General features: G+C 29.3%; 56 protein-coding genes and 1 riboswitch (1 of these 57 running past the window's edge). Of the genes, 50 read left to right on the top strand and 6 right to left on the bottom strand.

Annotation, left to right across the window (positions count from 1 at the left end; genetic code table 11):
- Together L1S49_RS05905 and L1S49_RS05900 are read left to right on the top strand one after the other, a co-directional pair.
- On the top strand, window positions 1-80 hold the final stretch of the coding sequence (locus L1S49_RS05905) for an ABC transporter ATP-binding protein (protein ID WP_238903040.1). Its footprint begins 688 nt before the window's first position; 80 of the gene's 768 nt are visible here — the last part of the coding sequence; the start codon falls outside the window, past its left edge; the stop codon is at window positions 78-80.
- Window positions 73-2,016, top strand: a complete 1,944-nt coding sequence (locus L1S49_RS05900) for an ABC transporter permease (protein WP_238903038.1) — start codon at window positions 73-75, stop codon at window positions 2,014-2,016. The genes L1S49_RS05905 and L1S49_RS05900 overlap by 8 nt, the downstream gene beginning before the upstream one ends.
- Window positions 2,017-2,162: 146 nt before the next feature.
- On the opposite strand, the gene L1S49_RS05895 is transcribed toward L1S49_RS05900, so the two are convergent.
- A complete protein-coding gene (locus L1S49_RS05895; RefSeq protein ID WP_238903037.1) occupies window positions 2,163-2,987 on the bottom strand; it encodes an MBL fold metallo-hydrolase in 825 nt (274 codons plus the stop codon).
- Between the two features lie 139 nt (window positions 2,988-3,126).
- On the opposite strand from L1S49_RS05895, the gene L1S49_RS05890 reads away from it, so the two are divergent.
- The 11 genes from L1S49_RS05890 to L1S49_RS05840 all read left to right on the top strand — a co-directional run bounded on the left by L1S49_RS05890 (window position 3,127) and on the right by L1S49_RS05840 (window position 14,380).
- The gene (locus L1S49_RS05890) at window positions 3,127-3,963 is read left to right on the top strand and encodes a hypothetical protein (RefSeq protein ID WP_238903035.1); all 837 of its coding nucleotides are present in this window, start codon (window positions 3,127-3,129) and stop codon (window positions 3,961-3,963) included.
- 228 nt (window positions 3,964-4,191) lie between these two features.
- Window positions 4,192-5,481 carry a trigger factor gene (gene tig / locus L1S49_RS05885; protein ID WP_073017826.1) on the top strand — a complete coding sequence of 430 codons (1,290 nt, stop codon included), beginning with the start codon at window positions 4,192-4,194 and terminating at the stop codon, window positions 5,479-5,481.
- Window positions 5,482-5,653: 172 nt separating this feature from the next.
- On the top strand, window positions 5,654-6,253 hold the full coding sequence (gene clpP, locus L1S49_RS05880; protein WP_021802881.1) for an ATP-dependent Clp endopeptidase proteolytic subunit ClpP: 600 nt from the start codon (window positions 5,654-5,656) through the stop codon (window positions 6,251-6,253).
- Between the two features lie 26 nt (window positions 6,254-6,279).
- Complete coding sequence (clpX, locus tag L1S49_RS05875; RefSeq protein WP_021802880.1) at window positions 6,280-7,569, top strand: ATP-dependent Clp protease ATP-binding subunit ClpX; 1,290 nt, start codon at window positions 6,280-6,282, stop codon at window positions 7,567-7,569.
- A gap of 128 nt (window positions 7,570-7,697) precedes the next feature.
- Window positions 7,698-9,380 carry an ATP-dependent protease LonB gene (gene lonB, locus L1S49_RS05870; protein WP_238903033.1) on the top strand — a complete coding sequence of 561 codons (1,683 nt, stop codon included), beginning with the start codon at window positions 7,698-7,700 and terminating at the stop codon, window positions 9,378-9,380.
- 153 nt (window positions 9,381-9,533) lie between these two features.
- Window positions 9,534-11,873 carry an endopeptidase La gene (gene lon, locus L1S49_RS05865; protein ID WP_238903031.1) on the top strand — a complete coding sequence of 780 codons (2,340 nt, stop codon included), beginning with the start codon at window positions 9,534-9,536 and terminating at the stop codon, window positions 11,871-11,873.
- Complete coding sequence (gene yihA, locus L1S49_RS05860; protein WP_073017818.1) at window positions 11,863-12,462, top strand: ribosome biogenesis GTP-binding protein YihA/YsxC; 600 nt, start codon at window positions 11,863-11,865, stop codon at window positions 12,460-12,462. Before lon ends, yihA begins: the two co-directional genes overlap by 11 nt.
- A gap of 173 nt (window positions 12,463-12,635) precedes the next feature.
- Complete coding sequence (locus L1S49_RS05855) at window positions 12,636-13,022, top strand: hypothetical protein (protein ID WP_073017816.1); 387 nt, start codon at window positions 12,636-12,638, stop codon at window positions 13,020-13,022.
- A gap of 56 nt (window positions 13,023-13,078) precedes the next feature.
- A complete protein-coding gene (locus tag L1S49_RS05850) occupies window positions 13,079-13,300 on the top strand; it encodes a hypothetical protein (RefSeq protein ID WP_238903030.1) in 222 nt (73 codons plus the stop codon).
- Window positions 13,301-13,360: 60 nt separating this feature from the next.
- Window positions 13,361-13,624, top strand: a complete 264-nt coding sequence (locus tag L1S49_RS05845) for a hypothetical protein (protein ID WP_021802874.1) — start codon at window positions 13,361-13,363, stop codon at window positions 13,622-13,624.
- A gap of 141 nt (window positions 13,625-13,765) precedes the next feature.
- Window positions 13,766-14,380, top strand: coding sequence for a hypothetical protein (locus L1S49_RS05840; protein ID WP_073017811.1), 615 nt, complete (start codon window positions 13,766-13,768; stop codon window positions 14,378-14,380).
- Window positions 14,381-14,521: 141 nt separating this feature from the next.
- On the opposite strand, the gene L1S49_RS05835 is transcribed toward L1S49_RS05840, so the two are convergent.
- Window positions 14,522-15,322, bottom strand: coding sequence for an FG-GAP-like repeat-containing protein (locus L1S49_RS05835; protein WP_238903029.1), 801 nt, complete (start codon window positions 15,320-15,322; stop codon window positions 14,522-14,524).
- 242 nt (window positions 15,323-15,564) lie between these two features.
- Here L1S49_RS05835 and L1S49_RS05830 point away from each other — a divergent pair, with 242 nt between their 5' ends.
- A complete protein-coding gene (locus L1S49_RS05830) occupies window positions 15,565-16,767 on the top strand; it encodes an extracellular solute-binding protein (RefSeq protein ID WP_238903027.1) in 1,203 nt (400 codons plus the stop codon).
- 27 nt (window positions 16,768-16,794) lie between these two features.
- Here the strand turns inward: L1S49_RS05830 and L1S49_RS05825 are convergent, their stop codons facing one another.
- On the bottom strand, window positions 16,795-17,208 hold the full coding sequence (locus tag L1S49_RS05825) for a Fur family transcriptional regulator (RefSeq protein WP_021802870.1): 414 nt from the start codon (window positions 17,206-17,208) through the stop codon (window positions 16,795-16,797).
- Between the two features lie 560 nt (window positions 17,209-17,768).
- Between L1S49_RS05825 and L1S49_RS05820 the strand changes: the two genes are divergently transcribed.
- Window positions 17,769-18,098 (top strand): hypothetical protein, encoded by a 330-nt coding sequence (locus L1S49_RS05820; RefSeq protein ID WP_021802869.1) that lies wholly within the window; start codon window positions 17,769-17,771, stop codon window positions 18,096-18,098.
- 107 nt (window positions 18,099-18,205) lie between these two features.
- A complete protein-coding gene (locus L1S49_RS05815; protein WP_073017804.1) occupies window positions 18,206-18,415 on the top strand; it encodes a hypothetical protein in 210 nt (69 codons plus the stop codon).
- Window positions 18,416-18,437: 22 nt separating this feature from the next.
- Here L1S49_RS05815 and L1S49_RS05810 read toward each other — a convergent pair whose 3' ends face one another.
- Window positions 18,438-19,907: a nicotinate phosphoribosyltransferase gene (locus L1S49_RS05810; protein ID WP_073017802.1), complete on the bottom strand. Its 1,470-nt coding sequence runs from the start codon at window positions 19,905-19,907 to the stop codon at window positions 18,438-18,440.
- Between the two features lie 128 nt (window positions 19,908-20,035).
- Here L1S49_RS05810 and L1S49_RS05805 point away from each other — a divergent pair, with 128 nt between their 5' ends.
- From L1S49_RS05805 to L1S49_RS05780, 6 genes are all read left to right on the top strand, one after another.
- Complete coding sequence (locus L1S49_RS05805) at window positions 20,036-22,000, top strand: ATP-dependent helicase (protein WP_238903025.1); 1,965 nt, start codon at window positions 20,036-20,038, stop codon at window positions 21,998-22,000.
- A 41-nt stretch (window positions 22,001-22,041) separates the two neighbouring features.
- Entirely contained in the window at window positions 22,042-22,359 is a 318-nt protein-coding gene (locus L1S49_RS05800; RefSeq protein WP_073017798.1) for a hypothetical protein, read from the top strand.
- A gap of 73 nt (window positions 22,360-22,432) precedes the next feature.
- Window positions 22,433-24,400, top strand: coding sequence for a cell division FtsA domain-containing protein (locus L1S49_RS05795; protein WP_238903023.1), 1,968 nt, complete (start codon window positions 22,433-22,435; stop codon window positions 24,398-24,400).
- 16 nt (window positions 24,401-24,416) lie between these two features.
- Entirely contained in the window at window positions 24,417-25,595 is a 1,179-nt protein-coding gene (locus L1S49_RS05790; RefSeq protein ID WP_238903021.1) for a M20 family metallopeptidase, read from the top strand.
- A 50-nt stretch (window positions 25,596-25,645) separates the two neighbouring features.
- Entirely contained in the window at window positions 25,646-26,608 is a 963-nt protein-coding gene (locus L1S49_RS05785; RefSeq protein WP_073017792.1) for an RluA family pseudouridine synthase, read from the top strand.
- Between the two features lie 20 nt (window positions 26,609-26,628).
- Window positions 26,629-28,239 (top strand): polysaccharide biosynthesis protein, encoded by a 1,611-nt coding sequence (locus L1S49_RS05780; RefSeq protein ID WP_238903020.1) that lies wholly within the window; start codon window positions 26,629-26,631, stop codon window positions 28,237-28,239.
- Window positions 28,240-28,329: 90 nt separating this feature from the next.
- On the opposite strand, the gene spoVB is transcribed toward L1S49_RS05780, so the two are convergent.
- Window positions 28,330-29,835 (bottom strand): stage V sporulation protein B, encoded by a 1,506-nt coding sequence (gene spoVB, locus L1S49_RS05775; RefSeq protein WP_238903018.1) that lies wholly within the window; start codon window positions 29,833-29,835, stop codon window positions 28,330-28,332.
- Between the two features lie 134 nt (window positions 29,836-29,969).
- Between spoVB and L1S49_RS05770 the strand changes: the two genes are divergently transcribed.
- The 26 genes from L1S49_RS05770 to L1S49_RS05645 all read left to right on the top strand — a co-directional run bounded on the left by L1S49_RS05770 (window position 29,970) and on the right by L1S49_RS05645 (window position 56,085).
- On the top strand, window positions 29,970-31,253 hold the full coding sequence (locus L1S49_RS05770) for a PQQ-dependent sugar dehydrogenase (protein ID WP_238903016.1): 1,284 nt from the start codon (window positions 29,970-29,972) through the stop codon (window positions 31,251-31,253).
- Window position 31,254: 1 nt separating this feature from the next.
- Window positions 31,255-31,974 (top strand): zinc dependent phospholipase C family protein, encoded by a 720-nt coding sequence (locus L1S49_RS05765; protein WP_073017785.1) that lies wholly within the window; start codon window positions 31,255-31,257, stop codon window positions 31,972-31,974.
- 63 nt (window positions 31,975-32,037) lie between these two features.
- Window positions 32,038-32,637 carry a hypothetical protein gene (locus tag L1S49_RS05760; protein ID WP_238903014.1) on the top strand — a complete coding sequence of 200 codons (600 nt, stop codon included), beginning with the start codon at window positions 32,038-32,040 and terminating at the stop codon, window positions 32,635-32,637.
- Window positions 32,543-34,246 (top strand): B12-binding domain-containing radical SAM protein, encoded by a 1,704-nt coding sequence (locus L1S49_RS05755; protein WP_238903012.1) that lies wholly within the window; start codon window positions 32,543-32,545, stop codon window positions 34,244-34,246. Before L1S49_RS05760 ends, L1S49_RS05755 begins: the two co-directional genes overlap by 95 nt.
- Window positions 34,247-34,485: 239 nt before the next feature.
- Window positions 34,486-34,800 carry a hypothetical protein gene (locus L1S49_RS05750; RefSeq protein ID WP_238903011.1) on the top strand — a complete coding sequence of 105 codons (315 nt, stop codon included), beginning with the start codon at window positions 34,486-34,488 and terminating at the stop codon, window positions 34,798-34,800.
- 9 nt (window positions 34,801-34,809) lie between these two features.
- Window positions 34,810-35,847 carry a V-type ATPase subunit gene (locus tag L1S49_RS05745; RefSeq protein WP_238903009.1) on the top strand — a complete coding sequence of 346 codons (1,038 nt, stop codon included), beginning with the start codon at window positions 34,810-34,812 and terminating at the stop codon, window positions 35,845-35,847.
- A 15-nt stretch (window positions 35,848-35,862) separates the two neighbouring features.
- The gene (locus tag L1S49_RS05740; RefSeq protein ID WP_238903007.1) at window positions 35,863-37,830 is read left to right on the top strand and encodes a V-type ATPase 116kDa subunit family protein; all 1,968 of its coding nucleotides are present in this window, start codon (window positions 35,863-35,865) and stop codon (window positions 37,828-37,830) included.
- A 32-nt stretch (window positions 37,831-37,862) separates the two neighbouring features.
- Window positions 37,863-38,288, top strand: a complete 426-nt coding sequence (locus L1S49_RS05735) for an ATP synthase subunit C (protein ID WP_021802852.1) — start codon at window positions 37,863-37,865, stop codon at window positions 38,286-38,288.
- 87 nt (window positions 38,289-38,375) lie between these two features.
- The gene (locus tag L1S49_RS05730; RefSeq protein ID WP_021802851.1) at window positions 38,376-38,684 is read left to right on the top strand and encodes a V-type ATP synthase subunit F; all 309 of its coding nucleotides are present in this window, start codon (window positions 38,376-38,378) and stop codon (window positions 38,682-38,684) included.
- A gap of 11 nt (window positions 38,685-38,695) precedes the next feature.
- Entirely contained in the window at window positions 38,696-39,307 is a 612-nt protein-coding gene (locus tag L1S49_RS05725) for a V-type ATP synthase subunit E family protein (protein ID WP_073017770.1), read from the top strand.
- Window positions 39,308-39,318: 11 nt separating this feature from the next.
- On the top strand, window positions 39,319-41,076 hold the full coding sequence (locus L1S49_RS05720) for a V-type ATP synthase subunit A (protein WP_238903005.1): 1,758 nt from the start codon (window positions 39,319-39,321) through the stop codon (window positions 41,074-41,076).
- A gap of 12 nt (window positions 41,077-41,088) precedes the next feature.
- Window positions 41,089-42,471, top strand: coding sequence for a V-type ATP synthase subunit B (locus L1S49_RS05715; RefSeq protein WP_073017766.1), 1,383 nt, complete (start codon window positions 41,089-41,091; stop codon window positions 42,469-42,471).
- 1 nt (window position 42,472) lies between these two features.
- A complete protein-coding gene (locus L1S49_RS05710) occupies window positions 42,473-43,093 on the top strand; it encodes a V-type ATP synthase subunit D (RefSeq protein ID WP_021802847.1) in 621 nt (206 codons plus the stop codon).
- A gap of 214 nt (window positions 43,094-43,307) precedes the next feature.
- Entirely contained in the window at window positions 43,308-44,261 is a 954-nt protein-coding gene (locus tag L1S49_RS05705) for an MraY family glycosyltransferase (protein WP_073017764.1), read from the top strand.
- Between the two features lie 56 nt (window positions 44,262-44,317).
- A complete protein-coding gene (locus tag L1S49_RS05700) occupies window positions 44,318-45,454 on the top strand; it encodes a PatB family C-S lyase (protein WP_238903004.1) in 1,137 nt (378 codons plus the stop codon).
- Window positions 45,455-45,502: 48 nt separating this feature from the next.
- Window positions 45,503-45,614, top strand: a riboswitch (SAM riboswitch).
- An 80-nt stretch (window positions 45,615-45,694) separates the two neighbouring features.
- Window positions 45,695-46,582, top strand: a complete 888-nt coding sequence (gene metF / locus L1S49_RS05695; protein WP_238903002.1) for a methylenetetrahydrofolate reductase [NAD(P)H] — start codon at window positions 45,695-45,697, stop codon at window positions 46,580-46,582.
- 58 nt (window positions 46,583-46,640) lie between these two features.
- Window positions 46,641-46,790 (top strand): hypothetical protein, encoded by a 150-nt coding sequence (locus tag L1S49_RS05690; RefSeq protein WP_181602833.1) that lies wholly within the window; start codon window positions 46,641-46,643, stop codon window positions 46,788-46,790.
- Between the two features lie 153 nt (window positions 46,791-46,943).
- Window positions 46,944-47,666 carry a hypothetical protein gene (locus tag L1S49_RS05685; protein ID WP_238903000.1) on the top strand — a complete coding sequence of 241 codons (723 nt, stop codon included), beginning with the start codon at window positions 46,944-46,946 and terminating at the stop codon, window positions 47,664-47,666.
- A gap of 299 nt (window positions 47,667-47,965) precedes the next feature.
- Window positions 47,966-48,463, top strand: coding sequence for a peptide deformylase (gene def, locus L1S49_RS05680; protein WP_238902998.1), 498 nt, complete (start codon window positions 47,966-47,968; stop codon window positions 48,461-48,463).
- Between the two features lie 210 nt (window positions 48,464-48,673).
- Window positions 48,674-50,977 (top strand): RNA polymerase recycling motor HelD, encoded by a 2,304-nt coding sequence (gene helD, locus L1S49_RS05675; RefSeq protein ID WP_238902996.1) that lies wholly within the window; start codon window positions 48,674-48,676, stop codon window positions 50,975-50,977.
- A gap of 134 nt (window positions 50,978-51,111) precedes the next feature.
- Window positions 51,112-51,360: a DUF1292 domain-containing protein gene (locus tag L1S49_RS05670; protein WP_238902994.1), complete on the top strand. Its 249-nt coding sequence runs from the start codon at window positions 51,112-51,114 to the stop codon at window positions 51,358-51,360.
- A 12-nt stretch (window positions 51,361-51,372) separates the two neighbouring features.
- Window positions 51,373-51,771 carry a hypothetical protein gene (locus tag L1S49_RS05665; protein WP_073017750.1) on the top strand — a complete coding sequence of 133 codons (399 nt, stop codon included), beginning with the start codon at window positions 51,373-51,375 and terminating at the stop codon, window positions 51,769-51,771.
- 741 nt (window positions 51,772-52,512) lie between these two features.
- Entirely contained in the window at window positions 52,513-52,704 is a 192-nt protein-coding gene (locus L1S49_RS05660) for a DUF896 domain-containing protein (RefSeq protein WP_021802837.1), read from the top strand.
- Between the two features lie 26 nt (window positions 52,705-52,730).
- On the top strand, window positions 52,731-53,633 hold the full coding sequence (gene hprK / locus L1S49_RS05655; RefSeq protein ID WP_238902993.1) for an HPr(Ser) kinase/phosphatase: 903 nt from the start codon (window positions 52,731-52,733) through the stop codon (window positions 53,631-53,633).
- Between the two features lie 55 nt (window positions 53,634-53,688).
- Window positions 53,689-54,618, top strand: coding sequence for a magnesium transporter CorA family protein (locus L1S49_RS05650; protein ID WP_238902991.1), 930 nt, complete (start codon window positions 53,689-53,691; stop codon window positions 54,616-54,618).
- A gap of 66 nt (window positions 54,619-54,684) precedes the next feature.
- On the top strand, window positions 54,685-56,085 hold the full coding sequence (locus L1S49_RS05645; protein ID WP_238902989.1) for an aminopeptidase: 1,401 nt from the start codon (window positions 54,685-54,687) through the stop codon (window positions 56,083-56,085).
- Window positions 56,086-56,151: 66 nt separating this feature from the next.
- Here L1S49_RS05645 and L1S49_RS05640 read toward each other — a convergent pair whose 3' ends face one another.
- A complete protein-coding gene (locus L1S49_RS05640; protein WP_238902988.1) occupies window positions 56,152-56,442 on the bottom strand; it encodes a chorismate mutase in 291 nt (96 codons plus the stop codon).
- A gap of 132 nt (window positions 56,443-56,574) precedes the next feature.
- On the opposite strand from L1S49_RS05640, the gene L1S49_RS05635 reads away from it, so the two are divergent.
- Together L1S49_RS05635 and L1S49_RS05630 are read left to right on the top strand one after the other, a co-directional pair.
- Window positions 56,575-56,907 carry a PadR family transcriptional regulator gene (locus L1S49_RS05635; RefSeq protein ID WP_238903204.1) on the top strand — a complete coding sequence of 111 codons (333 nt, stop codon included), beginning with the start codon at window positions 56,575-56,577 and terminating at the stop codon, window positions 56,905-56,907.
- On the top strand, window positions 56,895-57,593 hold the full coding sequence (locus tag L1S49_RS05630) for a hypothetical protein (protein ID WP_238902986.1): 699 nt from the start codon (window positions 56,895-56,897) through the stop codon (window positions 57,591-57,593). Before L1S49_RS05635 ends, L1S49_RS05630 begins: the two co-directional genes overlap by 13 nt.
- The last annotated feature ends 78 nt before the right edge of the window (window positions 57,594-57,671 follow it).

The following is a 57,671-nucleotide window of genomic DNA, read 5'->3' as shown; positions in this document are numbered from 1 at the left end:
CAATGTCAAATGAGGAGATGTTTGAAAAGATTTCAAACACCCTTACAGTCATTGCCACTGGAGGTGTGGTGAATGAATAAACTATTTTATCCAAAACTTGCAGCTATAAATATAAAAAAGAATAGTAAAACCTATTTGCCTTTTATAATAACCTGCATATGCACTATCTCAATGTTTTATATAATGCATGCACTTTCAATGAATGAGGGCATAGAAAAAGGACCAGGAGCTTCTGCAGTAAAAAACACACTTCAATTTGGAACTATAGTAATAGGGATATTTTCAGCAATATTTCTTTTCTACACAAATAGTTTTCTAATTAAAAGGCGTAAAAAAGAGATTGGATTATATAATGTCTTAGGTCTAGAGAAAAAGCATATCTCTAAAATATTGTTTTTTGAGTTTATCTATACCTTACTTTTCAGCCTAATATTTGGACTGATTTCAGGTGTTATATTAAATAAACTTATGTTTTTAGCATTACTAAAGATTCTAAATTTTAAGGTAGCTTTTGGATTCCACTTATCAGTACAATCTATTTTATTTACGTTGACCGTTTTTGTAGGAATCTTTGTAGCTAATTTGTTATTTAACTTAATTCAAATAAAAATTTTGAAACCTATAGAATTATTAAGAGGTAATGAGATTGGAGAAAAAGAACCTAAGACAAAATGGTTTATGACTTTAGTAGGATTAATAGCTCTTATTAGTGCATATGTAATTGCATTAACTATTAAATCTCCAGTTGCAGCTTTAGGCAGTTTCTTTATAGCTGTTATATTGGTTATGATAGGAACTTATGCACTTTTTACAGCAGGAAGTATAGCGGTTTTAAAAATACTTAGAAAAAATAAGAGATTTTACTATAAGACAACTAATTTTATTTCTGTTTCAGGCATGATGTATAGAATGAAGCAAAATGCAGTTGGTCTTGCGAACATTTGTATTTTAAGCACTTGTGTACTTGTGATGATATCAACAACTGTTTCTCTTTATTTAGGAGTGGATGATGCTATAAAAAATAGGTATCCTAGGGAGATAATGATAAGCAGTAACAAGATTACAGAGGATCAGGCTAAAAATATAAATGAAATAATAGATACTGAATTAAAAAATACTAATATAAATTTAGATAAAAGATTTAATTATTGGAATAACGAATTTAATACTGAAAAAATTAACGAAAACTTTCAAGTTGTAGATAAATCTGGTTTTTCAAATGATTTACATGGTATAAATCTTATTTCTATTTCTGATTACAACAGAATAACAGGGGAAAACATAAGCCTTAAAGACGATGAAGCAGTTTTTTATTCAAATGTAGATGGTTTTGATAAAAGCAGTATTACTATAGAAAATAAGGTTTTTAAAATCAAAAAAGCATTAGATAAACCTATAGAGGAATTTGAAAGTGACGGAGATGACTTAGGCAACAATTATTTTCTGTTCGTAAATAATATAGATTTAGTAAATGTAGAAGGTAATAAATTTTATGATCTTGAAATGGATGTTAATGGTTCAGAAGAAGATTTAGTTACACTAACTAATAAAATTAGAGAGGCCTTTAATAAAAATGGAATTGATATTTTTGTTGATAGTGCAGCTGGAGTTAAAGAGGAGTTCTTTTCATTTTATGGAGGTATGTTGTTTATAGGTGTATTTTTAGGAACATTATTTTTAATGGCAACAGTACTTATCATTTATTATAAACAAGTTTCAGAAGGATATGATGATAAAGAACGTTTTGATATAATGCAAAAAGTAGGAATGAGCAAAGCTGAGATTAAGAAAACAATTAGTAGGCAAATACTTATGGTATTTTTTCTACCCCTCATTACAGCAATAATACATGTTGGTTTTGCATTCCCAATGATAACTAAAATTCTTAAAGTGCTAAACATTACAAATGTTAATTTATTTATGTGGCTTACATTAGCAACAATACTTGTGTTTGTTATAATTTATGGAATAGTATTCAGTTTAACTGCAAGAGCTTACTACAAAATTGTTGAATAAATAAGTTGTTCTTTGAAGATCTAAAGTTTAAATTATCGCTTTTATTTTGAAGTTTCTGAAGATTTTAGACTTCAGTTAATTACAATTACAAATATTAAATAAAAAGAAGCTTAGCACTTATTAATGCTAAGCTTTATAATCTTTTATTATTCAACAACCTCATCAACTAATGAAATAGTTTCTAAATCTTTTGGTACAAACACATTTCCTCTAAAGAAGTAATTAGCCTCAGCAGAGTAAAATTCTTTTTTATTAGCCAAATTATCATCTTCTGTATGTATTAGAATTAGGTTTTTAACTCCTAACTTTTCAGAGATTTCAGCTGCATCTTTTACTGTAGAATGATGTTTTTCATGTGGTGAGTAGATATCTTTTTGTTCATAAAGACAAAAAGCTTCATGAATTAAATAGTCAGCTTCATTACAATAATCGAATAAATCATCTTTATAACCTTCATCACCTAAAAAAACAACTTTTTTATTGTCTAAAGTCTTAAAAGTAAAACCAAATTGTTTTAGTTTTGAGCTGTTAATATTAAAGAAAGTTACATTAAAGTCTAAAATATCTATATTAAACTTATCAGTTACCTCAATAAATTTAATTCTATTGTCAAAGAATTTAGTGTTCTTTTCGCTTAAAAGTATAGTACAGAGTTGTTTTGCAGTTTCTAGAACTTCTTTATGCCCATATACATTTAAGTTTCCTTCATAAACTTCGTTAGAAATTTCACTAGCTATAGCTCGAATAATCCAGCTTATTCCGTTAATATGGTCATTATGAGAATGGGACAAAAACATATTATGAATTTTGTTTAAGGGTATTCTAGCCTTCTCTAAATTAGTTAATATAAGGTTTCCACCACCTGTATCAACTAAAAAATGCTCATTATTTTCATCTGATATAGTGAAACAAGTATTAAAACATTTCGTAACCATAGCACTACCTGTTCCTAAAAAATTTATTTTACACATAAAACCTCCGATAACCTTAAATAATAAAGTTATCAATAATTATATAACATAAATATAAAATTTACAAAATGTATTATTAATTTTATACACTATAAGGTATAATATATTTGTTGAAATAAAAACCTAGGAGGGAAGAAATTTGGGAAAACCTAGTATTTTTAGTAGAGAGTATGAAATAAAGATGAAAAGAAGACGTAGAAGAATATTTTCACTAATCTTTGTTTTAGTAATAATTGTAGGGATTTTTGCTTTTAGAAGCAATTTAAATACTTATATAACTAAGGCAAAAGATGGGATTTCCTCTATATTCAACAAAAAAGATGAAGCTAATGAAAATCAGTTAGCTACTTCAAAAGAAGAAGAAACAGAGGTTATAGAAGATAGCAATAAAGAACAAAATATTACTGATCAAAAACCAGTGGATAATCCTCAGGATCAAGAGCAAGCAGTAGAAATTAAGTTTGGGAATGGTGATACTGCAAAAGCTTTATATGAAGGGGAAGGGGATAATAAGCAATATAAGCTAGTTACAGGCCTTCAAAACAGTAATACAGCCTATGTAAGCCCTTCAGGAAAAAGTATAATAGCTACAGATATTACAACTCAAGATCTTAAGCTTATTGATATAAATGGAGCAGAAGCAATAGTTACAAAAACTCAATATGTTTCTAAAGCTGGAGAAACCTTTAATAAAGATGACATAATAAAGAAGTATCAAGGATATAAATGGGCAAATGATGGAAGATTTATAGATGATTCTCATATAGCTTATTTAAGTTATCTGCCATATTTTAAAACTGGTGATATAGATACATATGTATGGATATTAGATACTTCAAATGGTAATCATACTGCTATCTGGGGCTTAAAAGGAAAAAATATTTCCTTTGGGAATGTAACTGACAATAAATTAGAAGTAACAGTGGATGAAAAAAAATATCTATTGATGAATAACGGAAGCGTATCAAATCTGTAAATCATGGATATAATTAAAATACATATTGCTATTTGAAAATAGGATGGGTTAATCTCATCCCTTTGTTTTTGGAATTCTTATAGGGAAATTAAGGTTATATAGCTTTATTATAGCTTTATTTTAGAAACTTTTCCTAAAATATTTGATATATTAAAAGTTTGTATGTTATAATAACCTAGTTAAATAAGAACTATTTTCTAAAGGCGAAGAAATTAGGAGGAAAATGTAATGGAAGTTAAAATGGAAAAAATAGAAACAAACGTAGTTAAACTTGAGATAAAAGCTACTGCTGAAAAGTTTAACGAAGCTTTAAATAAAGCTTTTAAGAAAAATCAAAAGAAGTTTAATGTTCCTGGATTTAGAAAAGGCAAAGTGCCAATGGCAATAGTAAAAAAATATTATGGTATGGAAGCTTTATATGAAGATGCTATAAATATAGTTATAGATGAAACTTATTCAACAGCTTTAAACGATAATAATGTAAGACCAGTTGATTATCCAGAAATCGACGTATTAGAAGTTGGAGAAGGAAAAGAACTTGTTTATACAGCAAAAGTTACTGTATATCCAGAAGTTGAACTTGGCGAATATAAAGGTGTAGAAGTTGAAAAAGTAGCTTATGAAGTTTCTGAAGAAGAAGTTCAAAAGAGATTAACTTCAATGCAAGAAAAAAATGCTAGAGTTGAAACTAAAGAAGAAGGAACTGTTGAAAAAGGAAATATAGCAGTTATTGACTTCAAGGGATACATAGATGATGTTGCATTTGAAGGTGGAGAAGGAACTGATTACCCATTAGAAATAGGTTCAGGAAGCTTCATTGGAGATTTTGAAGATCAATTAGTTGGTTTAGCTATAGGAGAAAGCAAGGATGTTAATGTTAACTTCCCAGAAAACTATGGCAAAGAAGAATTAAATGGAAAACCAGCAAAATTTGAAGTAACTATTAAAGCTATTCAAGCTAAAGAAATGCCTGAATTAGATGATGAGTTTGCAAAAGAAGTATCTGAATTTGACACTATAGAAGAAGTTAAAGAAGATATAAGAAAGCAAATAGCTGATGCTAATGCAGATAGAGAAAAAAGAGAATTTGAAGAAGCTGTTATAAATAAAGCTGTAGATAATGCTAAAATTGATGTACCAGAAGTAATGGTAGAAAAAGAATTAGAATCTATGGTTAAAGATCTTGAAACAAGATTACAATATCAAGGATTAACTTTAGAGCAATATTATCAATTCACAGGTAATGATGAAGAAAAGATGAAATCTTACATGAAAGAAACTGCTGATAGAAAAGTTAAAACTGATTTAGTATTAGAAGCTATAGCTAAAGCAGAAAACTTTGAAGTATCAGAAGATGAATTAAAAGAAAAAGCACAAGAAGTTGCTAAGATGTACTCAGCTGAAGATTCTGAAAAAATGGCTGATTTAATATTAAAAGCTCAAGAGTCAGTATTAAAGCATGATGTATTAGTAGAAAAAACAATAAAATTATTAGTTGAAAATGCTAAAGTAAAATAATAAAATAGTATATAAGATATAATTGCCAGAAACAATATTTCTGGCAATTATTTTCAATATAGTAATTAACAAATGATGAAAAGTTTTATATAATTTTAATATAATTACTTTTATATAAATTGGATATATTATAACTAAAAGGGTAATGTATATAGAAAGCGAGGGATTTAGAATGAGTTTAGTACCATATGTCATCGAACAAACAAGTAGAGGAGAAAGAAGCTACGATATCTTTTCTAGATTATTAAAGGATAGAATAATAATGCTTAGTGGAGAAGTAAACGACGTAACTTCAAACCTAGTTGTATCACAGTTATTATTCTTAGAAAGTGAAGATCCTGATAAAGATATATATTTATACATAAATAGCCCAGGTGGTTCTATTACCTCCGGTATGGCAATTTATGATACAATGCAATATATAAAATCTGACGTTTCAACTATATGTATAGGAATGGCTGCTTCTATGGGAGCATTCTTACTATCATCAGGAGCTAAGGGTAAAAGATTTGCACTTCCTAATAGTGAAATAATGATACATCAACCACTTGGTGGATTCCAAGGTCAGGCTACTGATATTGATATCCATGCAAGAAGAATTTTAAGAACAAAAGAAACTCTTAATAAAATATTAAGTGAAAATACAGGTAAGCCATTAGAAAAGATAAATGCAGATGTTGAAAGAGATTATTTCATGACTGCAGAAGAATCAATGGAGTATGGTTTAATAGATAAGGTTATTAGAAAAATAGAAACTGCTAAAGAAAAATAATTGACTATTTTAGAGAGGTGTATTGGATGGCAAAATTTGATGATAAGAAGCAACTAAAGTGTTCCTTTTGTGGGAAAAATCAAGATCAAGTTAAAAGATTAATAGCTGGTCCAGGAGTTTATATCTGTGATGAATGTATAGAACTTTGTTCTGAAATAATTGCAGATGAATTTGAAGAACCTAAAATACTGACATCTACAGAATTACCAAAACCATTAGAAATTAAAAGTCATTTAGATGAATATGTAATAGGTCAAGAAGATGCTAAAAAATCACTTTCAGTTGCTGTCTATAACCATTATAAAAGAATTAATGCAAAAGAAAAGGAAACTGATGTAGAGCTTCAAAAGAGTAATATATTACTTTTAGGACCTACTGGATCAGGTAAAACTCTTTTAGCTCAAACTCTTGCTAAATTTTTAAATGTTCCTTTTGCCATAGCAGACGCAACAACTTTAACTGAAGCTGGTTATGTAGGAGAAGATGTAGAAAACATTCTTTTAAAGCTTATTCAAAACGCCGATTATGATGTAGAAAGAGCAGAAAAAGGAATAATCTATATTGATGAGATTGATAAAATCGCTAGAAAATCAGAAAATCCTTCAATAACAAGAGATGTATCAGGAGAAGGTGTTCAACAGGCACTTTTAAAAATATTAGAAGGAACTACAGCTTCTGTACCACCACAAGGTGGCAGAAAGCATCCTCATCAAGAGTTTATACAAATAAATACATCTAATATTCTATTTATTTGTGGTGGAGCATTTGATGGTATAGATAAGCTTGTTGAAAAGAGAACAAGAAGAAGTTCTATAGGTTTTGGAGCAGAAATAACTTCAAAAACTAATAAGGACGTAGGTAAGCTTCTAAAAGATGTAATGCCAGGAGATTTATTAAAGTTTGGATTAATTCCAGAGTTTGTAGGAAGACTTCCTATAGTTGTAACATTGGAGTCTTTAGATCACAGTGCATTAATCAGTATTTTAAGTAAACCTAAAAATGCTTTAGTTAAACAGTACAAAAAGCTATTTGAATATGATAATGTTGAATTAGAATTTGACGAAGAAGCTTTAAGAGCTATTGCAGATGAAGCAATAAAGAGAAGTACTGGGGCTAGAGGACTTAGAGCTATTATAGAGGATACTATGACAAACATAATGTATGAGATACCTTCAAGAGATGATATTGCTAAAGTTGTAATAACTAAAGAATCAATAATATCTAAAGAAGAGCCTACAATTATCATAGGGGAATCTAAAATTAAAGAAGCTAAAAGTAAAAAACTTAAAAAAGGTAAAGATGTAGAAACAGCTTAATGCTATATTAAAAGTCTCTTATATAGAGGCTTTTTTTATTTTCTTTTTTTAGAATTTGTTAACAAAATTTTAGAATAGGATTGTATAAGACAGTCAATAATAACAATGTAAAGAAGGGAGGGTAATTAATGGAAAGTATTAATGTGATGGTCTTTCTACAAATAATATTGATCCTTGTTTTATTTATGCATGTGGTTACAAATTCTAAAACTACTCGTAATCAAAGAGTGGTTATAGATAAAGAAAGTAAAAAGGAAATGGAGAACCTTAATAAGCTGAGAAATATAAAATTAAGTGAGCCACTTACTGAAAAAAGTAGACCTAAAGAATTTAAAGAAGTAATAGGTCAAGAAAAAGGAATAATGGCATTAAAAGCAGCTATATGTGGTCCTAATCCTCAGCATGTAATAATTTATGGTCCACCTGGAGTTGGTAAAACTGCAGCTGCAAGATTGGTATTAGAATATGCAAAAACTAAAGGAAACACTCCATTTAGCAATGAAGCTAAGTTTGTTGAAGTTGATGCTACTACAATAAGATTTGATGAAAGAGGGATAGCAGACCCTTTAATAGGCTCTGTACACGATCCTATATATCAGGGGGCAGGATCTATGGGGATTGCAGGGATACCTCAACCTAAACCAGGAGCTGTAACTAAGGCTCATGGAGGTATATTATTTTTAGATGAAATAGGTGAATTACACTCCACAGAGCTTAATAAATTATTGAAAGTTTTGGAGGATAGAAAGGTATTTCTAGATTCTTCGTATTATAGCTCAGAGGATCCTAATATGCCTGTTTATATTAAAGAAGTATTTGATAATGGGTTGCCAGCAGATTTTAGGTTAATTGGTGCAACCACTAGAAGTCCAGAGGAGATAGCGCCTGCAATTAGATCAAGGTGCGTAGAAATATTCTTTAGGGCTTTAGATGAGGAAGAGATACAAGTAATAGCTCAAAATGCTATTAATAAAATAAATCTAACTATAGATAAAGAAAGCTTAAATAAAATTTCAAGATACTGCACAAATGGAAGAGAAGTTGTTAATATTGTTCAGTTATGTTCGGGTTTAGCTATAAATGAAGATAGGAAAAACGTAACTATTAAAGATGTAATGTGGGTAATTGAAAATGGGCAGTATACAGAACGCGGAGATAAAAGAATATATGATAAACCTCAAGTAGGAATTGTAAATGGGTTAGCTGTATATGGATCAAATTTAGGAACCTTGATGGAGATTGAGGCTACAGCTAAAAAGGTTGATAAGGAAAAAGGAAATGTTAAAATTACTGGTATAGTTGAAGAAGAGGAAATAAGCAGTAATAATAGAAAAATAAGAAGGAAGAGTAATGCTCATTGCTCTGTACAAAATGTATTAAGTATTTTAGAAAACATTTTTAAAATAGATTGTTCATCATATCATATTCATGTTAATTTTCCGGGTGGTACTCCAGTAGATGGGCCTTCAGCTGGAATAAGTATAACTTGTGCAGTTTATAGCGCTATTAATGGAATACCAATAGACAATAAGGTTGCTATGACTGGGGAAATATCATTAATAGGCAAGGTTAAGCCTATAGGCGGAGTAAGTGCAAAAATATTAGCGGCTAAAAAATCTGGAGCTACAACTGTTATAATTCCAAAAGATAATTATGATGAAAGCTTAGAGAAAATAGAGGGTATAAAGATAGTTCCAGTAGAAAATATTAAAGAAGTTCTGGAAGTAGCTTTATTTAAAGATTATTCTCAAAAGAAAGATGATAATGTAAATATTGAAGTATTATATGCAGAGGGTAATGAGAGCTTTTAGTTAAAAAGAAAAATCCATCTAGATTTTAGGTGGATTTTTTCTGCGTAGAGAACAAACATACTCTTAAGAGATTGAAAATTGTTGAAAAATAAGAGGTTTATGTGTATAATTATTTAACTAGAGAAGTACAATCTTTAAAGGGAGGAAATTTAAATGAGTGAAAAGGTTAAACTTCTTCCTCTTATTCCACTTAGGGGCTTAACTGTATTCCCTAATATGGTGATTCATTTTGATGTTGGAAGAGAGAAGTCCATAGCTGCATTGGAAGAAGCTATGCTAAATAAACAAGAGATATTTTTAGTATCACAAAAGGATGCTAAGATAGATGATCCAGAGATTAGCGATGTATATAATGTTGGAACTATATCTATAGTAAAACAACTTTTGAAATTGCCAGGAGATACCGTAAGAGTATTAGTTGAAGGTATAGAAAGAGGAAGATTAGTAGAGTTTATAAATAGGGATAAATATATTAAAGGCAATATAGAATCTATTTATGACAATAATGATGAGTATAAAGATAATGTAGAATTTCTTGCATCCTTAAGAAAACTAATGGATGATTTTAGTGAGTTTTTAGATTTATCAAATAATAAGACGGCTGATGAAGTTTATGACATGGATGAAAGTGATGAGCCAGGTAGAGTCATAGACATAATTGCTTCCTATTTAATGTTAAAGCATAAAATTAAACAGGAGATATTAGAAGCTTTAGATATTAAAGAAAGAGTGGAAAAGCTTTTAGTAATAGTTAAAAATGAAATAGAAGTTTTAAAATTAGAAAAAAAGATTGGTTTTAAAGTTAAGAAGAAAATTGATAAACTTCAAAAGGAATATTATTTAAGAGAGCAGCTAAAGGTAATTAAAGAAGAACTAGGTGAGGATATTGAAGAAAAACTTGAGATAGAGAAATATGAGAATTTAATAAAAAAAGCAAAACTGCCAAAAGAAGTGAAAGAAAAAGCTACTTATGAGTTAAATAGGTTAAAAAATTCATCATCTTATTCTCAAGAAGGTTCAGTTATTAAAACTTATTTAGACTGGATATTAGAGTTGCCTTGGAACAAATCAACTAAAGATAATTTAGACTTAACTAAAGCTAGAGAGATATTAGAAGAAGATCATTATGGATTAAGTGATGTAAAAGAGAGAATAATAGAATATCTAGCTGTAAAGAAGATGAGCGACAGTTTAAGAGGGCCTATTTTATGTTTAGTAGGGCCACCAGGAGTTGGAAAGTCATCAATAGCTAAATCAGTAGCAAAATCTCTTAATAGAAACTTTATTAGAATATCATTAGGTGGAATAAGAGATGAGGCTGAGGTTAGAGGTCACAGAAAAACTTATGTTGGGGCTATTCCAGGAAGAATAATATATGGTATAAAAAATGCTAAATCAAAAAATCCATTAATATTATTAGATGAGATAGATAAGGTAAGTAGAGATTTTAAAGGGGATCCATCAGATGCCTTGTTAGAGGTTTTAGATCCAGAACAAAATTCTAATTTTAGAGATAACTATATTGAGTTAGATATGGACTTGTCAAAAGTTATGTTTATTACTACAGCTAACTCCTTAGATTCTATCCCAAGACCATTATTAGATAGAATGGAGATAATAGAGGTTTCTGGGTATACATATGAAGAAAAGTTCAATATTGCTAAAAAATATCTATTACCAAAAGTTTTAAAAGAACATAATTTAGATGAGAATAAGCTTAAGATAAGTGAGTCTGTAATTAAAGATGTAATTGAATATTACACTAGAGAATCAGGAGTAAGAAATCTTGAAAGAAAGTTAGGAACTGTTGCTAGAAAAGCGGTTACTGACATAATGGAAAAAAATAAAAATAATGTTTCTATTAATACAGGTAATTTAGAAAAATATTTAGGAAACAAGATTTTTACTTATGATAAGATTGGAAAAGATGATCAAGTTGGAGTGGTAACAGGTATGGCTTGGACTGCTTACGGTGGAGATACTCTTCCTGTAGAGGTTGTAGTTATGAAGGGCACTGGAAAGCTAGAACTTACAGGTCAATTAGGAGATGTGATGAAGGAGTCAGCAAGGGCTGCTTATTCTTATGTTAGAGCTCATGCTAGTGAATATGGTATAAATGAAGACTTCTATAAAGAAAAGGATATTCACATACACGTTCCAGAAGGGGCTGTACCTAAAGATGGTCCTTCAGCAGGAGTTACATTGATAACCGCTCTGGTAAGTGCATTATCTAACAAAAAGGTTAGGCACAATGTTGCAATGACAGGAGAGATAACATTAACTGGAAAAGTTCTTGCTATAGGTGGGCTAAAAGAAAAAGCTTTGGCAGCATTTAGGGCTGGAATTGACACAGTAATTGTACCAAAGCAAAATGAGAAAGATGCTAATAAAATCCCTAAAACTATAAAGAGTAAATTAAAATTTATATTTGCGACTAAAGTGGAAGAGGTTTTAGAACATGCATTAATTGGAGTTGAATTAAATGAATATTAAACAATCTGAATTTATAATATCAGCAGTAAAAAGAGAACAATATCCTATAGATGGGATGCCGGAAGTAGCTTTTGTAGGAAGATCAAACGTAGGAAAATCTTCAATTATAAACGCAATAACTAATAGAAAAAAGTTAGCGAAAACAAGTCAAACCCCAGGAAAAACTAGATTAATAAACTTTTTTCTTATAAATAAAGAATTTTATCTTGTAGATTTACCTGGTTATGGATATGCTAAGGTATCTAAGACTGAAAAAGCAAGTTGGGGTAAAACTATAGAGTTATACATCAATGATAGAGAAGAACTTAAAAGAGTTGTTTTATTAGTAGATTGTAGGCATAAACCAACAAGTGATGATATCACAATGCTTGAGTGGACTAAACATTTTGGATATGATTATGTTATAGTAGCAACTAAAAGCGATAAACTTTCTAATAATGATCTTAAGAAAAGTGAGAAGATAATAAAAGAAACTTTAAAATTAGGAAAAGAAGATAAGCTGTTTTTCTTTTCCTCACTTAATAAAAAAAGAAGAGATGAGTTAATAGATTTTGTGTTTGGTGGAATTGTAGAAGAATCAGAAGAGTAATAAAAATAAAAAATCCCATTCTAGGTTAAGGCCTAGAATGGGATTTTTGTTGTATATAAATATATATTCCATATAATCTATAATATTCCAATATTTTGTAGCAACTTTTTGAATTCCAGAATAGTATATACTATAAAATCTTAATTATTTAAAAACGAGAGGAGGATTTTCCTGTGGAAATTAATGAAATTTTAAATGGATTAGGCGGACAAAAGGATAACTGTAACAATAATGGGTTCGGCGGAAGTTGGATCTGGTTAATTCTGTTGTTTATACTATTTGGTAGCGGCTGTGGTGGCGGATTTGGAGCTGGTGCCCCTGGCGGATATCAAGGATATGCTCCAGTAGGAGACACTTATACTTGTAAGTGTAAATGCAAAAAGAATAAGTGCTGCTGCGGAAGTATGCCAATGTATCAACCATATGCAGCTCAACAAGGTGCTGGCTGTGGATTTAATTCATGGTGGATAATAATATTATTAATATTCTTCTGTGGTTGTGGAAGAGGTTTCGGAAACAATGGCTGCGGATGCAATGATAATAATAACGTTTGTGTTTAAGCTAAAAACATTATCGATAAAAAACTAAAATAACTTGAATTTAGGAGGAAAAATATATGAGTAAACATTGTTGTTGTAAACCAGATCCATGTTGCGGACAGCCAATGGGAGGTTATCCAATGGGAGGATACCCAATGGGCGGCGGATACCCAGGCGGATTCGGTGGATTAGGTGGATGCGGATTCGGTGGAAATGGAATATGGTGGATAATAATATTATTAATATTCTTCTGTGGATGCGGCGGAAGAGGATTTGGTAATAATAATAACTTCTGCTAATATAAAAAATAACTTTAGAAGAAAAATAGTATAAAGATACAATTGAAAGGAGCGATTTGTATGAGTAAACATCGTCATTGTGATGAATATGAGTATTGCTATCAAACAGCAGTTAATCCTTATATGAGTGCTGGAGTAGCTCCATATGGTGGTGGTTGCGGATTTGGTGGAAATAATATTTGGTCACTTATAGTGTTATTAATTATACTTTGCAAACCAGAAGTATTGTGCAATGACAGAGCATTTATATTAATTTTATTGTTCTGGCTTTGTGGAGGTTCTGGAGTAGGAGCTGGAGCAGGAGCACCAGGTTTCGGATTTTAGTATAATAGTTGGAGGGCAAAGCCCTCCAAAAAAATATTCACATATAAATATATAATCTTCACCTATAGATATCTAATTATACATATATAAATAAATACATAGAAGTACATACCTATCTAACAATATGTAGGAGGAAACTTAATGTCAAGAAGAAGACATCGAAATAGATCTGAGAATATACCTAATCCTCAAGCTCAGCCCAATAATATGAATCCTATGGGAAATCCTATGGGATTTAATCCAAATCAATTAATGGATATGCTAGGTGGCAATTTTGATATGGGACAAATTGCAAGTTTATTGGCTGGAATGAGTGGAGAAGGCTTTAATATGAATAGTTTTGCAAATCTTGCAAATATGTTTAATATGAATAATAGCGCACCTAATATGGGGAATATGGGAAATGCAAATGGTATGGGCAATATGGGCAACCTAGGGGGCCTTGGTAATATGGGTGGTCTAGGCAATTTAGGAAATTTAGCAGGACTTGGTGGTTTAGGTGGATTGGGAGATATAGGAAATATAATAAGCATGATGGGGTTAGGTAATATGGGAGGAAATAGCTCCAATAATTTCTCGGATAATTCAGCTTATAATGAAAATGTAAACTTCAGTGAAGCTAGTACTGAAGAAGTTACTGATGATGATAGAAATATGCAAATGATGAAAGCAATGAGAAGAATTGTGGATCCTGAAAGAGTAAAGTTTATAGATAGAGTTATTGATCTTTATGAAAAAGGAAAATTTTATGATTAATATGAAACATATTGAATAGAATATGACAAGAAGGTAATACTATAGTTATAAGGAGATTTATCTCCTTGTTATAGTAAGTTTAACTTATTATAACTAAACCCCCCATCCCCCTTTTTAGGCCGCTTTAGCGGCCTTTTATATTTATGAATAAGTTATGGATGATATATTATATTTATTATCTGAATATTTTAAAGAAATTCGTATACTTATAGATTCATTAGCTTTAGATTTTGATTTGTCTGTCTTTTTAAAGTTAAGTTCCCACATAACTGATGATATGTTTCCATTATTATCCCAGTCAGTATCTACAAAAAAGGCATCCTGTAAGGTATAGCTATAGAGTTCTTTTTCTAATTTCCACAATAAAGCAGTGTCATTTCTTGATATGGAGCTACTAAAGATATTAGGAAGCTCAGATGGTTCATAAGGATTTTCTACAATATCTGTAAATTTAATAACCTCATCTTTACCTGGAACAGGAGAGTTTTCATAGGTTATATCTTTAAAATTACTACCTATAAGCATATGACTTTCAAAAGAAAATACTCCATTAACAATAGATCCAGAAAATACTTTTGGTGTTTTATTATTTTTTGAATTAAGAATTCCTATAATGTTATTTTTGGAGAAATGAATATCATCAAAACCAGTACCATTCCATCTAAAAATATGTGAAATAGGTGTACCTTCTTGAGAGGATTGAAGAAAAATTTCTGGAATACCATCTCTAGATATATCACGTATAAAAAGTCTCATTCCCCAATAAGGATATTCTTTTCCTAAGGAGCCTATTTGTTTGTCTGGAGACAACATGTAGCTTTTATCTTTAATATTTATACTAGCATAATACTTATCCTCTTTAGTCGTAATGTATAAAATATCCTCATTTCCATCTCCATTAAAATCTTTTTTAACTCCTTTTTCTATATCCTTTTTTGCCATTACCATAGAAGTTTCATCATAAGATTTTTGTGAAAAGAGACTATATATAAACAAAAGCGATAAAAAAGTAAATATAAAAAAAAGTGCTATATAGATATTTCTCTTAGTTAGAAAAATAACTTTAAACTTCATTAATAATCACCTCAATAGAATTATATGAAGGCGAGAGAATTTTATTCTAAATATAAATAGTATGAAGGAATTAATATTGAGCAAAATATTTATTAAAGGAGGCGTGATATATGAAGAAATATATTTGTTTTTTGCTTGTATTAATTTTAGGGTTTATGCCAGTAGCTTGCAAGAAAATTGACAAGAGTAGAGATAAAGAAGTTATTGTTTTAGTAGAGAATAATAGTATACCTATTATGGATAATTTAAATAAAATATTAGATAAATTTAAAGAAAGTAATAGTGAGATTAATCTACAGATCATAACCAAAGATAATATTAAGGATGCAATTAGTAATAAAGATTTGTCTCCAGATATATTGATAACTACTAGAAGTAGCTTTATAGAAATATTTAAAGAAAATGAACTACAAGCAATAGATGAGATAATAAAAGAGGAAAAGTATAATGAAAATTTTTATAATATAAATACATCAAGTGGAAGATTAAAGGATAAATATTATGGGATAGGTGCTTTTCCATATACAATAGATTTTTTATATAACCCTAAGGCTCTCGAAAAACTTAATATAAAAATCCCTGAAAATTCAGCAGATATGTTAAATTTATTAAAAACTTTAAGGGATAAAAATATAAAAATCCCCTATATTCTACCTGAGGAGGTTAGTCTAGAGTTAGCATTATCATCCTATATAGCTAATTTTTTATTAGTGTCATCTCAATTAAAAGATATTTATGGAGATAGTGAAGAAGATTATAAAAAGTTAGAATCTATGCAGCAGATGTTTTCTATAATGAATTCAATAGTTTCTAGTGGACAATTTAACCTAACTAACTTTTATGTAGGTTCAGAACATAATATAGAAGAACTTGAAAATGAAGAAATACCTATATTAATAGGGACATCATTTTTATCTAAAAACATAAAAAAAGTTAATTCAATAAAAAGTATATCAAATATTAATTTGACTGAAAACACAATGTTTTCCCCTGTAGGATTAGGTGCAATGATATCTCTTTATGCTGAAGGAGAAAATAAGGATTCTTCTAGAAAGTTATTGGGATATTTAGTTAAAGAAGATATGTATTCTGACTTATCAAAAGAAGGAATAATAGTTGCTAATAAAAACTTAGATATGAGTTTAGAAGGTGTAAGGGGAGCTATGGCAAAAAACATTGTTAACGCAAATGAAAATAATGTTTTCTACTTTTATAATATTCCTAAGAAATATTTATCAAGCCTAAAAGAAAAGTTAAAAGAAGTAATGAATGGTAAATATGACGGTAATGAATGGAGTGATATTATTAAGTAAAAAAATAAAGCTACCTAAAAAGTAGCTTTATTTTTCTTGGCATTCTTCACAAACACCATAGAAATAAATTTTGTTTGAAAGTATTTTGTACTTTGAGTTTTGTTCAGCTTCAGTGTTTAATGAACTAAAGTCTAAGGTATCTAAATCATCGACTCTACCACATTCAACACATTGAACATGAGGATGCTGTCCTAAAGTACCATCATACCTAAAATTGCCTTCACCAACATTTATCTCTTGAACAAGACCAACCTCTACTAAAGTTTTTAATGCTTTGTATACGGTTGCCAGACTCATAGTAGGATATTCAGTTTGAAGGGCTTTGTAGATTACTTCTGCTGAAGGATGTTCATGTGTACTTTTTAGGTACTTATAAACAGCAATTCTTTGAGGTGTTAATTTAAGCTTTTTTTCTCTGAAAATAGAAGTTATATTATCCATGGTCACCATCCTTGAATTTAATTAATTATATTATATGATAATAATTATTTACTGTCAATTCTTATTTATTAATAATTTATTCATAAAGAGAAATAAATTTCAAATAATATAAAAAAATGCTTGTATTACTACGAAAAGTTTGATAAAATAAAAACATGGTTGTTAAACAATTAACAATCCTCATAAATCCATGTTCATTTTATTTCATTTAACTTTAAGAACAGTTTTACTGTTCTTTTTGTTTTTAAAAGCTGCATTAGATTAATTAGTTATTATAGATAATCACATGTATTAGTAAAATCTAGGACAACTAATTCTACTGGAAATTTTTTATACTCAATATTAAATAATAAAGTATATACGTATAAAAAACAACATAAAATTTAAAAATAATACAATATTTTTAAATGAGAAGTTTTGTACAAGTATAAAGTGAAATTACTGAAAATGTTAAATTTATAATAAATATGTTATAAATTAGAGTTATGCTTTATTTAGGTGTTGAAAGAAATATTTAACAATGGTAAACTATTCTATAAAGAAAATAGGAGGTGTAAGTTATGGCAAAATACAAAGTTGGAGAAGAATTAATAATAGTCAATGATGAAAACGTAGAAAAAAAGAAATTAAAAGAATTAACTTATCTTAAAACAGATGAAGACTTTGCACAAATTTCTTGGGGACTTAAGATCATTGATGTAGAATACAACAATCCTAATGTAACTCTTACATATAGAAATGTTGATGGAGAGATAAATAAGGTATTTGCTGTTTGCAGAGATATAGAGAATTTTGATCAAGAAAAAGTTTTAGAGAAAGCCCTTCTTAAGGCCTTTCAAAATGAGATAATAAATATATCTGTGGTTAAAAATACAAATTTTAAAAAATAGATAAAAATAAAAATTAAATTATTTACTGGTAATATAATCAGTAAATAATTTAATAATTAAAATACATTATTTAAAGTGGAAACCTTTACGGGTATGGGGGTATGAATATGAGTCAGTGTCCATTTTGGTCAATAAATGGGGAGAAAATTAACTGTTATTCTGAATGTCCTATTCATGATGGACTAAAAGCAGATGAGATTTGTCCGTTTAAGGAACTAGTAGAAGTTAAAAATATATCTATGAGTGCTTTTGATAGGTTTAACTATGAAGAAGAATTTAATTCATTAGATTTACCTAAAATATCTGTGTATAAATAAAGAGGATGATTTATCATCCTCTTTATTTATACATATTTGAATATTTATGAAGTAATCCTTGTTTTAGTATCCATAAGTCTTCAGACAAGTCTACATAGTAGGTGTGTGGATTCTCAAATCTTAGAACTTCCGGCCATAATTTAACACTTTCACTTATTACTAAGTCTCTTATATCCATAACTGATGGAGAAGAGTAGCAGCTTTTACCCTTGTTAAAAATCTGAACTCTCATGTCTTTAAGATAATAATTAGTTACTTTTTTTCTTTTCCAAGTGTGGATAGGATTAAATAACTCTAAAGGTTCATTTTCATCAAGGTTTTCATTTCCTAAAGCAATTAGGTCAGCAATAGCCATATGACTGTTTTTATCAAAAACTCTATAAAGTTTTTTGAAACCTGGATTCGTAATTTTCTCTTCATTTTCACTAATCTTTATCTTAGGAATAATTTCTCCGTTTTCTTCAATAGCAACTAATTTATATACGCCACCAAATACAGGTTCACTTTTAGCTGTTATTAATCTTTCACCAACTCCAAATATATCTATAGTTGCTCCTTGCTTTAGAACATCACTAATTATATATTCATCAAGAGAGTTAGAAACGATTATTTTACAGTCAGGATATCCTGCGTCATCAAGCATTTTTCTGCACTTTTTAGAAAGATAAGTTATATCACCTGAGTCAATTCTTATAGCTCTTGGTCTATAACCTTGAGGTGTAAGAATTTCATCAAACACTTTTATAGCATTAGGTATACCAGATTTAATTACATTATAAGTATCAACTAAGAAAACACAATTATCTGGGTAAGTTTTTGCCCAAGCTGCAAAAGCTTCATATTCTGTAGAAAATAATTGTACCCAGCTATGAGCCATAGTACCGGAAGCTGGAATATCAAACATTTGCTCTGCTATTGTGCATGCTGTAGATGTACAGCCACCTATCATTGCCGCCCTTGCGCCATATATTGCACCATCGTATCCTTGAGCACGTCTAGAACCTAATTCGATTACAGGCCTTCCACCAGCTTCTCTACATATCCTATTAGCTTTAGTAGCTATTAATGTTTGATGATTTATAGTTAGTAATATCATAGTTTCAATAAATTGTGCCTGGATTATCGGTCCCTTTACAGTAACTAAAGGTTCATTAGGAAATACAGGGTTTCCCTCAGGAACAGCCCATACATCACAAGTAAATTCAAAGTTTCTAAGATAATTTAAAAAATCTTGAGAAAATATATTTTTACTTTTTAGATATTCTATATCATCATCATTGAATCTTAAGTTGCTAAGATATTCAATTAATTGTTCAACTCCAGCCATAATGCAGTATCCACCGCCATCTGGAACCCTTCTAAAAAACATATCAAAATATGCTACTTTATCATAGATATCATTACTAAAGTAACCATTACCCATAGTTAATTCATAAAAATCAGTAAGCATAGTAAGATTTCTATCATTTTTAACATCAAAAACTTTAGTCATATTAGTACCGTCCTCTACTAAAAAATAATATAAAATTATTGTAACCCTATAAGATAATTATTACAATATAGTTATTTAATAAATAACATGTCAATAATATAGATGATAAGGTAACTTGAGGTATTTTTATGTATAAATTAGATGAGTTTCAAATAAAAGCTGCAACTTCAGATGAACGAAATTTACTTGTAGTTGCGGCTCCAGGGTCAGGAAAAACCACTGTAATAGTAAATAGAGTAAGATATTTAATTGAAGAAAAAGGTATAAGTGCAGGGAATATTATTGTGATTACTTTCACAAAATCCGCTGCCGTAAATATGAAAGAAAGATATCTTAAAGAGAGTATAGATAAGAAAGCTCCCTTCTTTGGAACATTTCATGGATTGTTTTATAAACTATTAATAAGACACTTAGGAAAGATAGATATTATTTCATCAACAGATACTTATAGAATTATAGAAAAAAACTTAAAGATATACATAGATGATGTATCAGAGGACAAGGTGAAGGAAGTTTTAAATGCGATATCCCTGCATAAAACTTCTTTAGGAGAGGTAGCTATAGATGATTCCATTATAGCAAGTTGTTTTGAGCAATATGAGTTATATAAAAAGGAGAAAGACTTATTAGACTTTGATGACTTACAGATAAATATGTATAAGATTTTGTCTGAGGACCAGAGTGTATTAGATAAATATACTAAGATGTTTAGATGTATTTTAGTCGATGAATTTCAGGATTGTGATAGTTTGCAGCTTAAAATATTGAAACTTTTAAATAAAAACAATAGTGTATTTTGTGTAGGTGATGAAGATCAGTGTATATATTCTTTTAGGGGATCTAGGCCAGAATGTATGGTTAATTTTCATGAAGAGTTTAATGGAAGTAAGGTATATCTTTCTTACAATTATAGAAGTTCAAAGAATATCGTTGATATTTCTAAAAAACTTATTGAAAACAATAAAAATAGAAATTTTAAAGAAATAATAAATTATAGAAAAAGTGATGGAGAAATTAGATTAATTAATCCATATAGTGAAAAGTTTCAAGGAGAAGATATTGTTAATCGTATAGAAGAAAAATATACACAGGGAATTCCTTTATCAACAAATGTTGTGATTTATAGAACAAATGTTGAAGCGAGAAGTATAAGTGATGAATTAATTAAAAGAAAAATTCCATTTAGATTTTTAGATAAGGAGTATAATTTTTTTGAGCATTTTATATGTAAAGATATAATTGCGTATATGAAGTTAGCAGTAGATCCCTATGATTTTAATAGTTTTAAAAAAATAATAAATAAACCTTTTAGATATATAAGCAAGCAAAATATAGATATAGTGGGAAATGATATAATTAAGGATAATGTATTTAGTAAACTTATCAATAAAGGAGATTTAAAAAGCTTTCAATTAAATAAAATAGATAGATTAAAAAGTGATATAGCATACCTAAACAAGGTCTCTATAATGACCGCCTTAGATTATGTGCTAAATGATTTAGAGTATAGGGAATATATAAGAGAGTATTCAGAAAAGTTTAAAATCTCCTCAGATGATATAGAAATTATAATACAAGAGTTAAGAACTATACTTACAGAATTTAAAACAATAAGTCTATTTTTAGCTCATGTAGAGCTAGTAAAAGAAGAGCTTAGTTCCTTAAAGAGGACAACAAAAGAAGATGGGGTACTATTAAGTACTATTCATGGTGTTAAAGGGCTAGAGTTTGAAAGTGTGTATATTTTAAATTGCTGTGAAGAAATAATACCTCATGGAAATTCCAAAAATATTGAGGAAGAAAGAAGACTTTTTTATGTAGGAATAACAAGAGCTATAAATAATTTATATATTTATTCTCCTAAAACAATTAGGGGGAAATTTGTTAATAGCTCAGTATTTTTAAAAGAGTTAGACTATAAAGAAGAAATCAGGGATTATGGTTATAAAAATGGGGATAAAATAAGGCACAAAGCTTATGGCAGTGGAATAATTAAGAACATAAGTGGAGATACTATAGATATAGTTTTCGAAAATGGAGTCGAAAGAAAGTTCTCATTGATAGTCTTGGTGAAAAATGGTATTATAGGTTAGAATATGGATTGCTTGGGGGTATATAAAAAAGGAGTGATTGTATGGTCTCATTTAAAAAAATGTGGGAAGATGTTAACTCATTAGTAATTGCAGGAAAATTTAATGATTTAGAAAACATTAAAAGTTATGAAGAAGGCTTCATTGTAAATAATGAAGGAGAAACTATGTTTTTGGATTCCCAAGACTTTATTGACTTTTGGTGTAAAATGCTTCTGTATAAAGAGATAGATATGTCTTCAAAACTTAATAACCAAAATGATAATTTTAATCTGATATACATGTTAATAAGACAGTTACCATATATAGAAGAAAATCAAGGAAAGTTAACCTTAATGTCTTCTTTTGTTGAAAAGCATTAACGTATATAATATAATTTTATTATGCTCATATTCATATGAATATGAGCTTTTATTATAAGGAGTAGATGCAGATATGGATATTAATGATTTTAATGGTGATGATTTAATTTTCGCATTAGATATAGGAACAAGAAGTGTTATAGGAACAGTTGGTGTAATTAAGGAAAATAAATTTTATGTTATAGCAGAAGAGTACATAGAACATGATGAAAGAGCCATGATAGATGGACAAATACATGATATAACTTTAGTAGCTTCTAAAGTTATGCACATAAAAAGCAAACTTGAAAAATCTTTAGAAAAAGAGTTAAAGGAAGTTTTTATAGCAGCGGCTGGAAGATTTCTTAGAACCTTAGAGGTAAGTGTAGATCAAGAATTAGATTCTAGTGAAGAAATCACTAAGGATGTAATAAGAGGTTTGGAACTTCTTGGAGTAAGTAAGGCTCAAGAAGAGATTCAGAGAGAAAAACAAGGCAAGTTATATGCAGTTGGATACAGTATTAAAAACTATTATTTAAATGGATATAGTATATCCAATCTATTAGGACATAAAGGGGAACAAATAAAAGCAGAAGTAATAGCAACATTTTTACCGAAGTCAGTAATTGAATCCCTTTATGGAGTTATGAATAGAGTTGGATTAAAAATAATAAATATGACGTTAGAACCTATAGCAGCTATGGAGGCTGTAATACCTTCAAACTTAAGACTATTAAACTTAGCATTAGTAGATATAGGAGCTGGAACGTCAGATATAGCAATATCTTCAAATGAAACTATAGCTGCTTATGGAATGGTTCCGTTAGCTGGGGACGAAGTCACAGAAGCTATCGTACAAGCTCTTTTGGTAGATTTTAATATGGCAGAAAAAATTAAAAGAGAGATTTCTACAAAGGATAAAGTTGAATATTTAGATATCATAGGTCTTGAAAATACTGTATCTAAAGATGAAGTTTTAAATATAATAAAACCAGTTGTAGAAAAAATATCAGAAGAAGTTTCAAGTAGAATTACTTCATTAAATGGCGGTAAGTCTCCATCTGCGGTATTTTTAGTAGGTGGAGGGGCTCACACTCCAATGATGAAGGAATTATTAGCTAAGAAATTAAATCTTCAAGAGCAAAGAGTTGCTATAAGAGGAAGAGAAGCAGTCACTCAATGTGTTGTATTAGATAACAACATGGGGAGTGTAGGTGTAACTGTATTAGGAATAGCATTGGTAGGGGTTAAAAGTGCAGGACGAGATTATATAGATGTGGTACTTAACGATAAAGTTATAAGTTTATTTAATTCTCACAGCCACAAGGTTATGGATGTATTGATTCAAGCTGGGATTAGCCCTAAGGTTCTTATGGCCAGAAACGGGAAAAGTTTAAGATATACTTTAAATGGGGTTAAAAGAGTAGCTTTTGGAGAATTAGGTGATAAAGCCAAAGTATACATAAATGGAAAAGAAGAGACATTAGACAGTAAAGTTAAAAATGGAGATAATATAGAGCTTATATATGCAAAAGAAGGTAAAAATGCATCAATTAAATGTATCAATTTAATTGAAGAAATCAATACCTTAAGTTTTAAAATAGACGATGAAAATAATAATTTAGAACCTATATTTATTAAAAATGGAGAAACTGTTTCTCCAACTGAATATGTGAAAGAGGAAGATGAAGTACAAGTAATTATTCCTAAGACCATAGGTGATATTAAAAAATATTTATTTGATAAAGAAATTAAATTATATAAAGAGAATATAGAACTAGGAAATGAGTACATAATAAAAGAGGGAGATAATTTAACAACAAAAGTTAAAAATGTTGAAGAAAGTGTTAATACAAGCGGAGAAGTTTTAAAAGTTAATATTAACGGAAAAGAAGTAGTTTTATCTGGAAGAAAAAGCTATGTGTTTGTGGATGTTTTTAACTATATTGAGTTTGATCTTTCTCATGCAAAAGGAACTATAAACTTAAAGTTAAATGGCAAAGCAGCTGCTTATACTGATATATTAAAAGATGGGGATAATATAGAAGTATTTTGGAGTTAGTAGAAGGGGGCAAGTTATGATAGATTTTCTAGAAGAAGCAAAGGCAATAAAAAAAGAGCTTGTGGCATGGAGAAGAGATTTTCACGAAAATCCAGAACTAGGATTTGAGGAATGGAGAACCTCTGGAGTAATTAAAGAGTTCCTTAAAAGTGAAGGAATTCCATATACAGAAGTTGCTAAAACTGGTATATGTGCAGTTATAAAAGGAGGACAAGAAGGTAAGACTATAGCATTAAGGGCAGATATAGATGGGTTACCCATTCAGGACAAAAAAAATTGTAGTTATAAATCAAAGGTTGAGGGGAAAATGCATGCATGTGGACATGATGCTCATACAACCATATTATTAGGTGCAGCTAAGCTTTTAAATAAAAATAAATCAGAATTAAAAGGGAATGTTAAGCTTTTATTTGAACCAGCAGAAGAGACTGTTGGCGGTTCGAGATTTATGATAGGTGAAGGTGTCCTAGAAAACCCTAAAGTAGATGGAATAATTGGACTTCATGTAAATGAGGCTTTAAGTGCTGGTGAAATTAAAATAAAAAAAGGTGTTGTTAATGCTGCATCTAATCCATTTAAGATAAAGGTTAAAGGGAAAGGTGGGCATGGAGCAGAACCGCATAATGCTGTAGATCCGATAGTAATGGCATCACATCTTGTTCTTGCACTTCAACCTTTAGTAAGTAGAGAAATTTCACCTGTTAATCCAGCAGTTATAACTGTAGGTAGTATAAATGGTGGATACGCAGAAAATGTAATTCCTGACGAAGTTACATTAAAGGGAATAATAAGAACCATGACAACAGAAGATAGAGAATACGCTAAAAAGAGATTAGAAGAGATAACTAAAAGTATAACAACAGCTTTTAGAGGAGATTATGAAATAGAAATACAAGAAAGTTATCCTTGCCTTTATAATAATGATGATATGGTAGACTTAGTTTCAGAAGCCGCAGTTAAAATTATAGGTAAAGAAAATGTTAAAGAGCAGACTGCTCCATTTATGGGAGTTGAGAGTTTTGCATATTTTGCTATGGAGAGAAATGCTGCCTTTTACTTTTTAGGAATAGGTAATAAAGAAAGAAATATAGTTAGTCCTATACATAATGCTCTATTCGATATAGATGAAGATTCTTTACCAGTAGGAGTAGCTATTCAATGTCAAAGCGCATTTGATTATTTGACAAGAAAGTAATTTAATATTAATCTATTTAGATGGAGAAATATACATTTGGAGTTGATTGTGTGAAAATAGAAATAGGAACAAATGAAGCAGGGCAGAGATTAGATAAATTTTTAAGAAAATTACTAAAAGATGTGCCATTAAGCGTTATATTTAAAGCACTTAGAAAAGGTGACGTTAAAGTTAATGGGAAAAAGCAAAAGGAGAAGTATTCTTTAGAGGTAGGAGACTTAGTTGAAGTAAAATACATAACTACTGAAACGAAGAAAAAAGAACCTAACTTTCAAAAAGTTGATGCTTCAGGATTAAAAATTACATATGAAGATGAAAATCTTTTACTTGTTGAGAAATGGCCAGGAGTATTAGTACATTCTGATAAAAAAGATGGTCCTCCAACTTTAACAGATTATGTATTAAGCTATCTTAATGATAAAGGGGATTATCTTCCAGAAAAAGAGGTTACTTTTACACCAGCTTCTTGTAATAGATTAGATAGAAATACATCTGGAATGGTGTTTTTCGGTAAAAACTTCGAGGCTTTAAAAAGTTTAAATGAACTTATAAGAGACAGGGAAGTTAAAAAATATTATACAGCCTTAGTAAAAGGTCGTATAAAAGATAGAGTCTATGAAGGGTACATATTAAAGAATCAAGAAAATAATGTATCTAAAGTATATAATGATAGAGTTCCAAACTCTAAAAAAATTGCTATGGAAGTTAAAACTATACAAAGTAATGGAGCTTTTTCATTAATTGAGATAGAGCTTATAACAGGAAGAAGTCATCAATTAAGAGCTCATTTAGCAGAACTTGGCAATCCTATAATAGGAGATGCAAAGTATGGGGAGAAAAAGCTAAATTCATTTTTTAATAATAAATTCGCACTAGATTATCAATATTTATACGCATATAAAGTTATATTTAAAAATGTACCAGAGAAATTTAGCTATCTTAAAAATAAAACCATAGCAGAAGGACTTCCGCCAATGTTTAAGAAGATAAAGACGGATGTGTTTAAATTTTAGTATAAGATAGGGGTTTTCTTATGAAAGAACAATCAACAACTAAAGGCTTTGCCATATTATCTATAGCAGGGCTTTTAGTTAAGATTTTATCTATATTATATGTTCCTTTTTTAATTGGAATTATAGATGATGCTGCATATGGTGTATATAGTAAAACTTACGAGGTTTTTGTTTTTATATATGCTGTATCTAATACTGGGATGCAGGTTGCCGTATGTAAGATAGTGGCAGAACTTAGAGCGTTAGGAAGAGAACGAGATGCAATAAGGGCTTTTAAGCTATCTAGAAAAATGCTTTTAATAATAGGAAGTATATTTACTATTATATTATTTGTTTTTGCAAGACCTATAGCTGAATTAAGCAAAAGCCCAGGGGTAACTTATGGACTTATGGTTTTATCACCTACAATAGTTATAACATCTGTTCTTGTAAGTTATAGAGGATATTTTAATGGAAGAAATAGTATGGATTCCCTTGCTATATCTCAGGTATTAGAGCAAATTATAAATGTAATTGTAAGTTTAATTTTTGCATCTATACTAATAAAGAGTTCTCCAGAGCTTGGAAGCGCAGGAGCAACAGTAGGTACATCAGTAGGAGCATTAATAGCTTGCGTATATCTAGTAATAGTATTCAAAAGAAAAAGATTTATAGATGAAGCTTCAAAACAGCCTTATACTGGAAGACGTATATCTGATAAAAAAATAATAAAAAGAATACTTAGATATGGTTTGCCTATAACTTTAAGTGCTGGGTTAGCCAATTTTGGCTCAATGATAGACATGTTTAATGTAAGTTCTAGATTGGGAGTTCTTGGATATACAGATGAATATCAAAATGTTCTATATGGGCTATTGAGCAGATATAAGACTTTAGTAAATGTTCCACTTATTTTTATTATCTCTTTAGGGGCAGCATTACTTCCTGCTATATCTAGGTCTGTAGTTTTAAAAGATAAGAAGGAGCTTAAGAGAAAAGTAAGTTTTGCATTTAGAATGACCTATGGTATAACAATCCCTGCGGCTTTTGGCTTAGCAGTTCTTTATAATGAGATATATAAATCTTTTTATAATAATTTAACAGGTAGTATGCTTATGCTGTATGGTTCAGGAGTAGTTGTTTTAATGGCTTTAAATCAGATACAATCTACTATGCTTCAAGGAGTTAATAAATTTAGTTTCTTAATATTAAGTTTTGGGACAGGAATAATAGCTAAAATAATAGTTAACTATGTGTTAGTTGGAATTCCAAGCATAAATATTTATGGAGCAATAGTTGGAGGATTTGCATGTTACTTATTCCCGGTTATTCTAAATCAAATGAAGTTACAAAAGACTATTAAAGTCAAAATACCACTTATAAGAACAGCAATTAAACCAACAGTTTCAGCTATAGGAATGTCAATAAGTATTATGATAACAAGATTATTACTTACTGCAATATTGCCAAGCTGGTTTATGGAGCGAAGAATATTTATGATTATTTTAACCTTCACTTATATAATGGTTGGTGTAGTTACCTATGCATATATGATGATATTTACAAAAGGCATAAGAAGAAAAGAAATAGAAGATATGTCACCAAGAATATATGGTAAAATACCTTCTTTCATGAGAAAACATTTAAAATAGGAAAGACTATAGTATTAGCTTTAAAAAGTTAGCACTATAGTCTTTTTTGTTACTATAGGAAAGCCACACAAAAGGGGTGCTGGTTATTGTTTAATCTTCTCCAAGTCGCCTGCTTGCAAATAGTAAAAATATAAATAAAGCACCTATGAGAGACATTACTATCAAGTTTTTAATAAGTATTGTATCTGTTGCAAAAAAATTAAGTAATAAACCGATGCTTAGGTATGCTAGAATTCCTATAAATATATAAATTAGTATGTTTATATAAGAAAATTCTAAGCTAATAACCTTATTTACTTCTCTTAAATTTATTGTCAATCCTATTGCAGAAGTTATAACAGCTGTAATAGCTATTCCATAAATATTTATAGAAGGTATAGAGGTTAAAATAAATAAAGAGCTTATTTCAACTATTTCAATTATTAAAGAATTTCTAACTATTATACCTTGTTTACCTAAACCATTTAATATCCCAAACATACTTATGGCTGGGAATAAAATTGGGCTAGCAAATGACGCAGCTTTAATATAAGAACCAAGATCATTTCTAGTAAAAAACATATACCCAAGAGAGTCTGGAATAAGCTGACAGAGTATAAAAGTACATAATCCTAAAAGAAAAGCAATTTTAATTACTTGCTTTATTCTATTAGAAGCATTGAAATAGTCTTTACTTCCCATGGTTTGTGATAAATCAGGAATTAAAAGTGAATTAATAGATGAAATAACTATTATGGGAAAAGTAACAATAACAAATGCCATTCCATTAAATTTACCTATCATAGCTAATGCTTCAGAATAAGTAAGTCCAGAAGCCATAAGTCTCCGAGGTACTATCAATGTAGCTGTTGTGCTAAATATTGAAGTCAGAAAACTATTTAAAGCTAAGGGAAGCGATATTACTAAAACATCAAATAATAATTGAGGTCTTCTTTCTGTTTTTGTATATACCTTAGGTACATTACGTATGGTGTGTTTATAATAAATAAAAAGAAGTATAAGGCTTTGTAATTCACCAATACATAAAGAAAAATATGCAACAGTAACTAGTGCAGAAAGACTTTTAGCCTTTAGGAAATATATTAATGAAGCCAAGATAAATATTCTTAAAGCTTTTTCTAAAATATCAATAAAAGATGGTATAGAAATTTTTGAAACTCCAAAGAAATATCCTTTAAGTATGTTTGAAACTGCAATGAAAAACATCGCAGGACAAGTAACTCTTATAGCATTTATAGTTCTTGAATCATTTACCCCATAGGCACCTATATACGGAGCAAAGAAAAACACCACAATACTAATTATCGCAGCCCATATTAAATTAAAAAAAGCCACTGTTCTTAAAGTTTTAATTAAATTGCCATAATCATTTTTGCTACTATAAAGTGCAGATATTTTTGAAATAGCAGCTATAATACCGGCAGTCATTAGACCTATAAAAAGATTATATATAGGCATAACAAGACCATATAAACCAACACCTTCTGGTCCTAAAACTTTTGACAAATATATTGAAAAAATAAAACCTAAAACTCCAGTTGCAATATTGGAGGAGGTTAGTATGAATGAATTTTTGTAAAATGAGTTGCTTTTCAAAAAGTATCCCTCCTTTGAACATTAATAATTACTATTCTGAATTATTGTTAAATATAACCATGATGAAAGCTTTTGTAATTATTATTACTTTACCTAAATATAAATAAATAGAGGTTGTATTAGGGGGAGTGAGTGTGAAGAAGTTTTTAGGTTTTGTGGCATTATCATGTGTTATTACAATAGGAGCGTTTATAGCATATAATTTATCTAAAGATAAAGTTAAGTTAGATGTAATTAAGGGATATGAATATGATATTAAAGCTAAAGGCTTAAATGGAGCTAAAGATATATCCATAGATGAGGACGGTAATGTATTAGTAGCCTTCGAAAATGAAGTTAGGACTATAAGATCTGATGGCAAAGAAAATAAAATTTTACTAAATCGTAATAGAAATATACAATCTATTATGTATAATAAAGGTAATATATTTTATATATCAGGGAATTCTCTATTTCAATATAATATTAAAACGGAAGAGGATAAAGAGCTATTATCAAACTTACCTAATTCAGGAGAGTACCCAAATAGTAAACTAGCAATAAATGAAGATAAAATATATATTTCCATAGGAGCAGCAACTAATTCTGGGGTAGCTGAAGATGGGAAAACCTATGATTTATCTCCAATAAAAATAACCTTAAAAGGAAAGAATTTTGATGGAGACAAAACAGGAGCTTTCGTTGAATATGGCACTAAAACTTCAGAGGGTCAGGTTGTGAAAGCCGCTTATCCTGGTAACGCATCTATAATTACTTACAATATAAATAATAGTAAAAGTGAGCTGTTTGCATGGGGAATAAGAAATATAAAAGGCTGGGATTTTTATTCTTCAGGTGAGTTATTTGGAATAGTAGGAGGAATGGAAAACAGAGGCTTAAGACCTATAAAAAGTGACGTAGACTATATTTATAATATAAAAAAAGGATATTGGTACGGATGGCCAGACTATAGTGGTGGAGATCCAGTTAATTCTGCTAGATTTAATGAAGCTGAAAGTGAAAAAACTACATTTTTATTGGATAAACATCCTACAGTAAATCCAGAAGCACCTTTTTACCAAAGTGAGAGAATAGATAGCCTACAGGCTTTAACTATAGATAAACAGGGCGATTTTTCAAGTGAAAATGCAATACTTTTCTTTGATAAAAACGAAAAAAGGCTAGTTAGTTTAACTAAGGATAGAATTTCAAGTAGTTTGGTTAATATTAAGGGGAATGGAGAGATTATTGATATAGAAAAATTCAAGGATAGAATTTTTATGCTTGAGAAAAATGAAGGAATAATATATGAAGTTTATAAAGAAAATAAATTAATAAACACATTTTCTCAAAGACTACTGATTTCAATAATAAGCATATTACTGATTTTTATAATAACGATAATAATAAAGGTTAATTTAACTAAAGAGGTGAAATAAGATGGTAAAGAGAATAGAGAATGCATATGGGAAAATGCTTAGAGGTGTATTTTTTGCAGTAAATCCAATAAAGAAAATAGCAGTAAAAACTACATGCATAATCCATAAGTTCATAAATGTTCAGAGTATACAAATATTGCACAATCATGGGGAAGTAGAAGCTTGGAAGTTTTACAAAAAAAATATAAAAGCGTTAAATGCAGGCGTTACATGGGCAGATGGAGATTTTAAGAGTAGTAATCACTTTTTTCACTATAAAAAGGAAAAAGGATTATATGGATTTTCTAATGCTTTAGCAGAGTGTGAGAAATATTATAAATTATCTTTAGATCACTTAAAAAAAGGAGAAATGGATAAGGCATTATTCTTTTTAGGGGCAGCTTGTCATTTGGTTCAAGACTCTACTGTACCACATCATGTTAATAATAAGTTATTAAAAAAACATAGGGAATTCGAATTATGGATAATATCTAGACTCTTTAATGATTATGATTTTACAGAAGAAAAAGGGATAATAGAGTATAAAACTGTAAGGGAATATATAAAAGAAAATGCTCTTTATGCCTATGGGGTTCATGAAGAATATAATAATATTTTGGAAAAAGAAGAAAGATATTATAGTATAGCATTGAAAATATTATCTAGAGCGCAACAAAGTACAGCAGGTTTTCTTTTAGATTATTATAATAAAAACTTTTTAGAGAAAAATTCTTCCAATTAAGGAGGGATTTTTTTTTATTTATAGAATACTAAATGGTATATAATGTAAAATAGGTGGGGTTTTATGAATAAAACAATAGTTTTAAATATGAATGATGTTAATTTTGAAGGAAATATATTAGATGTTGGAGGAGAAAATTACGGAATAATATATAATATTAAAAAGTTTTTAGATGATGAAGTAGCTGTAGATTATGTGGATGATTCTAAAGCTATGGGAACTTTTGAATATGATACTTGCGTATTATTTTTTTCTTTAGGTAAAATAAATACACAAAAAGAACGAGAGAATATGTTAAATGAAATATATCCCCTTATTAAAGAAGATGGTGAAATATTTTTATGGGATATGATAAAAGATAAAAATCAAATATATAAAAATAAATTAAGAGTTATACTTCCAGGAGATAAGATTAAGGAGTTTATTTTAAGGGATATTAACTTCTTAAAGGAATGGGGAGAAGAAGACGGGAAAAAAACACTTGAAAAATACTTTGAAATACAAGAAACTAAAGTATGGGAAGATGTTTACTATATAAAGGCTAAGAAACGGAAAGGAAGTAATACAAATGAAGATACTATTGCTAGCAATAAACTCTCAATTCATCCACAGCAATCTAGCAGTGAGATACCTGAGGTCTTTTACACAGGACTTAAATTATGAGGCAGTAATAAAAGAAGTCACTATAAATGATAGAGTTGAAAATATATTAAAAGAAATAATTAAGGAAAAACCAGATGTTGTAGCTTTTTCAGCATATATATGGAATTTAGAGTATGTAGAGAGATTAACTGAACTTATAAAAAGAGTTGATGAAAATATAGAAATACTATATGGTGGGCCAGAAGTATCTTATGATAGCGAAGGTTTCTTTCAAAACAATCGAGTGGACTACATAATATCAGGAGAAGGGGAAGAAACTTATAGAGATTTTGTTTTATATAAATTAGGAGAGCTACACTTAAGTAAAATAAAAGGCTTATATTTCAAAAAAGATGGAGAAGTTTATTTTAATGGGGAAAGAAAGCTTATGAACATGAGTGACATAATATTTCCCTATTCTGATGCAGATAATCTTGAAGATAAAATGGTTTATTATGAAGCTAGTAGAGGGTGTCCATTTTCTTGTAAATATTGCTTAAGCTCTACTATTCATGGAGTAAGATTTTTAGATACTGAAAGAGTTAAAAAAGAATTGCAATTTTTTATGGATAAAAAGGTTAGGTTAGTTAAATTTGTAGATAGAACATTTAACTGCAATCATAAATTTGTTATGGAGATTTGGAGTTTTTTAATTAATTCAGATACTAAGACAAGATTTCATTTTGAGGTATCAGCAGATATATTAAAAGATGATGAGATAAAACTTTTAAACACAGCACCAAAAGGAAGATTTCAACTAGAGGTTGGAGTTCAAACCACCAATCCACAAATATTAAAAAATATAAATAGAACAATAACCTTTGAAGATATTAAGGAAAAGGTAGTTGAAATAAAAAAAGGAGATAATATTCATCAACATTTAGACCTAATAGCAGGACTATCTGGGGAAGATTATGAATCCTTTAAAAAATCCTTTAATGATGTATATAACCTTGGAGTTGAAATGGTGCAGCTAGGGTTTTTAAAACTTTTAAGAGGGTCAGATATGAGAATTGAAGCAGAAGAATGGGGTATTGAATATTCACCTTATCCTCCATATGAAGTTTTAAAGACATCATACATAAATTATTTTGAAATATTAGAACTTAAAAAAATAGATGAGATGGTTGATAAGTACAATAATTCAGGAAAGTTTTCAAATATATTAAAATATCTAATACCTAAATTCGAAACACCTTTTGACTTCTTTAAAGAGCTCGGAAACTTTTTTGAGGAAAAAGGATATTTTAATAGAAATATAGGAAGTGTAGAATATTACAAGGTATTTTTAGATTTTTATAATGAAAAAATGCAAGATAAAGAAGAAAGAATTTTAAAAGAAATAATAAAATATGATTATTTGTGTTTTAATAAAAAAAGATGGCTGCCTGATTTTCTTATAAGAGAAGTTAATAAAGATTTAGAAAAAAATATAAAGGAAGCTAAACGAAATAAAATAATTGAGTTAGATTATGATAGTTATCATATAGAAAAGTTTAGTATAGATATAATTGGTTTTGTTAATAATGATGTAATAAAAGAAGAGGATTGTTATTTAATTTTTGATGAAAGAGATTTTAATAATTTTATAGATGTTACTAAAATTATTAAAGAAAAAGATTTAATATAATAAAAAAGCTCTGTTTCTTATTTAGTAGGAATAGAGCTTTTTTTTACGAAAATTCTTAATAAGATGAATTTTCAGTAAATTATATTAAAATACTTTGAATTTTTGTATAAACTACAATTTATATCGCAATTGCTTCAATATAGTATAAAGATCAGATTTGGACAGAGGTGCTAAAAGTCATTATAATATACATAAATGTATATTATAAGCAGAGATATAAAATCAAGGAGGTCAATAATTTGGAGTTTGTAATGAATAAAATTATTAGTATTGACAAAGATGCTGAAACTTATCGCCAAGGAATAGAGAAACTATTGATAGAAAAAGAGATGGAATTAGAAAAAAATATTAATGAACTTAGGCAAGAGTGGACCATTGAAGAAAAGAAAATACGAGAGGATATAATGAATGAGAAACTTGGGGTTGCAGAGGAAAAAGCAAAGTCAATTTCTAAAGAAAAAGAAGAATCTATAGAATTAATTAAAAATAAATATGCTGAGACCTCTGATCAAATAGTAAATGAAGTTTTTCTAAAAATAATTAATTCATTATGAGGCAATGATATGGGGAATATAGTTAAATTTAGTGCTGTAAATTCAAAGATAAAGACCTTAAAAGGAAAAATGTTAAAGAAGAATCAGTATTATCAGCTGCTTAATAGCAAAGGGTTTAAAGATGTATTAACCATTTTAAAAGAAAATACTTATTATGGAGAAGTGTTGAAACAGTATGATCTCGACAAAATAAATAGAGGGGAATTAGAAATAATTTTATATAGACATTATGTATCTATACATAATAAATTTATTAGTTACTTTAGTGGAGAATATAGAAAATTCATTAAGAATCTTTTTTTGAAGTGGGAAATAGAGGACTTAAAAATAATAATTAGAGGGAAGTATATAGGTAGATCTAAGGAGGAAATAGAGAGGACTTTGATAGCTAGAAGCTCTTTAAGCACTTTAGATTACTCATATCTACTAGATTCAAAAGACTTAAATGTGCTGATTGAACGATTAAAAGAGACTATTTATTATAAAAGCATAAAAAATCTTATAAAAGATATAGATGTGAATGGATTATTTAGAATTGAAACTGAATTAGATTTTATCTATTTTTCTAATATAAGAAAAGAACTTAAACATTTGGATAAAGAAAATAGAGAAGTTATAGATGAAATAATAGGTCTAGAGGGTGATCTTTTAAATTTAAGCTGGATTTATAGAGGGAAAAAGTTCTTCAATATAAGCTCAGAAGAACTTTTTAATTATACTATTTATGATGGGTTTAAGCTTTCGAAAGAGAAGATTAAACTTTTATGTTATGCAAAAAATGGAGAGGAGTTTCATGATATTATAAAAAATACAAAATATGGGTATATTTACGAGCAAGATGAGACTAAAACTATTGAGAAAAGAGAAAGGGAGTATGAAAAAAAATATTATGGTAAGTATTTAAAAGAAAATAAGCAGAATTTTGGAATGCTTATGAGTTATTTAAACCTGTATAGGATAGAAATGAAAGATATAGTTTCAATTGTAGAACAAAAGAGATACTATGGGGATAATAATGCTATGAATTATGTTTCAGTAAGCTTGTAATTTGGAGGTGAGGTTTTGGCTATTGAAAAAATGTACATGGCCAATTTAGTTGGAGCTTTTTCTGATTTTGATAAGTTAACTAAGCTTCTAGCGTTAAGTGGATTTATGCAACCTATAAGTGCTTTACAAGAGATAAATACATCAGACTTTTCTTTAAAGACCTCAGAAGATAACATAGAGGCTTTAATTGATGTAGGTTATATAAGACCATATATTTATGATAATGACATTGGAGTAAGTTATAAAAAAGTTAATGAATTATTAGAGAAGCAAAAAGAATATGAAGTTTATAATAAACCAAGTAAAGATATAGAGTTCAATATAAATAAAGTTGAGGAGACTTTTGGGAATATATACACAACTTATGAGGTATTAAAAAAGCAATTAGAAGATTTAATAGATAAAAAACAATATCTAAAGCATACTCATGAGGTTGTTGAATTTTTGAAAGATTCATCTATAGTTATAGAAGATTTATATTCCATGAAGAATTTTAAAGTTGGATTATATAAGGTTAAAAATGAAAATATGATTAAACTTAAAGCTAACTATGAGAATATACCATCAGTAATCCAAAGTATTTGTAAACAGAAAGAATTCACTATATTTATATCGTTTACTCCATTATTATTAGTGATTGAGGCAGAGCGAATTTTTAAATCTGCTAATTGTGAGGAAATAGAAATTCCTAATCATTATGAAGGTACACCTAGCGAAGTTTTAGAAATTATAAACAATGAGATGAATAGCGTAAACTCATCTATAAGAGATATAGAAACTGGCCTAAAAGACTTTTTTAAGACTAATCATAAAATTATAGGGATTTTAAAAAATAGCTACGAGCTTGAGCTTAAAGCAGGGGAAATAAAAAAAATGTCAGCTTGTACACAGGAGTTCTTTTATACTTCTGGGTGGATACCTAAAAGTAATATAAAGGACTTGGAAAGGATTTTAGAAGGATTTGAAGAAAAAATATTAGTAATAATAAAAAATACAAGTGAACTTAACAATGAAAATATTATTCCACCTACAAAGTTGAAGAACAATAGATTTATAAGACCATTTCAAAGTATAGTAGGAATGTATGGGGTGCCCAATTACCATGAGATAGATCCTACCTTGTTTTTAGCTATAACTTATACTTTGATGTTTGGGGCTATGTTTGGAGATGTAGGTCAGGGAATGGTTTTATTTATAGCAGGGATATATTTAAGAATTAAGCTAAAAAGAGTTAATTTGGGAGGGGTATTAGAAACCCTTGGGATCAGTTCCACTATATTTGGATTTTTGTATGGAAGTATATTTGGATCAGAGCATATTATTAATGCAGTACTAATAAGACCCATGGAAGAAATAAACGATATGTTAGTTGCAGCAGTAATTTTTGGATGTGTCTTTTTGTTAATCGGGTTTGTACTTGGGATTATTAATAAATTAAAAATAAAAGATATAGAACATGGGATTTTTGGAAAAGAAGGATTGATGGGCTTTATTTTTTATGTTGGAGTACTTCTATTAGTAGCTGATAAATTATCAAATACAAATGTATTACCAACATTTACTGTTATTGTATTTTTAGTTTTGTGTTTGATAGTTATACTTTTAAAACAACCTTTAGCAAATAAGATTACTGGTAAAAAAGTCTTATTTAATGATGGTGCTAAAGATTATTTTATAGAAGCAAGTTTTGAAGTTATAGAAACAATATTATCAATGTTTTCTAATACTGTTTCATTTATAAGAGTAGGAGCTTTTGCTTTAAACCATGTTGGATTATTTGTAGCCTTTTCTGCTATGGCGGAAATGAGCAATAATGGAGCAGCTTCAATTTTAATATTAATACTTGGAAACATAATAATAATAGGACTTGAAGGTCTTATTGTATTTATTCAAGGATTAAGACTTCAATATTATGAACTTTTTGGTAAGTATTATAATGGTGGAGGAATTCTTTTTGAACCTATAGAAGTTAGTTTTAAATAGTGAAAATTTATTATTAGAAGAGGTGTAATTAAATGATAATATTATTGATTTTAACGTTTTGCATAGTAATAGGAACAATAACATATGGAGTTGTTCAACAAGGAAAAGAAGAAATAACAGGAAAAAGCAAGGTTAAAAAAGCACTAAAGGTTAATTTAGGTGTATTTCTACCTGTAATGACCTTTGCCTTAGTGATGAATATACCAACTATAGCTTCAGCAGCAGATGTAGCTACATACAATCCAGCAGCTGGATTAGGTTATATAGCAGCAGGTTTATCAACCGGGCTTGCGACTATTGGAGCTGGTTATGCTGTTGGAGCAGTAGGATCATCTGCTCTTGGGGCTGTATCTGAAGATCCTAAGATATTAGGAAAAACACTAATATACGTGGGTCTTGGAGAAGGAATAGCTATATATGGACTTATAATATCTATAATGATTTTATCAAGAATATAATACACCGCTATTCTGTAGAAGCTTAACTCAGCTTCATTAAAGAAAGTTTATTAAATGTTATTTATAAATAAATATTCGAGGTGTGTTATGAGAAGTTTTCTAATTAGTGATAATAGGGATACCCTAATAGGTATGAAGATGGCTGGAATTGATGGAGTAATTATTAGAGAGAGGCAAGAAGTAATAGAAAAGATTGAAGAACTAAAGAAAACTGATGATATAGGAATAATAATAATTACAGAAAAAATCTCACTTATGGTTAATGATTACGTATATAAGTTAAAGTTATCTAAGGATAAACCGCTTATAATTGAAATTCCAGATAGACACGGATCTAATAAAGGACAAGACTCCATATTAAGATACATAAAGGAGTCAATAGGTCTTAAAATTTAGGGGGTATATTTATGACTACAATTGAGGATAAGATAAATTTATTTTCTAAAGTTATATATGATAAGGTCAATGATGAAAAGGAAGAAAAGCTTAAAGCTTTTGATGAGAAAGCTTTGGAAAAAATAACTTTAGAAAAGAAAAAAATAGATGAGCTTAGAAAAGCTATTAAAATTAGCTTAGATAAGAAATACAATATTAAAGCTAATGAAATAATTGCAAAAGAGAAACTTAATAAACAAAAAGCCATATTAGCAATAAAGGAAGAATTAATCAATAATACCTTATCAGAGGTTAAGGCTAGGCTTTTATATTTTATTTCATCTAAAGAATATAAGAATTATTTTATTTCCTTGTTAGTAAGTATTTTTGATGAGCTAGAGGAAGGTAAATATAATCTGATTGTTCTAGATAGGGATTATAAAAGATTTGAGGAAGATATTAAATCTGCTATAAATAAATATTCTCATATAGATATAAAAGTTGAAACATCAAATGAGGAATTTATAGGTGGTGTAATATTAAAAGACGAAAAAGAAACCTTCAAAATTGATAATAGTCTTTATTATAAGTTAGAAGAATGTAAAGAATTTATAGGTATAAAGGTTATGGAAAAGTTAGCGTAGGAGATGGTTTTATGGAAGGTAGAATAATAGGAGTCAATGGTCCTGTGATAAAAGCCGAGGGAATGAAAGGCTTTAAAATGAGAGAAATGGTCACTGTAGGATCAAAAAAATTAATTGGTGAAATAATTATTTTAGAAGAAGATTTTGCGACCATTCAAGTTTATGAAGAAACAGGCGGACTTAAAATAGGAGAAAAAGTGATTTCCACAGGTAATCCACTTTCACTAAAATTAGGACCTGGGTTATTGGGAAGTATTTTTGATGGAATAGAAAGACCATTAGAGAAAATAAATGAAGATTCTGATGGATTTATACCAGAAGGAATAGGGCTTATATCTATAGATGAAGAAAAACTTTGGGAAGTAAAAGTAACGGTTAATATTGGTGATGAGCTAGAAGCAGGTCAAGTCTATGCTGAAATTCAAGAAACACCTTCTATAACCCATAAGTTAATGGTTCCTCCAGATTTACAAGGAAAAGTTAAAGATATAAAACCAAATGGAAAATATAATATAGAAGAGGTAATAGTCACTCTAGAAAATAATGATGGTGTTCATGAACTTAAACTATACCAGCTTTGGCCAGTAAGAAAACCAAGACCTGTTAAAGAGAAGAAGACGATATTTAGACCCTTAATAACAGGTCAAAGAATAATTGATATGTTTTTTCCACTTGCAAAAGGTGGAACCTGTGCTATTCCAGGTGGATTTGGAACAGGGAAAACAATGACTCAACATCAATTAGCTAAATGGTCAGATGCAGATATAATAGTCTATATTGGTTGTGGAGAGCGTGGAAATGAAATGACTGAGGTATTAGAAGATTTTCCTAAACTTATAGATCCTAGAACTAATCTTGCACTTATGAATAGAACTATTTTGATAGCTAATACGTCTAATATGCCAGTTGCAGCTAGAGAAGCCAGTATTTACACTGGAATAACTTTAGCGGAGTACTTTAGAGACATGGGTTATCATGTAGCTATTATGGCAGATTCAACATCAAGATGGGCAGAAGCCTTAAGAGAGATTTCAGGAAGACTTGAGGAAATGCCAGCAGAGGAAGGATATCCAGCTTATTTACCTTCAAGAATAGCAGAATTTTATGAGAGAGCAGGATACGTTGATACATTAAATGAAGAAGAAGGATCTGTAACTGTAATTGGAGCAGTTTCGCCAGCAGGAGGAGATTTCTCAGAGCCAGTTACTCAAAACACCAAACGATTTGTATCAGCCTTTTTAGGTCTTGATAAAAAACTTGCTTATGCAAGACATTATCCAGCTATTAATTGGTTAGCTAGTTATAGTGGGTATTTGCCACTTCTTAGAGAATGGTATGAGGAAAATGTAGCTGATGATATTTTTAGCTTAAGAGCAGATATGCTTAAACTGTTGTATGAAGAAGATAAACTTTTGGAAATAGTTAAGTTAGTTGGTGAAGATGTTCTTCCAGACGATCAAAGACTTATTATAGAAGTTGCTAAAGCTTTAAAGGTAGGATTCCTTCAGCAAAATGCCTATAATGCAGTGGATACCTATGTACCACTAGATAAGCAATATAAAATGCTAAAGGTTATAAATAGTTTTTATAAACAAGGGGTAAAAGCAGTTAAGCTTGGAATACCAATAGCTATAATAATGGACAGAGATCTAATAGAAAGAATATATAAAATGAAATATAACATTCCAAACGATAACTTAAATGAAATAGATGATCTAGAGAACGATATAGCAAATTATATGAATAATCTTATAGCAAAATATAGATAGGAGGAGGATGGAGTGAGGAAAGAGTATTTAACCTTAAATAGAGTTCAAGGGCCCTTAATTGTATTATCTAATGTAAAAGATGTTGCTTACGATGAAATTGTAGATATTATAGTTGATGGAAAAGATAAGAAGAAAGGCAAAGTAGTTCAAATTCATAAAGACAAGGCAATAATACAAGTATTTGAATCTACTATTGGTATGTCTGTAGATAATACGTCAGTTCATTTTAGAGGAGAATCACTTAAGATACCACTATCTAAGGATATATTAGGAAGAGAGTTTAATGGGGTAGGAGAATGCAGAGATAAGGGTGGGGAAATATATTCATCTAAGAAGTATGATGTTAATGGAAGACCTATGAATCCTGTAGCAAGAAAATATCCAAGAGACTATATTCAAACAGGAATATCATCTATTGATTGTTTATCAACCCTTATAAGAGGACAAAAGCTTCCCATTTTCTCTGGAAATGGTATGCAACATAATGAGCTTGCAGCGCAGATTGTTAAGCAAGCTAAGATTTCAGAAGAAAATGAGGATAATTTCTGCATTGTTTTTGGAGCCATGGGAATAAAATACGACGATGCTAACTTCTTTAAGAAAAATTTTGAAGAAGCCGGAGTTCTTGAAAAAGTAGTTATGTTCACTAATTTGGCAGACGATCCTATAGTAGAGAGGATAGTAACACCAAGATGTGCTTTAACTGCCGCTGAATATTTAGCTTTTGAAGAAGGTATGCATGTGCTTGTAATATTAACGGATATAACGAGCTATTGTGAAGCTTTAAGAGAACTATCATCTTTAAGAGAAGAGGTTCCTAGTAGAAAAGGATATCCAGGATATTTATATTCAGATTTAGCATCTTTATATGAAAGAGCAGGTATGATGATTGGAAAACAAGGTAGTATAACTCAGATACCAATACTTACAATGCCAAATGATGATATAACTCATCCTATACCAGACCTTACTGGGTTTATAACAGAGGGGCAGATAGTTTTAAGTAGGGGCATACAGCAAAGAGATATATATCCATCAGTTAATATACTTCCTTCTTTATCAAGACTTATGAAAGACGGTATAGGTGAAGGTTTTACTAGAGAGGATCATAGTGAGGTTTCTAATCAGATATTTGCAGCATATTCTAAGGTTCAGGATGTAATAGCCTTAGCTCAGGTTATAGGAGAAGAGGAACTTTCAGAACTTGATAAAAACTATATGGAGTTTGGAAGAGTATTTGAAAATAGATTTTTAAAACAAGATTATGATGAAAATAGAGAAATGGAAGAAACATTAGATTTAGCTTGGCAGGTATTAGGTATATTACCTAGAAAAGAATTAGATAGAGTTTCACCAGATATATTGAATAAATATTATAAAGCTATGGAGAGATAATATGGAAAACTTTGTGCCAACTAAAGCGAATCTAATGGCTGCTAAAAATTCTTTAGAGTTCTCTAAAAAGGGGTTTGAATTACTAGATAAAAAAAGAAATGTTTTGATTAGAGAGATGATGTCATATGTAGCTACAGCGCATGAGTTACAGGAAAAAATAAATATAACTTTTGGAAAGGCATATGAAGCATTGATTGAAGCGAACATCATATCTGGTGTAGTAAATGTTGAGGATATTTCTATGACTGTAGAAGAAGCTAATGACTATGAATTATTATTTAAAAGTGTTATGGGAGTTGAAGTACCTATAATAAATTTTGATAAAAAAGACATAAATCTTAAATATAGCGTTTTTAGAACTGGTGCAGCTATAGATGAGGCTATGAGAGAATTCAATAATGTTAGATATTTAACTTATGAATTAGCGGAAGTTGAAAATGCTGTATACAAATTAGCTATGGAGGTCAAAAAGACCCAAAAGAGAGCTAATGCACTTCAAAATATACAAATTCCAAAATTTCAAGAGATAGTAAAGTTTGTTACAGAGGTTTTAGAAGAAAAAGATAGGGAAGATTTCTTTAGATTGAAAATTGTAAAAAAGAAACATAAAATAGAATATTAATAACTTATTAAAGCATAGAAGAATTTAGACTTTCTATGCTTTTTTGTTTATATTGTAATAATTATTTTAATATTTTTAGGCTAAAAATGTGATATTATAGAATTGAGTCGGAGGTGCTTTGTTAGAAAATAGTATTAAAGACTGTTTAAGTTGATTATATATATCTCTATAGGATATAATTATGTATAGTTATAAGTTTTAAGGAGACGCATTTATGAAATACGTAATAGCACTAATAAGCACTTTTTTAATCGTGTATTTTATAATACCTTTTTTGATGAAATTATTTGTAAAATATGATTTTTTGGATAAGCCTACTCAGAGAAAAAATCATAGAGAGCCGATTCCTCTTTGTGGTGGAGTAGGTATGTTTATAGGTTTTTTTGTAGTTTATTTTTTAGCTATGGGAAGGAATATAAACAAGGAAAATATAAGTGTTTTTATTGGAGCATTAGCAATATTAATTATAGGACTAGTTGATGATTACTATAAAACAAGAGGAAAAGAATTCCCTATTTACCCAAGATTTTTGGTCCAAATATTAGCTGCTATATTAGTTTATAATAGCGGAATATCATTTTCTGGATTTACTAATCCAATAACAGGTGAATTTGTACAACTTCATATAGCTTTACAATTTTTATTAACTGTAACCTGGCTATTTGGGGTCACAACAGTTATAAATTGGTCAGATGGAATGGATGGACTTGCAGGTAGTATTTCTACAATATCATCTGTAACGTTGTTTATTGTAGCTCTTGTTATGAATCAAAGTGATTCTGCAATTGTATGTATTATTTTAGTAGGAGCAATACTCGGGTTTTTAAATTATAACAGACATCCAGCAGTGGTTTTTATGGGAGATTCAGGCGCTAACTTTTTAGGTTTTATATTAGGAATAATAGCCTTAGATGGTGCTTTTAAACAAGCTACTATAATGAGTCTTTTTATACCTATATTAGCATTAGGGGTACCCATATTTGATAATATATTTGTTATATTCAAAAGATATACAGAAGGGAAACCAGTATATCAAGCTGATAGAAGCCAAATTCATTTTAGGTTACAAGAAAAAGGTCTTACCACAAATCAAGTTGTGGCATATATATGTGCCATAAGTTTTGTATTAAGTTTGTTATCAATAGTATTATTATTTATTAAGATATAAAAGCGATCAAGTCGCTTTTTTATTTTTAGGTTATAATATCTTAAAGGGGTGATTTAATGAATATAAATTTTAATGAAAAAATAAATCGGTTAAATACAGGCAACATTAAATGGGATAATTATGGAGAAGATTACATACCATTATGGGTAGCTGATATGGATTTTAAATCTCCTGATGAAGTCTTGGAAGCTCTAGAGAAAAGAATTGCTCATGGAATATTTGGTTATACAAAGGAAGACAAAGAATTAACAAATATCATAGTGGAGCATTTTAAAAAGCAATACGGTTATGAAATAGACAGCTCTTGGATTGTGTGGCTTCCAAGTGTTATGCCAGCGGTAAATGTTATATGTAGGATGATTGAAGGGTCAATAATGATTAATACTCCTATGTATATGAATATAAGAAGTGCTCCTATTAATGCAGATAAGGAGATAATAGAGGTTCCTTTAAAGCATACACAAGGAGCATATACCTTTGATTTTGAAGCTATGGAGAAATCCATTAAAGCTGATACAAAATTATTTATATTGTGTAATCCGCATAATCCAGTAGGAAGAGTTTACACAAAAGAAGAATTAGATAAATTAGTAGTTTTTGCTAAAAAACATAATTTAATAATTTGTTCAGACGAAATTCATTGTGAACTGGTTTATGAAAAGAAACATATTCCAATGGTTACATTAAAGGATGAATTTATTAATAGCATAACTTTAATGAGTCCAGGGAAAACATATAATCTTCCTGGAATACCAATTGCTTTTGGTGTGATTCCAGACAAGGATTTAAGAAACCAATTTTTGAAGGCTTCAGCAGGTATACTACCAAAACCAGGAGTATTAAACTATGAGGTGTGTAAGGCTGCCTATAGTAAAGGGGACTCTTGGAGACAAGAACTTTTAAAGCATTTAAAAGGTAATATAGATTTTCTAAAGGAAGAAATAAATAGAAGAATGCCAGCTTTAAAAATAGGAGAAGTTGAAGGAAGTTACTTAGCCTGGATTGATGCTAGGGAATTAGGAATAGATGATCCGTATAAATTTTTCTTAAAGGAAGCTAAAGTGGTTTTCTCCGATGGAAGAGATTTTGGTGAAAGTGGATACCTAAGATTGAATTTTGCTTGCAGTAGAGAAGTGTTGGAAGAAGCCTTAGATAGGATGGAGAATGCTATAAATAAAATATTTAAGTTATAAATAATAAATTATTTACACTTTAAATCATATAATGTATAATATAAAAAACACTTATCGAGAGAGGTGGAGGGGCTGGCCCTATGAAACCCAGCAACCCATAAGTTTTCATTTAGACTTACAGGGTGCTAATTCCTGCAACGATTTAGTTGGAAGATAAGGATATTGCTTGGGGAAGTCTATTTATGCCTAAAGGAAATATCCTTTAGGTTTTTTTGTTTTAAATTTTAAGGGGGTTAACAAATGTTTATAAAGGATATTTTTAAAGAAAAAAAGGTTGTATTTTCGTTTGAAATATTTCCACCAAAAACAACATCATCATTGGATACTATATATAAAACTATAGAGGATTTAAAAGATTTAAAGCCAGATTTTATATCAGTAACTTATGGGGCTGGTGGAAGTACTATAGATAATAAGACAACTTTACTATCGTCTTTAATAAAAAATAAATACGGAATAGAATCAGCGGCTCATTTAACCTGTATAGGTTCATCTAAAAAGGATATTGAGACAATACTAGAAGATTTAAAGAAAAATAATATTGAAAATATTTTGGCTTTAAGAGGTGATATTCCAGAGTATAAAACTTCAAGTGGTGAGTTTTCATACGCGTATGAATTAATATCTCATATAAAAGAACATGGGGATTTTGGAATAAGTGCAGCTTGTTATCCAGAGGGACATCTTGAATGTAGAGATTTGGATTTAGATATAGTTAGACTTAAACAAAAAGTGGAAAATGGAGCAGAACATTTAGTTTCACAACTTTTTTTTAACAATAATGTTTTTTATGATTTTTTAGAAAAATGTTCTAAGAAATCTATAGAGGTACCTATTGAAGCAGGTATAATGCCGGTAATAAATAAAAAGCAAATAGAGAGAATAACCGCTTTATGTGGAGCAGAATTACCAGGAAAATTTATTAAGATTATGAATAAATATGAGCATAATCCAGAGGCTCTAAGAGATGCTGGAATAGCTTATGCAGTAGAACAGATAGTTGATTTATTATCATCAGGTGTAAGAGGAATTCATTTATATACTATGAATAATCCTTTGGTTGCAAGAAGGATAACAGAAAGTGTAGGATCTATTATTACAAGTTTAAACAAGGATATAATTGTTTAAATAAAATCATTGCTATTTGAGAAAAATATCTATGACTAAACATAGAAGGAGTGATTTTATGAACAGAGAAAGTCAACAGGACGCATTTAAAGTTGCAAAAAAGATGATGATAGATGGTGAAGATTGGGATAAAATAATGCAAGAAACTAGACTTAGATTAAAGGATTTAAAAAGAATACAGCAAAATGAAATAGACCCACATTTCTAGGATTAAGTAAGAACCTATAGACTAAATAATTAGTTTATAGGCTCTTTTTATATTAGGGATTTTCTCCTTTAAGAAAATATTAAGAACATTACTATAAAAATATTAAGAAAATGAAGATATTATAAGTTTATAGAATAAAAGGAGTGAGTAGTAATGAAGAGCAAAGGGAAAGCATTAATATTTTCCATATTACCTGGAGGAGGACATTTCTATTTAGGTACCTATACTAGAGGAATTATTTTTCTTATAAGTTCAATAATATTTTCTATGAGTTTTAGAAACTATGGATACGGGCCATTTAATGTCTTTAACGGATTAAATAATTTATTTCATAACTTTGCCGTTTTAATTTGGATTTATTCAGCTATTGATGCATATGTTAGCGCTGATTATATTAATAATGGCGGAATTAAATTGGAAGATGAGAGGAGTTTTTCTACTAGAAATAAAAATCTTTTAGGAATTATCTTGGCTTTAGTACCAGGATTAGGACATCTTTATGAAGAGTATTCTGAAAAAGGATCTAAGCTATTAGTTATTTTCATTGTAACTGCAGCAATAGGTGGATTTTTTAATACTGGACTAATAAATGACTTGTTGCTTATTTTATCAATATATTCAGTTTTAGATTTGATGGCAATGAGGGAAGGGAAAAGTTTTGGATTTAAGGTAGAAAACTCAAAAGAGTTTAAGACAATTATTAAAATAGCAGGAATTGCTTTAATAGCATTTGGTATATCTCAAGGATTCCAAATAGCATCAACATATTTAGTTGATTATGGCTTTAATTATCTATTAAATATAGTTTCATTAGGAATGAAAGCTCTTATTTTAATAATAATAGGTATGATTATATTATATAAAACTAGAAAATAAGTTTTTTAAAACAGTACACGATAAATCTTAATCGTGTACTGTTTTTTTGTATATGAAACAAATATTTTTATGTTAAAATTAAGTGGTTAACTTCTCTATAGTTAAGATTAAAAACTTAACTATAGAGAAGTTAATGTTTTATTATTAACTTATATTATATTTTATATTATGATTAAATAATAAATTTGGACAACTAGTTTTATAATGGAATAATTTTAAATAATTTCAATTATAAAATTAATGCAAAAATTCGAAGCATATGCAATAATTATAGTATATAAACTGAAAGGGGAAAAACGATGGCAGTTAGAACAATCGTACAATTAGGCGATGAACATTTAAAAAAAATATCAGAGCCTGTGAAAGAAATTAATGAAGAAATATTAAACCTTGTTAGGGATTTAAAGGATACTTTAGCTACAGTTGAGGGAGTTGGACTTGCAGCACCTCAGATAGCTGTGAATAAAAGAGTTATATATATAGACTTAAGAGATGGCTCAGAGCCGATTGTATTAATAAATCCTGTTATAACTGAAAAAGAAGGCAGTGAGATGGATTATGAAGGCTGCTTAAGCTATGTAGGTTATGAAGGTATGGTTGAAAGACCTACTAGAGTTGTAGTTCAGGCTTTAAATGAAGACGGAGATTTAATGGAATATGAAGCAGAAGACTTTTTAGCTAGATGCTTCTGCCATGAAATAGATCATCTTGAAGGAATTATGTATACAGATAAAGCTACTGAGATCTTTGAACTTGAGGAAGAAGAGTACGAAGATGAAGAAGAATACGAAGAATAAAAAAGCGACATTGTCGCTTTTTTTATTGTATAGGAAAGTAAAGTTTATATTGTAGACATTTTAGAAGAATTTATATATAAAATGAGCTGAAGCCGCATAAACACTATATATAGTTATATATCTAGCTATCTATATAGAGAAATATATATCTAGATATATTCCTATTTCTTTATTGACATGTATTTTTTATAGAAGTATAATATCCTTTTAATGGGAAAAGAAGGTGATGTAATGCATAAAGATTTTAATGAAGAACAAGAGATTTTAAAACAAAAGATTCATAGAGTAGAGCGTGAAATAAAAAAAAGAGAAGATGAAGAAGAAAAGTTTAAGGATAAAATAGCACTTTTAAAAAAAGCAGCTAAGGGTAGTTATAATTTAGAACTAGAAAATACAAAAATAATATATGATATTGTAAATAAAAATCTTCAGAATTATAGAGAATCTATAGTTAATCCGTATTTTGGAAGGATTGATTTTAAAGAAGATAAAAAAATACCTGAGAGTCTTTATATAGGTAAACATGGAATATATAGTTCCGAGGATGGAGAAGAAATAGTAATAGACTGGAGAGCTCCTATATCAGATCTTTATTATAGTGGAACTGAAGGTGAAGCCTATTATAGATCACCTATTGGTGTAATAAGTGGAAAGCTATTACTAAAGAGAAAGTTTTTAATAAAAGACGGTGACCTTGAGAAAATTTTTGATGATGGAATAAATGAGATAATACTAAAGGGTGAAGAAGTAGATCAAGAAAACCAATTAGTGGATGAATTTTTGAAGATTAATCTAGAGGAAAGTGCCGGTAGCAAATTAAAAGAAGTTGTGGCAACGATTCAAAGAGAACAGAACGACATAATTAGAGCTCCACTAAACTTCCCTATAATTGTTCAAGGATCAGCTGGATCTGGGAAAACTACAATAGCTTTACATAGGTTAGCTTATTTGGTGTATAGATATAATGAAAAAATAACAGGAAAAGATATATTGGTTTTAGCACCTAATAAGTTATTTTTAGATTATATATCTGAGATACTTCCAAACTTAGGAACCTATGATGTTAATCAAAAAACTTTTGCACTACTAGGTAAAGACTATTTAAACTTTAAAAGTAAAGTGTATTCAAGAGATGATAAGTTAAAGGAAATCCTTGAAGGTGATCAAGAGAAAAGTAAACTAATCAAAAATTCTAGTAAAGTAAAAGGCTCTTTAGTATTTAAGGTTATACTTGATAGACTTATAACCATTTGGGAAAGAGAGTCACAAAACCTCAAGGATATAAAGGTTCAAGGCTTTACATTATATAATGAAAAAGAAATAAAGAGATTATATTTTAAAGATTTAGTACACTTTCCAGTAAATAAAAGAATAGAAGAAATTTATAAGTATTTTAAAAAGAAATTAGATAATACACTTGTAAAAATATATGAACAGCTAGATTTATTCTATGATTTGAAGATAAATAAAATCAAAAAGAATAATGAGGACTCCAAAGAGCGAAGAGAAAGATTAATTAGCATATATAATCAAAGAGATGAGATAAAAAATAATCTTAAAAAAGAAGCTTTAGTGAAACTTAAAGAATATTTTGATACATGGAACAGCTCTAGTGGAGAAGGACTATATTACAGACTTTTTGAAGATGAAGAAATATTTAATGAAGCTACTGGTGGGAAAATACCTAAAGTGTTAGCTGATTTTATGAAGGAAGAAGTTTTAAATAACAGAGATAAGAATATAATAGATGAAGATGATATAGCTCCACTTTTATATTTAAAATTTAAAACTGAAGGGGTTAAAGAGGAGAATAAGTTTAAACATATAGTAATAGATGAAGCACAGGACTACTCGCCACTTATGTTTATAGTTTCAAAAATGTTGTCTATAGGAAGCTCTATGACAATAGTAGGAGACTTAGGACAAGGAATATATAGCTACAAAGGTATAGACAGCTGGGATGGGTTAATTAGGGATGTATTTGAAGGTGATTGCACTTATATATCATTAAGCCAAAGTTATAGAAGTACTATTGAAATAATAGATTTTGCTAATGAAGTTTTAAGTAAACAACAAAATGCTCCTAAACCAGCTAAGGCAGTTATAAGAAGAGGACCAAAACCTCAGTTAATAAAATTTAGTAATTTTAAAGAATTAGCATCTACTATAGACAATTTAGTAGAGGAAATAACTTCAACTAACAAAAAATCTATAGCTATAATTTGTAAAACCTTTAGAGACTGTAAAAAGCTTAGAGATAGAATAAAAGCTTACAGCAAAACTCAGTGGACTTTAGTAAAAGAGGGAGATAGTGAGTTAGATGTAACTAATATAATACTACCATCCTATCTAACTAAGGGATTGGAATTTGATTGCACTATAATATATGATGTATCTAAGGATGTCTACAAAGACAGTGAAGAAGACAAAAAGCTATTGTATGTAGCATTAACTCGTGCACTTCACAATGAGTACGTTATTTATAATGATGAAGTCAGTGAATTAATAGAGTAATATTTTTAGAAATGGTTGTTAGTAGAGTAGCTCTATGATAGAATTAATGTGAATTTAATAGTAACTAAAAATTCCCCTAAAATGGGGAATTTTTTATGAAGAAAATATAATCAAAAAGTGGAAAGGTGAGTATAATGGAAGAAAAAGAAATAATGTCATTTAAAGATGAAGATGGAAATAAAGTAGACTTTGAGTCAATAGCACGAATATATTTAGAAGAACAAGAATATTTAATACTATCACCATTAAATGGAGATGGCAATGAAGATGATGCATATATATTTAGAGTAGACTACGTAGATGAAAAGCAAGAATTAAACTTAGTAGAAGATGATGAGGAATTTCAAGCAGTTAAGAAAGAATATAAACAATTACTGTATTAAGGAGAGGGAAATATGGTAAAAAATGAAATTATTAAGGCGCTTAAAGAAAAGGGCGTAAGTGACATTGAGGAGATAAAATATAAAAGAGGTTATCTGTTGGTGAAATTCTTTTATGATTTTGATGACGATGAAATATCAGCAGCTAGAACTTATTCAAATGAAGAGGGAACATATGAATCAGAAACAGAGGAATGGTTTAAAGAGTTATATCTTCCTTACCTTTATGATATCTCATTAGACAATGTTGAAGAGTATATAGAAGAGATAACAGAAGAGTATGAGATTCAAGGGCAATTTGTAGCTTATGATGTGGATATAAATAACCCAACCTTTGGAGAATTTTTAGCTATATTTAGCGAAGATGAAGAAGAAGTAGATATTGATGAAGTTGTAGAAGAATTAGATCTATAAAGATAGAGGATAAGCAAAAAGAAACTCAATTAATTGAGTTTCTTTTTTTATGCAGAGTTATGCTATGTACTTTAAATATGTCCTTTTTTTTAAACTTAGTTTATTCTTATAAGTTTTATAAAGTTGCTTTTGTTTTAAAGAAACTGACTTGTCCAAACTTTGACTTAAATTAAGAACTATTTTATTAGTAGGTAACAAAAACTTCAAAAAGAAGTTTAAAAGTGCTCTTTTAATTAAAATTTTTCTATTTAGTATATAACAACCCATACCCAACACCCCATTTATTAGTTGATACTTCAACAAATCTCTTAAGATAATTATAACAAATTCGGAAATTATGTAAAATCATTTCGTATGTCAATTAATTACAAAAAATATATATGTTTGGACAAGTATTTACAAAAAAGTATTTTATAGTGCGGCTGTTTGTTACATAATGTAACAAATTAACAAAAATAGGAAATTATTCAAAAATAATTATATGTCGAAATAGTTAAAATTGATGTATTAAAGTTAGCAACAACAGCTGTTATATGATATAATTTTCCTTGATAAATGTTGAATTTATTTGTAAAATAGTTTTAAGTTTATCTGATGTCTAGCCATTGTAATACTCCCATCTTATATTAAAGTGGGAGATAACAATGGCAGGACCCTAGATAAGTTCAACTAAACTTCAGTGGGAGATCTCAAAACTCCCTCTGAAGTAAGTTTCACTTTATACAAGGAAGAAGGTACATAATGGATATAGATGCATTAATAGCAAGAATCAATGAATTATACAAAAAAAGTAAAGAAGTAGGATTAACAGAAGAGGAAAAAGAAGAGCAAGCTAAATTAAGAAGAAGATATATAGATTCAGTGAAAAGTAATTTTAGGGCTCAATTAGAGACCGTTAAACCTAATAAACCTACGAATAAATATAGAAATTAATTAATTTAATGATGGGGGCGTTTAAAATGATTGTGACTGTTGAAAAGCTTATCAAAGACTTTAACCTTGAAGTATTGGTTAAAGGAGATACAAATAAAGAAATTACTGTAAGCGATATTAATAGACCAGGATTACAACTAGCTGGATTCTATAATTATTTTGCTGCAGAAAGAATACAGGTTATAGGAAAAGCTGAGTGGAGCTTCCTAGAAGACATGGGCATTGAAATCAGAAAAAAAAGATTAAATAAATTTTTAAGTTTTGATTCAACTTGTATTATTATAACAAGAGACTTAGAACCACATGAAGAACTTATAAAAGCTGCGGAAAAAAGTAAGGTGTGGGTTTTAAGAAGTGATACTATAACAACAAAGTTTATAAGTAAGCTAACTATATATTTAGGTGATAAAATGGCACCTGAAACAAGACTTCATGGAGTATTAGTTGATGTATATGGAGTAGGAATATTAATAACAGGAGAAAGTGGTATAGGAAAAAGTGAAACTGCTCTAGAGTTAATAAAAAGAGGGCATAGAATAGCTACTGATGATGCTGTTGATATAAGAGAAATAGATGGAGAACTTGTGGGTTCATCTCCTGAAATAACTTTTGGAATGCTTGAAGTTAGAGGAATGGGAATAATAGATATCTCTGCTTTATATGGACTAAGCTCAATAATTCCATCAAAAGACATAAAATTAGTAATACATTTCGAGCATTGGAAAGATGATGGAGATTACGATAGATTAGGCACTAATGCAGAATTTATGGATATACTAGGGGTTAATGTTAGAAGACTAGTAGTTCCAGTAAGACCAGGTAGAAACATTGCAGTTATAATAGAAGCAGCTGCTGCAAACTATAGATATTCATTGATGTCTAAAGTTACACCAGTAGATATTATAGAAAGTAGAATGAATAAACTTTAATATTATAGCTAAAACATAGGCATACTATAATAAATATTATAGTAAAGGTGGGCCTATGATAATATATGATATTTCTAATAAATTTAAAGAAGTTGAGGAATGGGATAAAGAAAATAGCTTTTATTGGATAATACTACATGCAGAAGAGCTATATAATTTAGAACTTTTGCTGGATGAAGAGTGCATAGTTGAATGTATGGATTTTTCACAATCAGCACAAATTCATTACTATAATGATTATATATTCATGGTACTAAATGTACTGGATTTAAATAAGAAAGATGTTATCTCCAAGGAGCTTAACATCTTTCTTAGTCATAACTTCATTATAACTGTATATAAAGACAGGATAGCAGTCTTAGAAGAGATAATTCAAGATATAAAAGCAAATAAAAATTGCTTTTCCTTAAAGAAAAAAGGAAGACCCGAAGTTGTTTTATATTATATATTAGATAGACTTATAATAAGAAACTACAACATTATGTCAGTAGTTGAAGAGATGGCTGATAAAGCAGAAATAGATATATTAAAATCTCCACGGTCAAATCAAATAGACACTTTAGTATTTTTAAGAAGGCAGACTTACAAAATCAGAAAGATTTTAAATCCTTTAAGATATATAGGAGATGCCTTAATTGCTAATGAAAATGGAATAATAGATGATGAGTACATAGAATATTTCAAGAATATAAATAATAAGATAAGCAAGCTCATGAAGGTAATAGAAACTTTAGTTCAAGACTTAGCTATGGTTAGAGAAGCCTATGAAGCTGAAATATCTAATAAGACTAATGACCTTATGAAGGTATTTACTGTGGTTACAACTATATTTTTGCCGCTAGAATTATTAACGGCAATATTTTCTATGGGATTTAACTACATGCCCTTTAAAGATCACCCATACAGTTTTTTTGGAATATTAGCATTAATGTTAGCTATTGCCTTTGGTATGCTCTTATATTTTAAGAAACATAAAATGTTTTAAGGTAAATTTGAATATACTAAAAAATAGGTGTAAAATATAGTAGATATAAGGCAAGGAGGTATCGGTATGGAACAAAATTTAAGAAAAGAATATGCTTTAGCATGGGATAAATATGATGAAGAGGATCTTAAGAAGGTATTTTCAATAAGTGATAGATACAAGAACTTCATATCTAAATGTAAAACAGAGAGAGAATCAGTAGATGAACTTATAGTTTTAGCTGAAAAAGAAGGCTACAGAAATGTTCAAGATATAATTAATAATGGAGAAACATTAAAAGCTGGAGATAAGGTTTACGCTAACAATATGGGTAAGACCTTAGCACTATTTTTGATAGGAAGTGAACCATTAGAAAAAGGACTAAGAATATTAGGGGCTCATGTAGACTCACCAAGACTAGATTTAAAACAAAATCCATTATATGAAGATGGTGGTTTAGCTTTATTTGATACTCATTACTATGGTGGTGTTAAAAAGTATCAATGGGTTACTATTCCTTTAGCTATACATGGAGTTATAGTTAAAAAAGATGGAACTTTAGTTAAAGTTGAAATTGGTGAGGATGACAATGATCCAGTAGTAGGAATATCTGATCTTTTAATTCACTTAGCTGGAAAACAACTAGAGAAAAAGGCTCGAGAAGTTATAGAAGGCGAAGATTTAAATGTTTTAGTAGGTTCTATGCCTATTAAAAACAAAGAAGTAAAAGAGAGAGTTAAAGAAAATATATTAGTTCTTCTAAATGAAAAATATGGAATAGTAGAAGAAGATTTTGTATCCTCTGAATTAGAAATAGTACCAGCAGGAAAAGCAAGAGATTATGGTTTAGATAGAAGTATGGTTATGGGATATGGACATGACGATAGAATATGTGCTTATACAAGCTTTGAAGCCCTTCTAGAGCTTAAAGATACTGATAGGACATGTGTAGCTCTATTTGTAGATAAAGAGGAAATAGGGAGCGTAGGAGCCACAGGAATGAACTCTAAGTTCTTCGAAAACATATTAGCAGAGATTATGGATAGAAAAGGTGAATATTCTGAGTTAAAGCTTAGAAGATGTTTAAATAATTCTCATATGCTTTCTTCTGATGTTACAGCAGCTCATGATCCTAATTTCCCAGGAGTATTAGAAAAAAATAATGCTGCATACTTCGGTAAAGGGGTTGTATTCTGTAAATATACTGGGGCTAGAGGAAAGTCAGGATCAAATGATGCAAATCCTGAATATATAGCTCGTATAAGAGAAATAATGGATAAAAATGAAGTAGTATGGCAAACAGCTGAACTTGGAAAAGTTGACCAAGGAGGCGGTGGAACAATTGCCTATATACTAGCTCAATACAATATGGAAGTAATCGACTGTGGTATAGCACTTCACAATATGCATGCACCATGGGAAGTTGCAAGTAAAGCTGATATATATGAAGCTGTAAAATGTTATAAAGCATTTTTAAAAGAAATATAATAAAAAAGAAACCTTGGATTTTTCAAGGTTTCTTTTTTCGTGAATAAAGGACTTTCAAAGAAAATATCACTTATTAATATTATCATATTCTTTAAGTTCAAGATTAATAAAGGACTCTATCATACATGTATATACTTTTTCTACTAAATCTTCGTCAACTCCATTTTCTTTTCCTAGAAGACGTACCTTTTCGATAACTTTTTTAACTCTATCTGGAGATTGTACATCATTTTTATCTTTTTTAAATTTAGCAGCTTGATGTACATAAAAGCTTCTCTCAGCTATAAGCTGTATTATTTCTTTATCAACTTTGTCAATACTCTCTCGTACTTCATTTAAGTCAGTACATTCATTCATATCGCTACCCCCTAATATTAATATACTAATTTTAACATAATTTATAAATTTATGTAATATATACTTGACTTACATAGAAGATCGATGTAATATTAATACATAGAATTTCTATGTAAGGATGTGATAAATTTGGTGTCAAAAGATCTTATGGCTGCTTCAGCTAAACCCCTTATTCTTTCGATTTTAGCAACTAAAGAAAGTTATGGATATGAAATAATAAAATCAGTTAAGGAACTATCCAAAGATGAAATAACTTGGAAAGATGGAACCCTGTATCCAGTTCTTAAAAAGTTGTGTGAAAGTAAACTCATTGAATCAGAATGGAAGTCCATAGATGGAAGAAAGAGAAAATACTATAAGATAACAAAGCTTGGGTTAGATACGTTAGAAGAAGAAAAATCTCAGTGGAAGGTAGTAAATAATACTCTAAATAGTTTATGGGGGAATTCGGCATGTTTGAATTAGAAAAAGCATTAAATCAGTGGAAAACAAAACTATATAAAAGCAATTCTTTTTGTGAATCGGATATATTAGAGTTAGAAGAACACATGATAGATGAATTTAACTCTTTAATGAATACTACAAATTTGTCAGAAGAGGAGGCTTTTCTGGTTTCTTGTAGCCGTATTGGTTCAGTAGACTTATTAAGTGAAGAGTTTGAAAAAGTGAATCTAAGAAGTATTTGGTTTAGGAAAATATTTATGTTTTTTTGTGGTTATATTTTAATATCATTTCTACAAAAATTCATCCTTCTTTTTTCTATTATATTAACAGTGAACTTTAGCAAAATACAAATATTAAAGAATATAAAATTAGAACATTCTAATTTCATGATAAGTACATTTATAACATTAGTACTCTTAATTCTTATGTTTACTTCAAAGTTCACATTTATAACTAAATTGCACAATAAATTTAGTAAGCTGTTCTATAATAATAAATGGATATTTATTTTTTGTGTACTTATGATAGCACTGTTAAGTAGCTTTTCAAGTATTTTTTATACTCCAGCACTTCTTAATCATATTAGTATTGAAGAATACGGTAGAATATCTTATGGAAGTAACATGTTTATAGTAATATGGACAATACTAATAATTTTATCTACATCATTTTTATATCTAAAAGAACGTAATAGAGTAGTAATATAAAAAAAGGGGCTGTTGCAAAACTAAAGTAAGTTTTGCAACGGTCCATTTTTTATACAAAAAAATGTGAGTTCCGAAGAA

This window comes from Clostridium sp. YIM B02506, from assembly GCF_022324845.1.
Lineage (GTDB): Bacteria > Bacillota > Clostridia > Clostridiales > Clostridiaceae > Clostridium_T > Clostridium_T intestinale.
This window is presented reverse-complemented; position numbering and strand designations above follow the sequence as displayed.

Excerpts from the sequence above, each read along its gene's own strand:
- L1S49_RS05900 (WP_238903038.1), top strand. The coding sequence starts at position 73 with ATGAATAAACTATTTTATCCAAAACTTGCAGCTATAAATATAAAAAAG.
- L1S49_RS05895 (WP_238903037.1), bottom strand. The coding sequence starts at position 2,987 with ATGTGTAAAATAAATTTTTTAGGAACAGGTAGTGCTATGGTTACGAAA.
- tig (WP_073017826.1), top strand. The coding sequence starts at position 4,192 with ATGGAAGTTAAAATGGAAAAAATAGAAACAAACGTAGTTAAACTTGAG.
- clpP (WP_021802881.1), top strand. The coding sequence starts at position 5,654 with ATGAGTTTAGTACCATATGTCATCGAACAAACAAGTAGAGGAGAAAGA.
- clpX (WP_021802880.1), top strand. The coding sequence starts at position 6,280 with ATGGCAAAATTTGATGATAAGAAGCAACTAAAGTGTTCCTTTTGTGGG.
- lonB (WP_238903033.1), top strand. The coding sequence starts at position 7,698 with ATGGAAAGTATTAATGTGATGGTCTTTCTACAAATAATATTGATCCTT.
- lon (WP_238903031.1), top strand. The coding sequence starts at position 9,534 with ATGAGTGAAAAGGTTAAACTTCTTCCTCTTATTCCACTTAGGGGCTTA.
- yihA (WP_073017818.1), top strand. The coding sequence starts at position 11,863 with ATGAATATTAAACAATCTGAATTTATAATATCAGCAGTAAAAAGAGAA.
- L1S49_RS05850 (WP_238903030.1), top strand. The coding sequence starts at position 13,079 with ATGAGTAAACATTGTTGTTGTAAACCAGATCCATGTTGCGGACAGCCA.
- L1S49_RS05845 (WP_021802874.1), top strand. The coding sequence starts at position 13,361 with ATGAGTAAACATCGTCATTGTGATGAATATGAGTATTGCTATCAAACA.
- L1S49_RS05840 (WP_073017811.1), top strand. The coding sequence starts at position 13,766 with ATGTCAAGAAGAAGACATCGAAATAGATCTGAGAATATACCTAATCCT.
- L1S49_RS05835 (WP_238903029.1), bottom strand. The coding sequence starts at position 15,322 with ATGGCAAAAAAGGATATAGAAAAAGGAGTTAAAAAAGATTTTAATGGA.
- L1S49_RS05830 (WP_238903027.1), top strand. The coding sequence starts at position 15,565 with ATGAAGAAATATATTTGTTTTTTGCTTGTATTAATTTTAGGGTTTATG.
- L1S49_RS05825 (WP_021802870.1), bottom strand. The coding sequence starts at position 17,208 with ATGGATAATATAACTTCTATTTTCAGAGAAAAAAAGCTTAAATTAACA.
- L1S49_RS05820 (WP_021802869.1), top strand. The coding sequence starts at position 17,769 with ATGGCAAAATACAAAGTTGGAGAAGAATTAATAATAGTCAATGATGAA.
- L1S49_RS05815 (WP_073017804.1), top strand. The coding sequence starts at position 18,206 with ATGAGTCAGTGTCCATTTTGGTCAATAAATGGGGAGAAAATTAACTGT.
- L1S49_RS05810 (WP_073017802.1), bottom strand. The coding sequence starts at position 19,907 with ATGACTAAAGTTTTTGATGTTAAAAATGATAGAAATCTTACTATGCTT.
- L1S49_RS05805 (WP_238903025.1), top strand. The coding sequence starts at position 20,036 with ATGTATAAATTAGATGAGTTTCAAATAAAAGCTGCAACTTCAGATGAA.
- L1S49_RS05800 (WP_073017798.1), top strand. The coding sequence starts at position 22,042 with ATGGTCTCATTTAAAAAAATGTGGGAAGATGTTAACTCATTAGTAATT.
- L1S49_RS05795 (WP_238903023.1), top strand. The coding sequence starts at position 22,433 with ATGGATATTAATGATTTTAATGGTGATGATTTAATTTTCGCATTAGAT.
- L1S49_RS05790 (WP_238903021.1), top strand. The coding sequence starts at position 24,417 with ATGATAGATTTTCTAGAAGAAGCAAAGGCAATAAAAAAAGAGCTTGTG.
- L1S49_RS05780 (WP_238903020.1), top strand. The coding sequence starts at position 26,629 with ATGAAAGAACAATCAACAACTAAAGGCTTTGCCATATTATCTATAGCA.
- L1S49_RS05765 (WP_073017785.1), top strand. The coding sequence starts at position 31,255 with ATGGTAAAGAGAATAGAGAATGCATATGGGAAAATGCTTAGAGGTGTA.
- L1S49_RS05760 (WP_238903014.1), top strand. The coding sequence starts at position 32,038 with ATGAATAAAACAATAGTTTTAAATATGAATGATGTTAATTTTGAAGGA.
- L1S49_RS05755 (WP_238903012.1), top strand. The coding sequence starts at position 32,543 with ATGAAGATACTATTGCTAGCAATAAACTCTCAATTCATCCACAGCAAT.
- L1S49_RS05745 (WP_238903009.1), top strand. The coding sequence starts at position 34,810 with ATGGGGAATATAGTTAAATTTAGTGCTGTAAATTCAAAGATAAAGACC.
- L1S49_RS05735 (WP_021802852.1), top strand. The coding sequence starts at position 37,863 with ATGATAATATTATTGATTTTAACGTTTTGCATAGTAATAGGAACAATA.
- L1S49_RS05730 (WP_021802851.1), top strand. The coding sequence starts at position 38,376 with ATGAGAAGTTTTCTAATTAGTGATAATAGGGATACCCTAATAGGTATG.
- L1S49_RS05725 (WP_073017770.1), top strand. The coding sequence starts at position 38,696 with ATGACTACAATTGAGGATAAGATAAATTTATTTTCTAAAGTTATATAT.
- L1S49_RS05720 (WP_238903005.1), top strand. The coding sequence starts at position 39,319 with ATGGAAGGTAGAATAATAGGAGTCAATGGTCCTGTGATAAAAGCCGAG.
- L1S49_RS05710 (WP_021802847.1), top strand. The coding sequence starts at position 42,473 with ATGGAAAACTTTGTGCCAACTAAAGCGAATCTAATGGCTGCTAAAAAT.
- L1S49_RS05705 (WP_073017764.1), top strand. The coding sequence starts at position 43,308 with ATGAAATACGTAATAGCACTAATAAGCACTTTTTTAATCGTGTATTTT.
- L1S49_RS05700 (WP_238903004.1), top strand. The coding sequence starts at position 44,318 with ATGAATATAAATTTTAATGAAAAAATAAATCGGTTAAATACAGGCAAC.
- metF (WP_238903002.1), top strand. The coding sequence starts at position 45,695 with ATGTTTATAAAGGATATTTTTAAAGAAAAAAAGGTTGTATTTTCGTTT.
- L1S49_RS05690 (WP_181602833.1), top strand. The coding sequence starts at position 46,641 with ATGAACAGAGAAAGTCAACAGGACGCATTTAAAGTTGCAAAAAAGATG.
- L1S49_RS05685 (WP_238903000.1), top strand. The coding sequence starts at position 46,944 with ATGAAGAGCAAAGGGAAAGCATTAATATTTTCCATATTACCTGGAGGA.
- def (WP_238902998.1), top strand. The coding sequence starts at position 47,966 with ATGGCAGTTAGAACAATCGTACAATTAGGCGATGAACATTTAAAAAAA.
- helD (WP_238902996.1), top strand. The coding sequence starts at position 48,674 with ATGGGAAAAGAAGGTGATGTAATGCATAAAGATTTTAATGAAGAACAA.
- L1S49_RS05670 (WP_238902994.1), top strand. The coding sequence starts at position 51,112 with ATGGAAGAAAAAGAAATAATGTCATTTAAAGATGAAGATGGAAATAAA.
- L1S49_RS05665 (WP_073017750.1), top strand. The coding sequence starts at position 51,373 with ATGGTAAAAAATGAAATTATTAAGGCGCTTAAAGAAAAGGGCGTAAGT.
- L1S49_RS05660 (WP_021802837.1), top strand. The coding sequence starts at position 52,513 with ATGGATATAGATGCATTAATAGCAAGAATCAATGAATTATACAAAAAA.
- hprK (WP_238902993.1), top strand. The coding sequence starts at position 52,731 with ATGATTGTGACTGTTGAAAAGCTTATCAAAGACTTTAACCTTGAAGTA.
- L1S49_RS05650 (WP_238902991.1), top strand. The coding sequence starts at position 53,689 with ATGATAATATATGATATTTCTAATAAATTTAAAGAAGTTGAGGAATGG.
- L1S49_RS05645 (WP_238902989.1), top strand. The coding sequence starts at position 54,685 with ATGGAACAAAATTTAAGAAAAGAATATGCTTTAGCATGGGATAAATAT.
- L1S49_RS05640 (WP_238902988.1), bottom strand. The coding sequence starts at position 56,442 with ATGAATGAATGTACTGACTTAAATGAAGTACGAGAGAGTATTGACAAA.
- L1S49_RS05630 (WP_238902986.1), top strand. The coding sequence starts at position 56,895 with ATGTTTGAATTAGAAAAAGCATTAAATCAGTGGAAAACAAAACTATAT.